The following is a 57,671-nucleotide window of genomic DNA, read 5'->3' on the forward strand; positions in this document are numbered from 1 at the left end:
TTGATCAAAAAAATTAAGATCTTTTTGAATACAGCCTCAGCAAGTAGCTGGAAAGGAATAGGAAATATGGAAGTCTCATAATTATGAAAAGGTATTTAGGACATGGGGATGGAAGAGGACGATATATTAATCAAGTCTATTATCAAAGCGGGAGGGAAGAATAAGAATGATTAGAGATATTGCTAATTGAGGGCTGATATATTAGATAAAGTCCTAATAGAATAAATAAAATTTTAAGTTGATTTAAAAAGAGGTTTATTATGAAAAATAATGTTATTTTATCTCCGGAACAGGAAAAATTCCGTACTATGATAAATGATTATCCTCGTGTTTCAATGTTCTGGGATTGGCAGATACGCGAGATTGATTTCTATTTATGGGAGAGAGATAAGAATACACTTAGTCTTCAAGAGAAAATATTGGCTCAGTTTTTCATATCTATATGGACTAAAAGTAATAAATGGAATTTTGATTTCACAGATGCAGGGCTTTACTTAAACAAAAAAGAGCGGCAGCTAATTGCAAATTTGATTTTAGAACCTTTTTGGCCTTAATCGTACTTGAACTACTAATTACCTCTTTTTTAGTACATAAAAATTACTTTTCGAGGTTGACAATTAGTTAAGCTGAGCAGAAAATAAAATTGTTCTTATTGTTGCTTTATGCAACTTATCAATGCTTTGACAGTCTGAAAGAAGCGCTTTCGGGTGACTGTATTAATCAATGTTCCAATAGTCTGAGAGGAACGCCTTTGGGTGACTATATTATCTGCCAAACCTGAAAAGGTAGACAGTAAATACTCTGGGTAAACCCGTTTATTCTTTGAAAACGGGGATCGCTAAAGCGATTAAGAAACTTTTCACAACGATTGCTTAAAATAGCATCATCAATCATTCTACTCTTTTCACCCAATGGGGAAATTTTCCTCACTGGGAAGATTTCTCCTTCTTTTGTTGGAGAAATTTTATGAATAATACATTAACTAATAATAATATTATTAGTAAACCGTCTTTTTTACATACGCCTTATGAAGCTGGCGTTTCGTTGCGTTCGGATGTGTTTCAGAGTCAGTTCATTGTCTTAGTCGATGGTGATGCTGAGTATCCTGAAGATGATCCTAATTATGGTACATATTACAGCGAAAAAATATTAACTGTTTGCAAAACATCAACGCTTACTGATGCAGTTCAAAAGCTTAAAGTCCTTATTGAGGAAGATAATTGGGCCTTTAGGGATGAAGATGTAGATTATTACGATACCGATTTTGGGCGTGATATGGGACCTATAAGCTTTAATCCTCGAAAGGTAACAATCTATGACCGATATAACAGGAGAGTCTTAGGAAGATATATAACGCCTAAAATTATTTGGGCGCGATCGGTCACTCGAAAAGATGAGCTTGTTGCGTTGGAAAAAGAACGTCAGCGTTTGCGTGATGAAAGCGCCTATGAACGTGGTTGTGATAACTATAATAAGGCTCAGTATTTGTGGAAAAAGGCTGATTCGTTATTATTACATGTTACCGACTCCAAGTTTTTGGTACATGAAGAAATGGATAATATTCTTCTACAAGATGCTTCGGTTTCATGGAATGATTAGTGAGGAAAGGTATGGAAAGGGTATTCTCAAAGGTCTTCATTAATTGGCTGAATCCATGTAAAAACTGTGAGTACCAAGGTGTGTACGTAAAGAATGGTGATAGTGATTTTCTTTGTGAAAACGATGATGTGACATGTATGAAATGTGAACATCATGGCGTAATTCAGATTAAAGTAGATCGTTATCGTAATCATCATTACGTAGTTTCATGGGACGAACTATTTGTAAAAACAGATATTAATTAACAATAGTTAATTGTATAAACCAACCCGCAGGGAAATTTCCCTGTGGGAAAGTCCCTGCTTTTTATTTTTATTATATAAGGATTAAAAAATGGGACTTGATATTCACTTTTTCTCAGGTGAAAAAACAAAAAAATGTGCTGATCGTGATATAGAAATGGGATACTTTCGAAAAGTTAATCCACTTTTGTACTGGATTGATAGAAATGTTCAAAGTGTTGATAACTGTAAAGAGATATTAATACCAAAACATAAACTTGAAGAATTGTTAGCGGATTTAAATAGGTTAACAAAAGAGAATTGTATTCAGGTATATCCTACAGCAGATGGTTTTTTCTATGGCTCAATTCAATATGATCAAGATTATTGGTCGGATGTTGAAAGGGTAAAAAACTGGATTAATAGTTTATTAAAGTCTTTTGATTTTAATAAATACAATTTGTTTTTTTGGGCATGGTGGTAATTTGATCACGGATAGTTCAGAAAAAAAGAACCGAAAGGTTACATGAGTAAGAGTTGATTTAATACTCTTATCTTACTTATTTCACCAGGCGGTGTACTCTCACCGCCTGGGAGAGTACACCTTTTTATTAGGAGTATTCTCTATGAAAAAGAAAATTAACGTGGAAAAGGATATCTATCAACAGGTGACTGATAAAATTATTAGTGCCTTGGAAAAAGGCACTCTTCCGTGGAAAAGGCCCTGGCGTTCTGCGACTAAACAATTTGGGAATATGTTACCTACTAATGCAATGACTGGAAACCATTATAATGGTGTGAATATACTATTGTTGTGGATGTCTGCGGAGGAGATGGGAACTAATATCAACAGTTGGTTAACGTATCGCCAAGCTCAACAGTTAGGGGGACAGGTTCGAAAAGGAGAGCGTTCTACTCTTACTGTAATATATAAATCGTATGAAATTCAGGCTAGAGATGAAGATAACGATAACGGTTTATTGTTTGACAGTGAAGGCCAACCTCTGATGAAGCAGTGTGCCATGCTGAAGAGTAATCAGTTATTCAATGTTATTCAGTGTGACGGGCTGCCAGAACATCTATTACATGAAGGTGGACGAATACCGGAAGATAGACAGAAAATTCTTTCACCTAGAATCAGGAGCGAAGTATCCACAATGTTGAATGCTACTGGTGTAAAGATGACTTCATTACCACAAAATAGGGCTTATTACGGAATAATTGGTGATCGTATCGTAATGCCTCTTGTAGAGCAATTTAATACGGAAGCTGACTATTGGTCTACACTGCTACATGAAATGGTGCATAGTACCGGACATGCAAGCCGATTGAATAGGGAGGGAATAACAAGTATAACTCGAAAATTCGGCGATCCTATATATGCTTTTGAAGAATTAGTTGCTGAAATGGGAAGTGCTTTTCTTTGTACTCAATTGGAAGTGTTCGGTGAAGTTAACCATGAAAGTTATATTGAACATTGGTTATCTATTTTAAAAAAGGATAAAAAATCTCTTTTTAGAGCATGTAAACAAGCTAGGGAAGCAAGTGAATACTTGTTAAATTTGCGTACATCCCATAATGCGAAAGTAGCATAGGGGAATATATGCGATACAACATTATTCGCTTCAAATTGCTGGCGCACATGTTGTTAATGCAACATGTAGGTGTAACATTAAGTGATACAGTATTGTGTGATGATGAGGCAGTAAAAGATTTCATTGAGCAAGGTGTATCACCTGTAGAAGCTTTTAATAAGATAGGAATACCGATAGATATATCGAAAGTACCAGTCTCTTATTAGAAAATAAAAAAGTAAACGCGCCTCTTCGGAGGCGTTTTTTTATCAAAATGGAAAAAGAGTTTTTACTGTACTTAAGTCCCCGCGTTTTTAATTATTACCGTAAATTAAATTGGCTATTTTAAATAGAGGCGCTATTCATGTTTACACTGACGGATGAACAAAAAGCAGTGGTGGAATGGAATGGTTCAAAATTAGTAGTAAATGCGTTTGCAGGTACAGGGAAAACATCTACATTAGTAAATTATGCATTAGCTAATCCTAAAGTTTCAATGCTCTATTTGGCTTTTAATCGTGCCGTAAGAGAAGAAGCAGAACGTAAGTTTCCTTTTAATGTTGAATGTAAAACCTCACATCAATTAGCCTGGTCAAACCAAGGACGTCATTATAAACATAGATTGGTTAATCAACTGCGTATTACAGACATTGCGCGAGCTTTAAATACTCGTCATTGGTCATTAGCACATCGAGTTCAAAGTACATTAAATCGTTTTCTATCCAGTGATGATATAAAAATAAAACTAATTCATTGTCCAGATGAAGAAGTAATACAGGGCATTGACCCTATTAAAGTCATTCAAAGATCAGAACATATTTGGAATTTGATGAAAAATTTGAATGAATCCTTTCCGGTTACACATGATACTTATTTAAAACTTTATCAATTATCCCAACCTGATTTATCTGGCAACTATCAAACGATTTTGTTTGATGAAGCCCAAGATGCTAATCCTGTCACTCATGCAATTGTTTTAAGCCAAAACATAAATGTGGTTTTAGTTGGCGATAAGCATCAACAAATTTACCGTTTCCGGGGGGCAGATAATGCCTTAAATGCACCACAATTAGCTGATGCTGATCGCTTATGGCTAACAAATAGTTTTCGTTTTGGTCCACATGTTGCTGAGATTGCGAATGCGTTACTTGCCTTGGATGGTGAAACTCACCAGGTTATTGGGTTGGGGGAAGAAGATGAAGTTTTGTTACCACAATATTTTGATGTACCTCATAAAGCGGTATTGAGCCGAACGGTAGCTGGTGTAATTGATACAGCACTAGGGTCCGCAAAAGAAAAAAAATCAGTGTATTGGGTTGGAGGGATTGAAGCTTATCGAACTGAGGAACTGGAAGATCTGTATTGGTTCTCGGTAGATATGCCACAGAAAGTACAACAGCCTCGTTTAATGCGAGATTACAAAGATTATGATGAATATTGTCGAATAGCCAGAGCTACACAAGATGTTGAAATGATGCAGTCTATCAACCTGTTAGAACGGTATTTTCCGCTACCACAAAATTTAGAAATAATGCGTAAATTTACGGTAACTAACGAAAGTAAAGCAGATATAACGGTTTCAACGGCACATAGAGCTAAGGGGTTAGAATGGGAATTTGTTGAATTAAATAATGACTTTCCTGATTTATTCGATCCTAAGCAGACAGAACTCGCCAGGAGAGATGAAATAAACCTACTCTATGTCGCCGCAACTCGTGCACGTAAGAAGCTTATAATTAATGACATTATTGTCATTGTACTTGCTAATAGAGAAAAACCATCAGAAGAGAATTTAGTTAATCAGAATGTATCTGATAGCGCTTCCGATGTTTCGGGGGGAAACAAATAAAAATATGAGAATATTTAAAGAATGGCTAAATCACCGCAATAGTGCTTCCGGTGTTTCGGGGGGAAACAAATCAAAGAATGAAACTCTCACTGCACCGGATGGCTATTTTTTGCCTAAAAAGTCATGTGATTTATTAAATACTGAATTACGTCAGAACTGTTTACAGCAACTTTGGGAAAATGTTTCACTGTCAAGATCACAATATCAAGAGTTTTTTTTATCTCCTCTTCAACAGTGTGCTGAGCGAATTCAGAACTTACCAGCTTTTAAACAGGGCGCTTTTTCTCAGGAAGGAGGTCTTCTTGATCTGATATTACTTACCATGGTTTATTCGGTTAGGCTATCAAAAAAGAAGCTATTACCAACAGGAGCGTTACCGGAAGAACAAGCCAGCCAAAGTGGTGCTTGGAACGCTGTAGTACTTTATGCTTCTATGCTTCATTGGTTGCCTTTGATGAGACAATTTGACGGAGAATATATAGATCAGCGTTGTTGGATGCCTGGAATTATTACGCCGAATAAAGCTTACCGTTTTCGATTTAAATCTGATAGCTCAACTATAGAAGAACTGCGATCAATTTCAGGAGCATTAATGAGTTATACCCTATTGCCAGAAAAGGCTATTTATTGGTTGAGTGAAACACCAGAAGCATTACAAGCTCTAATGCACTGTATAGCCGGAAAATGGGGAGGGGGAAGAGATATTAGTGATTTGATTGATGAAGCTGTGAGTAAGCTACCAAATATAGCCGCATCACAAATTATTACTCTAAAATTACAAAATGAATCAAATGATGATCTGGAGAAAATTGTTGATAGTCCTGTTTTAGAAGTCAGCGAAAATTTTAATGATACATCTTCTACTCCATCTGCAACACATATACAAAGTGGAATGAATGAGAATCATGAAGAGATACAGAATGCAGACATAGCATTGTTAAAAAGTGCTTTTAACAACGTTAATTCACAGAGTGAGGAGTTATCAGGAGTAGCAGAAACTACTTTTACTGTAAATATAGAAGAATCTATTAGTGATGATTTGAAAACAGTAATGTCACTTTTAGACATAAAAGAAAATACTGTAACAGAGTGTGATTTTGTTGAAAGTTTACCATTATGTAGCACATCTGATCCCAAATGTGACGATAAAGTAACCAAAAGTGAAAGTATAGTGTGTGATAGTTCACTTATAGAAAATAAATCATTTGAAATTATTGAAAAAAATGTAATTCTTAAGGGAAATGAAAACGTAAGTACTGTAGAGGCGCATACAAGGATGGAAAGGCAGGAGCAGGGAGAAAATGAATCATTAAAGATAAAGTTTTGGCAATGGCTTAAACAAGGATTGCTGACTGAGGGCATTGAATATAATACAGCTAATGCAAAAGTACATTGTGTCGCAGGATTTTTATTCTTACAGACTCCAGCAATTTTTTTTCTTTTTTTGCGTCAACATCCAGAATTAGAAGTCGATCATAAGCAATTGTTATCTGCGTTCGAATCATTAAATGTACACCGAATAGAAAAGAAGGGTAACAAAAGGAAGCGTCATTATACTTGCAAGATCTACCCAATTCCCATTAATGAGAAAACACGTAGAAATAATAAGTTTATACGTGCCAGCGGGTATCTAGTGAAAGTAAGTTTGATTTTTGTAAAAGAAACACCTTCAGATAGCCTCTTCGTTGATTTTACCTCGGAGTAATATAAGTATGATATCGATTAAAAAAGGAGTATAGGAGTATTCTTTATGAAAAAAACAACGTCTTTAGTGCAGGAAAAGAACAATCCTATTTGGTATGCATTATTGGATGAATATTTTTATGCAAAGGTTCTACGTCCAGATACTGAAAAGACGTACAGTAAGATGGTTAGGTTATTTCTTCATTATTTAAAAGAAATAGAAAATATACAAATCCTCCCGGAGGAAGTAACTCATAAATATGTTTTACGTTGGCGTAGGCATGAATTAAATGTTAAAAAAGTTGCCAAGCGAACTTGGAATACAAAGGCTAGACACATGCAAGTGTTATATAGTTTTTGGATAAAGAAAGGTTTGTTAACTAGAATAGATAATCCATTTTTTGATAGTCAGGTTGAACCAGGAATAAAAAGGAAAAAAGTTTTTACAAAAGCACAGCTTCGTACCATGTATTGTGTTTTTGAGAGATTTACACAGCTAGAGAAGGAAATGTCAACACAGCAAGCTACTTATCGCTGTTGCGCATTATATCCGACACGATTTTGGCTTGTTGTAATGGAAACTTTTAGATTAACGGGGATGCGTTTAAATCAATTAGCTCACATTCAAATAAAAGACATTGATTTCGAAGAAAACTCCATTACCCTACGAAGTGAAAGCAGTAAAAATCATTGTGAATACCAAGTAGCTTTATTAAGCCCACTGACTTCATTATTACAGAATTTGCTGAATGAAATGGTGTTAAGGGGAGCTACGCCTGATGATATATTATTCAATGTACATCGTCTATCAGATAGGGAAGTAGATAAAGAGAAAATGATTGATAGCCAACCTGTGAAATCATTTTTCCGACGTTTCTCTAGAGAATGTGGTTTTCCAGTTAGTCCGCATCGTTTCCGTCATACATTAGCGACAACACTAATGCGCAACCCTGAACGTAACATGCAGTTAACAAAAGATGTATTAGGGCATAGAAGCTTATCTTCTACGATGGAGTATATAGGTCTGGATATTCATAATACTCGTCACATGCTGGAAAACGAATTGTCTGATTATTTGACAATGGGATTAGGTGGAGAACATCAGCGCTTAACTGTGATGCGTTAGACGAAAAAATTAAAAAAAATTTACATAGAGTTGACGAATTGTTCAACTCTATGTATAAAAAGCAATGAGAAAAAGAACGCTTGCTGTAACAGGCGCCCTTTTTTGAAACTTACATTCAACCATGCGTGTAACTGCCAACCAGACATGATTGAAACTAAGTTTCCTAAATTTTTACTGATCGTTGATTTTCTCACTTTCAACGTTCAGGCTAGGAAATTTGGTGCCCGGAGGCGGAATCGAACCACCGACACGGGGATTTTCAATCCCCTCCAAAGTTAAGAAAATGTAACCAGTTGATTTTGTACTTAGTTTGTATGCTCAAATTACTGAGTGTACAACATGATAATTCTTCCGATAATTTCCCCCAAAGGTGGCGAAGGTAAATCCACCCATGCGGCAAATATGGCCGGCTTTTTTGCCGATGCCGGTCTACAGACTCTCCTGATTGATGCCGATTATTCACAACCCACGGCCAGCAGTATTTTTAACCTGGACTATGAAGCTCCGGCGGGTTTGTATGAATTGCTGATGCAGACGGTGGATCTGAAGGAATCGAATCAGATTATTTCGCGTTCGACGATCCATAATCTCGATATTATTGTCTCCAATGATCCCGATGAGCTGCTGCCGACAGCCATGCTGCACGCCCCGGATGGTCGCTTGCGTCTGCGTAATATTCTGCAACATCCCCTGTTTCATCAGTATGACGTCATTCTCATCGACTCCAAGGGCGCGACCGGCGTGATGACGGAACTGGTAGTACTGACTGCAACTCAGTTTGTGCTGGGGATCATTAAACCTATCCTGCCGGATGTCCGTGAGTTTCTGCGCGGCACGTTGCGGATGCTGATCCGACTGCAATCCTTTGAGAATTACGGTATTCAGCTGCCGCTGATTCAGATACTGGCCAATGGCATTGAAGGCACCAATCTGGACAGAGATACGCTCAATGAACTGACCGATATTATCGACCAGCAGCGCTACGATACGTCAGCGTTGGGGGAGAGAAAGGTTTATCAGTTGCTGAACACCCGAATAGATCTGCTGGATATCTACAAACTGGGTCATGTTCGTGCCCAGCCCGTTCATCGTCTTGAGTATAAAACTCCCCGCAAAAGTCCCGCCGCTGCCCAGACCATACACAGCCTGGCCTGTGAACTGTTCCCTGAATGGCAAGCGAAATTTGATGCCGTGCTGGTCAACCAACCGACGGGGAACGCGCAATGAATGTTATCTGGCGAGCCGTCTGTTTTTGTTATGACAATGCAGAATTACCCTTTACGGATACACAGGATGAATGGTTTGTGTTTGTCGATGCGCCGGATCGTAAAGCGGCACTGGCGAAATTCCAGACATTATTACCCATTATCTGGGAAGTGTCGCCTGAGAAAGTCGAGCATTTCAGTCCCCGTCATGAAGACGAATTGCGCGAGCTGTCACTGATGCCCGGTACACCAGATGATTTGGCCCTGCTGGAGTGTGGCTGGGAAAATGGCAAGCCGCAGTATTTAACCGCAAAAGAAGTCTTGTTCTGGGTTTCTTCTCCATATCTGCAACAACGGTTAGTGAGGGCACTGAATAATGTCAGCAAGGAGGCAGGAAATGAATCTGGATCATGAGGTTTTACAGGCCATCAGTGAAGCGGAACCCAGCTACGCTTATGCCGAGATGGGGGTGATTGGCGGACTGGTACTGGAAAATGATCGCTGGGACAGCATTGTTCAGCTGCTGGTTGCCGACGATTTTTTCTTCCCGGCGCACCGAATAATCTATCAGGCTATTACTGAACTGAGCGAAAAAAACTGTCCGTTTGACCTGATAACCCTGACCGACAGGCTGACACAGCGGGGACAAATAGACAGCGCCGGCGGTTTTGCCTATGTCGCGGAAGTGTGCAAAAACACGCCCAGTGCGGCCAATATTGAAGAATATGCCCGCATTGTGGCGGAAAAAAGCCGGTTACGTCAGTTACTGGCACTGGGTAAATCCCTCAGTGCGGAAGTCTTCCAGCCTAATATCCAGTCAGAAACCCTGATTGAGCAGGCAGAAAGTCAGCTGTTTAATCTGGCGGAAAAAGGCACAACCCGGCAACATCAGGCCGTCACCCTGCTGCAAGGGGCGGATGCCCTGATTTCCCATCTGGAGCGCATACAGGGCAGCAATGGGATCACTGGCACCCCCACAGGATTTCAGGCGCTGGATGAAATGACCTGTGGCTTACAGGCGGGCGACCTTATTCTGCTGGCCGCCCGTCCTTCCATGGGGAAAACGGCACTGGGGCTGGCCTGTTGTCTCGGTGCGTTGCGACATCAAGACGATGCGGTGGTACAGATTTTCAGCCTGGAAATGCCGGCTTCACAACTGATGATGCGTCTGTCTGCCATGGAAGGTGGCGTGGTATTAACCGCGCTGCGCAGTGGCCTGCTGGACGACGAACAGTGGGGACGCATCAGCCAGAGTCTGGATCAGTTTGCTCAATGGGATCAACGATTGATTATCGATGATTGCAGTCACCAGACCCCCGCGCTGTTGCGCGCCCGGGCCCGCCGTTATACCCGCCAATACGGCAAACCGGCTTTGATTATGGTGGATTACCTCCAGTTGATGTGTGCCCCCGGGCAGGAAAATCGCACTCAGGAAATTGCCGATATCTCCCGCAGTCTGAAAGCGTTGGGCAAAGAATTGGGTTGTCCAATACTGGCGCTGTCCCAGCTGAACCGGCAGGTGGAAGGCCGCGCCGATAAACGTCCGAACAACGGCGACCTGCGGGATTCCGGTTCGCTGGAGCAGGATGCCGATCTCATTCTTCATCTTTACCGCGATGAAGTCTACCACCCGGAAACACCGGACGCTGGGATTGCAGAGATCATTATCGGTAAGCAGCGTCAGGGACCGACAGGCACGGTACGTGTGCGGTTTGACGGCCGGTATACGCGTTTTTCTGACATCGACAGCGGCGGGAGGTAAAGGATGGGACGCAATACGTTGAATTTAGGCCATGCTTTGTTACAGCAGGGACGACAGGCCGGGGCTACTCGCAATGACAGCCCGCCGATGGCGGAAATGCCAATGGTATTGACATTAGATCAGCTACGCCCCAATCCGGATAACCCCCGCACCAGTCGCAACCCGCGCTATGACGATATCAAGGCGTCAATCAAAGTTCGTGGACTGGATACAGTGCCGAAAGTCACCCGCGATCCGGACGGTGACGAGGCCTACATCTTCAGTGATGGCGGGAATACGCGTTACCAGATTCTGTCCGAGCTGTGGCAGGAGACTGGCGATGAACGTTTTTACCGCATTCACTGCCTGTTTAAACCGTGGCCGGGGCGATTACAGTGTGTGATCGGGCATCTGGCGGAAAACGAGCTGCGGGGTGAACTCAGCTTTATTGAAAAAGCGCAGGGTATCCGCAAGGCAAGGGCAATTTATGAAGCGCAGCAACAGAAAAAAATCTCCCTGCGGGAATTGTCAGCGCTGTTGCGTCAGGCGGGTTTCCCTGTCAGCGATGGTCACATCAGCCGGATGGAGCATACTGTGAAATACCTGTACCCGTGGATACCTAATCTGCTGGAATCCGGGCTGGGTTCGTCACAGGTAAGGCCTTTACTGGCCTTGCGGCTGGATGCCGAGGCGGTCTGGCAACAGCATGTGACCAGTATAAACCCGGAACCGACCGTCACCTTTGATGAAGTCTTTGGTAACTGCTGCCGCAAGTTTGATTCCCCTGAATCCTGGTCACCGGAGATGTTCCGGGATGAGCTGATTGGCGATTTATTGCAGGCACTGCCACACCCGCTGCTCAATTATGACCGCTGGGTACTGGAATTAGATCCGAAGGAAAGTAACCGCCGGCAGCTCTTTGGCAAGCAGGCTACGGCGTTTGAGAGTATGTCGGTGCCGGAAAAATCTGAGACGGATAACACGGCGCAGGTTCGAGTGCAAAACAGGGAATCGAATCAACGAATAATTTCTCAACCTGCCACTGATGAGGTGCAGGCACCTGAACCAGAACACGCTCCGGTCGATAAAGCACAAACGCCTGCCACGTCTCCCCGAAAAAATCCGGTTATTCCGCCTTATCAGCCCGATAACCAGCCTGAATCTGTTCTGCCTATCCCTGAGATGGAATGTCTGCATTTTTCTCAAACTGGGCTGGAGCCGGTCAGTTCGGTCTGGGAAATTTCCCCGATGCAGGATGATATTGAACACCTGCAAAACATGGCATTCCGGCTGGCGTTTGAACTGGCGGAAGTAATGGGCTGTGACAGCGATTTGTTGTCGGAATCGGAGGCGAGTTCGGCGGGGTTTAGTCTGGTGAATCCGCAAAATGCCCATCCTTTTTCGCGTTTATTGCACGCCCTGACCGGAGAAACCACGGCTGACAGCAGTGAACTGACACTGACGGCTGTTCTGCTTGGCACCGCCAGGCGGGAAGAATCGCCTCTGCTGGATGATACCCAGTCCGTGAAGTTTCTGCGGCTTATCCGGGTTATCCGTCGTTTGCGTGAGCTTCAGCGTGAAATTGTACCGGGGACGTTGACGATATAGCGATGTCGGTGCGGGGTGCCTGCTTTTCAGTGTGTTGTTCATTCATTGCGTTTTGACTGGCCTGATAGTGGAGGAAGTGTATGAATCATTTATCGCAAGCCACCAACAGCCTGCTGATGCAGCTGGTGATGGATTTGAAGAACGGCTATATCCGCCGTTGTGAGGCATTGGGTCTGGCACCCTCAGAGATGCTGATGTTGCAGCGCCTGACGATTGAAGATTTGCATTACTTAGGCAACAGCCCGGTGTCGGTGCTGAGCGTTCATATTCATCACGCCAATCTGGTGCGCATCTTACATCAGGCGCGTATCGAGCAGCAGCGGATGAAACGGATTGACCGGGCACTGGAATTAGGCGGCTCTATTGAACTGATGCACTATTTTTTTGGCCTGTCCAGTCTGGAAATCGCCGCCCGGCGACGCATTGCTGGCATGGCAGTCCGGCCGGGGCGTGGCTCGCCACTGACGGAAGATGAAAATCGTGACCTGTGGCAGCGCTGGCAGGCGGCAACGATTGCCGATGCGGACAGTGCCGAAGGGCTGGATCTCATGATGGAGATGGCTGAACACCATGCGGTCTCGCTGACGTCCGTCTGGCGTGCGGTGAAGGACTGGCAGCAGAGTGGTAAAGCGATGCCGGTAAAAAAACAGGCATAAAACAGGGAATGAAGGAAACGATGTCAGGAAAATTAACGGAAATGATGCCCGGCCTGCATGTCCCCTTGACGGCACCGCTGTCATTTCGCCGCAAGGCACAACATCAGGTGAGGTGCTACCAGCGGGGCGAACGCAATTACAGCCGGCTGAAAGAAAAAGGCACCGGGTATCTGAAAATCAATGTGGGGCTGTTCTGGCGGCTGTTAAGCCGCGATAACGGGCAGTCGTGGGAACTGATGCACCATGAACGCTACAACAATGAAATTCGTAAATCGTAAATATTGAAGTCGTGTCATTCTGCACCTTGTCTTTGCTACAGGGTGCAGCCCTGACATTATTTTTACAGGTTAACGCCGGAGAAGAGGGATCATGATAAACCTGTCCGCAGACAGCATAATTGCACACACTGTTGCCAAAATGAAAGTGCGTCTGGCACAACGCGCAGACGATGACGTTTCACAACTGCGCAGTGGTCTGCTGTTTATGGGCAACATTCATGATGCCTATCCCCGCCGTCTGTTGCTGGATGATCGTTTGTCGCCGCTGGATAAAACGGGCTGGATGATGATCCGCCTGTACGCGCAGCAAAATGAAGGGGCGGTTTTCCCCAGTTATGACGAATTGCAGGTACTGCTGGCCTCGCCTTATAAAGGTAAAGCCTCCCGTGAAACGGTCAGCCGGGTATTACTGATGCTGCGAATCACCGGCTGGCTGAGTTTGTGCAAGCGTATCCGGGATGAACACGGACGGGTGCGGGGCAATATCTATGCGCAGCACGATGAGCCGCTGACCTGCCGTGATGCCGAAATTCTCGATCCCCACTGGCTGGATACGGTGGCGGAAGCCTGTCGCAGTAAAAACCGCACCATCAGTCAGACTGCCTGGGATGTCCTGACCGATATCAAAGACGATCCGCTGATGCGCCATCGTCACAGCCATATCCGTTTGCTGGAAGAACGGCTGAATGCCGTGCAGACCCCGCAGCAAAGGGTGATGCGCCAGAACTTTCAACAAGGAAAACAGCTAACCGAACTCAGTCATATAAAGCCGGGTTCGGAAACCGAACTGAGTCAGCAAAAGGAACACACTGTGCTGAATTCGGTATCCGAACTCAGTCTTAAATCAACGTGTTATAGTGATCCCGTTAAACCGAACCGTTATGTACGTTCTTTCACACAGGGTGTGAATAAAAAAACATACGTAGACCCGCAGTCCGCTCTTTTTCTGCCAGAGGGACTTTGCCGACAACTGGAGCCGGAAGCGGTGACGATGCTGAACTACCAGCTGCAGGCGTTGCCTGATGAACAGGCGCAGACCGTGCTGAATTGTCTGGATAAGGCGTTACAGGCCGGAAAAATCGGCAATCCGGTCGGCTGGCTGCTGGCGATGATGAAACGGGCACGGGAGGGAAAATTATATGGACAACCTGAAACCGTTGTTACCGCGCCTGCCGCTGCGAAGAAGCCAGTTGAATTCACCCAACATGTTGAGCGTCCTGCTTCACCTTCCTCACAAGCCCATGTCCGCAACATAGTGAAAGACATCCGTCAAAAGCTGACGCTGGCAAAATATCACCGCGATGTTATTGATTAAAAAACGCCCGCTGCTGGCACTGCCAGCACTGACTAAAAAATCGTCTTTTTACCATGAGCAGACTTCCTGTGGAACGACAGCCTGGCCAGGATGGCACTTTGCTTTTTCTTCATTCCCGATGATGTTTCGATCAAATCAGGTCGTATGACGCTTCTGTTTTTATTGTTGCATGAATATCATACAATGCTGGCAGTGCCAGCATTGCCTGAAAAATAATCTATTTTAACCTCAAGTCAATCCCGTCGATTTTTCCTCTTGTTCCATAACTGGTTATCCATTGAGTCACCGCCTCCTTTGCCTTAATAGTTTGACTGACTTATCAAGGCCAAACAGGAGTTTTTGTGCATGTCTGATGCAGAAGAAAAAACCGCATCTCAGCCGCGTTTACGCGCCGGTGTCTTAACATCCTCGTTATCGATTGAATTACATACCCACTATGCGATCCGGCTCTGGGCGGGACGCCGACGGGAAGACATCAGCAAGACACATCAGGTTACGGAGATCCTCGGAATGCCGCAGGTGATTAAACGTGCAGCCAACATCAGTGTGGATTCCGCAGCGGATAATCCGTATGCCGATGTCTGGCTGGTGAAGCTGGAACAGGCGTTGGAAGGCGCATCGGCCAGTCTCAGGCAGAATCTGGCTATTTTGCAGGATACCCTGAATGCCGTCCCACCACAGATCACCTTATCCGCCGTTTCCTCTGTCGAACCGCTGAATATCGGGGTTTACAGTCATTCTCCGTTAGGCTATCGCTGTGTCTGGCTGCTGGTTGGCTATGACCAGCTCGCCATGAAAACGTTTCAGGTTTTCCATTATGGGCTGATTTCACGGGCAGAGCGTGATGCCTTTCTGCACAATGGCAGCCGTGCCATTCGTCAGATTTACGGCATGGTACGTTCCTACCGTTCACTGGCGGTCACCCGGCATGATATTGCGGAAAAAACGCCGGCCGGGCTTGAGGCGATTAAACTGCTGGGTGAACCCCATCCCGATATTTTGTCAGGCAAGTTGCGTTCGGTTTTCTCTTCACCTTTACGTTCGGTTGAACCAAATTAATGGAGGGGATGCGATGCAGCTTTATCTGTGTGAAAAGCCCTCTCAGGCCAAAGACATTGCCAAAGTCCTGGGGGTAAGACAGCGCGGGCAGGGATTTCTCTTCAGTGCCCGTATCATTGTCACCTGGGCCATCGGGCATTTACTGGAGATAGCCGCGCCCGAACAGTATGGCGAGCAGTTTGCTCCGCCGTGGCGCATGGAGGTATTGCCGGTGCTGCCCGCTCAATGGCAATGGTCGGTAAAAAAAGAGACCGCTGACCAATTTGCCGTTATCCGGCAGTTATTGAAACAGGTGGATGAGGTGATTATTGCCACCGATGCCGACCGTGAAGGCGAAGTGATTGCCCGTGAGTTGCTGGAATATTGCCGTTTCACCGGCACGGTCAGGCGGCTGTGGCTGTCGGCCCTGGATGAAACCAGCATCCGGCAGGCGCTGGCTGCGATATTGCCGGGTGAGCAAACGGCAGCACTCTATCAGGCCGGACTGGGGCGGGCACGGGCCGACTGGCTGACGGGCATCAACCTGACCCGACTGTATACCCTGAAAGCACAGGCACTGGGCTTTGGTGAGGTGTTGTCCATCGGGCGGGTGCAGACTCCGACACTGGCACTGGTGGTGAACCGGGATAAGGCCATCAATCAGTTTGTGCCAAAACCGTACTGGCAGGTTCTGGCGAAGCTGGAAAAAGACACTGTCCGCTTTCAGGCTAAATGGTTGCCTTCAGAAAATGATTGTGATGATGAGAACCGCTGTATCCGGGAGGCCGTGGCGCAGGGCGTGCAGCAACGTTGTCAGCAGGCAACACACGCCACCGTGATGGAAACCAGCAAAAAACGGGAGAAAACCCCGCCCCCGCTGTGTTTTGATTTAGGTACGTTGCAGCAGACCGCCTCCCGTCACTGGGGCATGGGGGCGAGCCAGGTGCTGGCGATTGCCCAGTCTCTGTATGAAACCCATAAAGCCACGACTTACCCGCGCACGGATTGCGGCTATCTGCCTGTGTCCATGCAGGCAGATATTCCTGCCGTGCTGACAGCACTGGCGCGAACCGACCCGGCTATGGATACCATTATTGGCCAGTTGGATAAACAACGTGTTTCCCGCATCTGGAATGACAAAAAAATTACGGCACACCATGCCATTATTCCCACGCGTCACATCTTTGATATCACCCGGTTAACGACCGATGAGCTAAAGGTTTATCAGCTTATCCGTCAGTACTATCTGGCGCAGTTTCTTCCTGCTCAGGAAACCGATGTGACTGAGGTAACACTGGAGATCGGCGGGCAATTATTCCGGGTAAAAGGTCGGGTTAATGTGGTTACGGGCTGGAAAGCGCTGTTTGCAGATGGAACGGGAGAGCATGAGAAGGAAGAAGAGCAGGAAGCTGATTTATCGTTACCGCCCCTTAATCAGGGTGATCGCTGTCAGATTATTGAGGTAAAAATTCAGCCACTCCACACCAAACCGCCGACACCGTTTACTGAAGGTACGCTGATTGCCGCGATGAAAAACGCCGCCAGTCTGGTCAGTGATCTGCAATTAAAGCAGGTCTTGCGTGAGAGTGCCGGGTTAGGCACGGAAGCGACCCGTGCCGGCATTCTGGACACCTTGTTTAAACGCCAGCTGATTGAACGGAAAAAGAAAGCGATTCAGTCAACGCCACTGGCACAGGAACTGATTGCCGGGTTGCCGGAGGTACTGACCAGTCCGGGCATGACGGCGTTATGGGAGCAGTCGCTGGAGGATATTGCGCAGGGCAAAGCATCGCTGGCGGTTTTTATGCAAAAACAGGCGCAGTGGATTTTGCATTTAGTCGAGCGCGGCAAGGCACAACCCCTTCATCTGACGTTGCCGAAAACCCCGGCCTGCCCGAACTGTGGCAGCCGGATGCGGCAGCGGCAGGGAAAAACTTCGCTATTCTGGGGCTGTGTGAACTACCCGGCCTGTAAAGGGATGCTGAATGACAAAGCGGTCACACAATCGCGCAAGGTCAGGCGGGCAAATCAGAAAGTTTGAAGATCTGATTGTTGATTGACGTTCAGACCGGATGCTTTAAGAATCAACCTGTTTCTTAAATGATCGGTGAGCCTGCAACGATCGCCTTTGGGTGGCTGTAAAACTCCCGTAGCCTGAAAGGGAGCGCGTGACTGCGGTACATCTGCTCACCTTTGAAAGCAGATATTGCCGATCCAACGGCAATGAAGGTTCATTATTCTTTATCAGAACGTCAGCAACGTATATGTCTGACGCCCGGCGGGAAAAACCATTCCCGTTAGGGAGTAGGGTTTTCTCCGTCATTCCTTATTGTTACCTCCATGGAGAACATCGTATGTCTGAGAACACAACTTCGTTAACCAAAAATGACTATTTCAATCTGAATATTAAGGGACTCGGCTATTTGAATAATATCCGCCATGTCAGCACTGCCAATGGTACGTTCCTGAGCTGCGTGATCAATGCGTTAAATGGCCCGAGTGATAATCCGGTCTATGTGCGTTTTGATATTACTGTGGTCGGCAAGGAGGCGACCAGTCTGATTGCCCGTTGCCAGAAATCGGTGGATGAGGACAAAAAAGTGTTGCTGGGCTTCACCTTAAGCAACCCGTCCACCGATATTTTTACCCTGAAACGCGGGGATCATGCCGGTGAACAGCGCGTCAGCCTGAAAGCCCGCCTGATTAAAGTTGACTGGATTAAAATCGGTCAGGACAAGGTCTATCAGGCCGAACAATCCGATTCGACGCCGCCACAAAACGGTGTTGCGCAAACTGAATATGCAGAAAATTCATTCTGATATTCATTTTACTCCACTGACTTGCCCTGAATGTTTTCAGGGCAGTCTCTTTTCTAACAAATACAATAGGGTACAGGCATGAGTATCACACCCATTGGAATTCTGGCACTGCAATATTGTCATAAGCAATTACCGTTAACGGTGTTGCAAACCCGTGCAGGATTTTATATTGGCACGATGGATGAGGGTGAACCCTGCTCCCGTGAATCCGTAGAATATTTTGCTTACCGTGAACAGGCGGAGTTTGCCCTGAAGCAGGGGCAATGGACACAACGTCAGTCATCGTAACAGAAAGGAAATGGGTATGTCTTCACGTGGAGTAAACAAGGTCATTTTACTGGGGCATCTGGGGCAAGATCCGGAAATCCGTTACCTGCCAACGGGCGGCACGGTGACAACATTGTCTCTGGCGACGTCAGACAGTTGGCGGGATAAACAAACCGGCGAAACTCGGGAAAAAACCGAATGGCACCGGGTGGTGATCTTCGGCAAATTAGCGGAAATCGCGGCGGAGTACCTGCAAAAAGGGACTCAGGTTTACATTGAAGGCCAGTTACAAACCCGCAAGTGGCAGGACCAACAAGGACAGGATCGCTATTCAACCGAAGTGGTGGTCAATGTGAATGGCACGATGCAGATGCTGGGAAGTCGTGGCGATGCAAAACAGGTTTCTGTTCAACAGGCTAAGTCAGCACAAAAAACACAACTTTCTCAACCGATTAAAAAGGAGAGGAAACCAACACAAATGGCACAACTTTCGCCTTTACCGGAAGAGGAGAAAGAAGAACCAGATTGGTCTGATGAGATCCCATTTTGAGCGGTTCGCTAAGCTGCTCAGTGTCTTGCAGGTGAAAGTCCTGCCGCAGTAGTTGGTTGATTTGACTGCGTAGCTATGGCGTACGTGTGGATGGTGACTGAAACACGGGAGCAACGCCGGATAAACGTGATCCCTGACCCAGACTGTGGGTGCGCGCAAGTATGCAGCCCGTAACGCAAGTGAACCTGAACAAGCCTCGTAAATTTCAGCCATACAGTTATGCTGGGAGAGTGTGGTGTAGGGTGATCCTGCCGAGCCTTTAGAATGGGGGCGAAGGCCAGTGAATCATGATGGATTAACAACCATATGAAGTCATGACAGGGATCCGGGGTATTGAGGATGGGATGCATGTATAGCACTGAGTGGAACGAACGAGACCTCTACCTGTCGTAGTCTAACCCACTGCGTAATCAAAGATATAAGGTAACCGCTGAAATTCTGAGAGATGCAGGATAGAGGAGTCGGAGGAGGTCATAGTACTGTTGATGGTAGGGACAACATAACCTTACCGTAGGGAAGGACCTCTACTTCTGTCATGCCTGTTGTTACAGGAGGTACTACGTGATTGCGAAAGCTCTAAACACGGCATTTGAAAAGGTACGAGTACTGCAACGCAAGCTATACCTGGCAGCCAAGGCGGATCCAAAACGTAAATTTGGTGTTCTGTATGACAAGGTATGTAGTGGTCGTGTGCTTGTTATGGCATGGACGCAGGTTAAAGCCAATAAAGGTTCTTCAGGAATTGACAGGTTAACAATCGATAAGATTGAAACTGAAATTGGTGTAGGTAACTTTCTGCAAGACATCCAGAAGAAGCTAGTTCAAAAGAAGTACTCTCCTCAACCGGTGCGTAGGGTTTACATTCCTAAACCGGATGGAAAGGAAAGACCACTGGGCATACCTGTTATTGAAGATCGTGTAGTTCAGGCAGCAGTAAAGATAGTCATAGAACCGCTTTTCGAAGCGAGTTTTAAAGATTTTTCATATGGCTTTCGGCCTCGCAGAAATGCGCAGCAGGCGCTGAGAGAAATCTATAAGTGGCTAAATTTTAAATGTTACTGGGTGGTAGATGCTGATTTGAAGTCTTATTTTGACACTATCCCCCATGATAAATTATTGTTATCGGTGAGAACCAGAGTCATAGATCGCTCAGTTGTGAAACTGATTGAAATGTGGCTGAAAGCTGGAGTAATGGAAGAGGGAAACCTGAAAGCGGGGATAGCAGGAACTCCACAAGGAGGCGTGATATCTCCACTACTGGCTAATCTTTACCTGCACTGGCTGGATCATATCTGGGAAAAAGAGGGATTCAATCAGCGTGAGCATGGCGCTCATCTTGTTCGTTATGCCGATGACTTTGTCATTTTGTGTAAGAAAGCACCGAGGTTTTATCTGGCTCAAGCCTGTAAGGTACTTGATCGGCTTGGATTGACGCTAAATACCGAAAAGACGAAAGTCGTTCATGCAATAAAGTCACCGTTTGACTTTCTGGGGCACAGGTTTGCAGTGCAGCCGTCCAAAAGGGATGGAAAATTGAGAACCTATTACTACCCCTCACCAGAAGCGATGAAAAGAGTAAAGCGAAAGATTCGTGAAGTGACACGAAAAGGTCAGCATCGGGATCTTCCGGAGCTAATCAGAACAGAAATAAACCCAATCCTTAGAGGGTGGGGTAATTATTTCAAGACGTGCAACTCCCGGATGCATTTCAAAAGCATCGCAAATTACACGATATGGACACTCTGTATTATGTTGAGGAAGAAGCACAAGAAGCGAACTAAAGGATGGAGGGACCATCCGCCGAGCTGGTTCTACAAGTATCACGGGTTATTTAAGTTGTATAGTCTGTCGATAAACGGAAACGAAGTCAGTCGGTATGCTCGCCTTGTAACGTCGTAATGCAGCAGGAAGAAGACAGTCGGAAAGCCGTGTGCGGGAAAACCGCACGCACGGTTTGACGAGGGGCCGCTGGGGAGATGACATCAAACTTGAGGCCTACTCTACGATGTGGTTTAACCTATTGCCCTGTGACACAGGGCTTATTGCTAATATTGGGTAAGTCAATCGATGCTAAATTCTACGCACACATTTAAACGGTCATTAATATTTCAAGCCTACATAGCCACTCATTGAATAACGGGCATTTTTCTCTCATCTTAGGAATGCCTGTTTTCTCGGCAATCGCTATCCCTGTTGTCGTTTTGCCAAATGTTCCATTTGCCGACCATTTTTCCAATCGCTTTGAAGGTGCCGTTTGTGGGCTATTATTAATCGATTCCGGTTCTCCGCATTCTCGAAGTACCTGCTCTACCTCTTGTACATGGATATTTAACTCATTGGCGAGTATCTCTTTGTCACTAAAGAGTAAAGCTTCAAATTCATGCATCACGATGTAGGGAATAAAACGTTCATCGGCTCTCTGTGCGGATAGTAACTGGTGAATTTCATTCTGTGTTGACCGATGCAGATGTTCAGCGATTTTCTTTGGTTCCCACTGTCTATTTAACGTTTCTAATCCCGGCCATTCATGGGTGCCATAATAATCAATAAAGGTGGTGACATAGGTATCTGGACGTTGTTTCAGATGCATCTCAATGTCTTTCTTGACTCTTGAAAAACGCACATCCCCGCCTTTTTGTCCGGGTTTAGAAACTTGTGTCGCAGAGATGAAAATCATTTTCTCAGCCAGATAAGGTTGAAGTATCTTTTCAACAAATATCTGTTCTGTCTTACCTTCCACGATGGCCATGACTTCGATGTAATTACTCATAAGTCGGCCCTCCGGCAATGACGTTTTTAGCCCATAATTCACCCAGAGAATAGTTGTCGAGCCATTGAGAAAAATCGTCTTCATTTAAACGCTCAAAACGTGAAGCGCCCTTTTTACGATTCACGATGACAATATCTTCAGCAGAGAATTGATCGATTAAAATAGGGGATTGAGTGGCGATAATGACCTGAGTACGCTGAGCCGCCAGTTGAATCAACTCGGCAAGGATAACAATGGCCGCAGGATGTAAGCCCAGCTCAGGTTCATCAATAATAATCGTCGATGGCGGATTGGGTTGTAATAATGCCGTTGCCAGACAAATAAAGCGTATTGAACCATCGGATAAATGATAAGGCTGCATCGGATAATCTGAGCCTTTTTGCGTCCAGCTGATGTTCACTTCTTCCTTTAAACCACTTTGACGCGGTTCCAGAATGAAGTTATCAAAGAACGGGGTGACTAACCTGATGGCATTTACAATCGATTTGTACTCATTTGGCGCCTCATTTTTGAGTTTTAATAAGAATGCGCCAATGTTAGAAGCATCTGTACGTAACGTTTTGTTATCCTGAATAATTTCATATTTTCGCATTCCCGCTGTCGCACTGGTATCGTGAAAATGGTAAATCTGCCAGGAAGCGATGGCATCATAGACCGGTTTTGAATACGGTGCATCAGAGGAATTATTCTCGATTTCAGCGACCATTCTGGATCTGCCATCATCGCTATCTCCCAATGACCACCATCCGGCAATACCTTTTGCGTAATAACGGGCTTCATCTTCAATTGCACAGCTATCTGCTGGCGTGGGGACTAATTTAAAGCGAAATCCTCTTTCCCCGAAGCGTGTTTCAAACTCCATTTTCTGCGTGACCTTATTGCCATTAAAGAGTAAATCACCAGCGCCACCATTATCGCGGACATAGCGATTTAATGTACCGTCTATTAATGCCCGCAGCATTTTAAAAAAGGAGATCAAATTACTTTTACCGGCGCCGTTAGCACCAACAATCACGTTTAAGTTTTTAAGTTCAAATTCACTCAGCTCATGGATTGATTTAAACCCTTTAATCGTGAGCTTGTCTAAAGATGTTGTCATATCGCCTCCTTTGAAATGCTTTAATTCAGTATCAGACAAGGGGGTAACGCTTGATTCAATCATGCATCAACACAGTTGTCTTCAATGTTAACATAACCCGCTGATAGCTGACGCACTATTCTCTGAAGCGTACCTTTTGGTGGTTAGACTTATTGTGGGAGATGATGATGAACTAACGGGTAACTAATCACTTAATTTTACTGATTATACTTACACATTCGATTATTGAATTAGATAACTCAATCAGTTAAAGTAAAAATGCTATCGGCAAAATCCGGTAGTGAGGAATCTCAGGCCTCATAAGTTCTCCACTGGTAGGATGTTTCTACCAGTGTGTCTGCTATCGCCCCTTCAATGGCGGTTCAGGCGGGGGAGACTAACGTCTCGCCGGTTGAGAACTTCCGGTACCTGAGAATCCCTGTTTTGAATCGCCACCATCAATAATTAACAGAAGGGGAAGCAGGTATGACTCACACTCACCAAGACTGGCACCCAGCCGAAATTATTTGTGCATTACGCAAACGTGGTACGACACTCGCAGCTTTATCCCGCGAATCGGGACTCAGTTCTTCCACTCTGGCAAATACTCTATCCCGCTCATGGCCCAAAGGAGAACTTATCATCGCCACCCGTCTGGGAATGGAACCCGCTGAAATCTGGCCCAGCCGTTATTTCGATGATTACGGCAATTTTATTGAACGAAAAATACGTCAGCCGGTTGATGAAAGCCAGCCAGAGGCTGAATAACGCGCTGATATAATCATGTAAAATGTGATAATACCTATTCAGAGGCTATCCATTCTTTTTTGTTTCAGCATTTTTATTTTCAGCAAACACAGTTGAGTTGTTCATTGAATACATCACAGGGTTCCTTGCATAGTCAGGATTATTTTACGACTGAGCAGGAACCTATTTGGCATGAAAATAAATGTGTTAATCAGCTTAATTGCAGTCATACTGATGGGATGTACTGTTCCAGTAAAACAACCGCTACCTCAGCCTTCCCCAAATGGCTCTTCTTCTGTCACGCTGACACGAAACATTCAATCTGTTTCACCGGATATTTATCAGCCAATGCCTGAAGTTATCCGCTACGGGCGTTATTTACTGGTGGGTACCGACCCGACAGAAACACAGCGTGATCCACTTTCCCAGCTGATGGATATTCAGCTCCCCGTGTCCCAGAATCCCACGGTTGCCGATGCGATGCGTTATGCATTGCGTCAATCGGGCTACTCGTTATGTACGCCGGAAAAAACCAATGCCATCTTATATCGTCAGCCGCTGCCGTCAGTGCACGCTCAGTTAGGCCCTGTCAGGTTACGCACTGCGTTGCAGGTGATGGCAGGTCCGGCCTGGCAACTGGAAGTGGATGAGGTGCTGCGTGTGGTGTGTCACCATTTGCGACAGGGTTATCAGCACCCGGCTCCGGCTAAACAAGCCCAGCAGGAAGGAGAGCGTTGATGACATCGCACCGATCCGGTCTATTGATGTGGTTACTGCTGAGCAATTCGGTCTGGGCAGCTACACCGACACCGTTAGCTTCACAGCAGACACAATCGGCAGAAAGCCAGCAGCACGCCCTGAAAAGTCAGGCTGAACAGTGGCAGTTAAGTGCCGGTGAATATCAGCGTTATCAGCACCTGATGAACGGGCCTCGGGGGATCCAATCACCGGGACTTGACCCGTTAACAACATTAGGTATTGAAGCCGAAAGCGATGTCGAGCGCCGCCGTTATGCTGAACAGTGGGTTAAGTCAGAGTTTGCCCGCACCGAAAAAGAGCTGCGTTTCCAGCGGGAAGTGGATGCGGCCTGGCAGCGGCTGTTTCCGGATGTTTTGCCGGTCAATATGGAAAAATCGCATGAAGCAAACGGTCGGCTGGCGCTGTTTGTCAGAGCCAAAGATTGCCCGCAATGTGACACCCGCTTGACTGAAGTCCTGGCGGCAAAGCAGCCGGTGGATATCTATCTGGTCGACAGTCAACGTAATGATGACATCTTACGGCAGTGGGCTAAAACGCATCACATTCCCCTTGAACAGGTCCGTAACCGACACATCACGCTGAATCATGATGCAGGATACTGGTTCCGGTTTGGTAAGGGACTGATGCCGGTATTATTGCGGCAGGGGGAACAGGGATGGCAGGTCACGTCATTACAATGAAACGGGTGAGCGTATTCCCCATTATCGGCCTGTTATGGATGACTCCCTGCCATGCCGAACTGAACGTGATTGCTGATTTGGGTGGTAAAGATGCCTCGCTCTTTTATGAAAGCATTAATGCCCAGCCGGATCATCGTTCTGCACAATCATACCATTTCTTGTCAGAAGTGACGGGGGAAGCGGCCATGCTGCCGGTTAACACACCGGAACTGACACCGGGAAAAGTGGTCAACCGCTCACTGCAATTGCCGGGCATGGGTGCGTTATTTCTGATTGGTGATGACGCTGATTCACGTCGGTGGTTAAGCCAGAATACAACACGACTGAAGACACTGCACGCTGTTGGACTGGTCGTCAATGTCAGTGAAATGGCAGGCTTACAGTCACTGCGGGCATTAGCGCCGGATGTCTTGTTATCGCCGGCTTCCGGTTCGGAATTGGCTCGCCGTTTGCAACTGCGACATTATCCGGTGTTAATCACCGAAACTGCGCTCTCTCAGTAGTTATCACCATGGGCCGCCGTTATGTTGTTGAAGCCCTGTTACGTCCTGCCGTCGAGCTGAATACTGCGGTGGTCTCAGCCGTTGCTGCGTTTGTCTGCATCCGGGCACCCTGGGCTATCGCACTGGCCCCCTCAGTCAGTTATGTCATGGCAGGCGGTTTTGCGGTATTAGCGATAATACGCATGTGGCAGGGTATTCAGGTCCTCCGCTATCGCCGAAACCTGCGTCGCTTGCCGCGTTATCAGATGAGCACAAAACACATTCCCGTCAGTCATCAACGTTTGTTTCTGGGTCGGGGCTTTCGCTGGCAGCAGAAGCATACCCAGCGTTTGCAGGATACGCGGCGGCCGGAAGTTGAGCAATTTGTGCAGCCGTCTCAGATATATCAGCTTGCCCGTTTACTGGAGCACCGAACGGAATACCGTTGGCCGGAATTGTCGGCCTTGTTACGCAACGATTCCCCGTTCAATCCGGTGCGACCACTGCCACCGGTTGGCGGCAATCCCATGATCCACGGTATTGAGCCACAGGAAGCGGAGGTGTTTATGGATTTGCGCGAGCGGGTGGGGCATACGCTGGTAATGGGAACGACTCGTGTGGGAAAAACCCGGCTGGCTGAATTGTTGATAACGCAGGATATCCGGCGGGGTGAGGTGGTGATTGTCTTCGATCCCAAAGGGGATGCCGACCTGTTAAGGCGCATCTGGGCAGAAGCGCACCGGGCCGGACGTGGCAGTGAACTGTCCCTCTTTCATCTGGGCTGGCCGGAAATCTCAGCGCGTTACAATGCGGTCGGGCGGTTTGGCCGGGTCTCTGAAGTCGCTTCCCGTCTGGCGGGGCAATTGAGTGGGGAAGGGAATAGTGCCGCGTTCCGGGAGTTTGCCTGGCGGTTCGTCAATATTGTCGCCCGTGCGTTGGTGGCACTGGGGCATCGGCCGGATTACACGCTTATCACGCGTTACGTCAATAATATCAGCGAACTGTATCAGCTCTATGCGACCAAAGTGATGGCAGACAGGCAGCCTGTGCTGCTGGAACAAATCAATCACATCCTCGGCAAGCTGAAAGAAAAAGATATTCCGCGCAATATGCAGGGGCAGCCGGATGCGCTCCGGCTCTGGGCAATGGAAATGACGCTCAGTTCTGAGGCTGGTAAACAGCTCTATGACCCTATTCTGGATGGGTTACGCTCTGCCGTGCGTTATGACCGTACTTATTTTGATAAAATTGTCGCCTCACTACTGCCCCTGCTGGAAAAACTGACCACAGGAAAAATCTCAGAGCTGTTATCCCCGGATTATCTCAATATGGCCGATTTACGCCCCATTTTCGACTGGGAACAGGTGATCCGCAAGAACGGGATTGTTTATATCGGGCTGGATGCACTGTCTGACAGTGATGTGGCTTCGGCGGTGGGCAACAGCATGTTTGCGGATTTGGTCAGTGTGGCCGGGCAGATTTATAAATACGGTATGAATGCAGGGTTGCCGGTTCGCCATGACGGGAAATTGGCGATTAACCTGCATTGTGACGAATTCAATGAACTGATGGGGGATGAATTTATCCCGCTGATTAATAAAGGCGGGGGCGCCGGTATGCAGGTCACCGCCTATACCCAGACCTCCTCGGATATTGAAGCCCGTATCGGCAGCCCGGCCAAAACGGCGCAGGTGATAGGCAACTTTAATACCCTGATTATGCTGCGGGTACGGGATAATCGCACGGCAGAACTGCTCACCAGCCAGTTGCCGGAAGTGGAAATCTACAGCAAAACGCTGGTCTCAGGGCACTCGGATATTGCCGATATCGAGCAGGGGCAGGATTTCACCTCGTCTACACAGGACAGGGTCGGCACGGTTAAAACGCCGCTGGTGACGCCGGCTGAGATGATTAACCTGCCGAAAGGGCAGGCGTTTGCATTATTGGAAGGCGGGCAGTTGTGGAAAATTCGTATGCCTCTGCCCACCGGCGATGACGATGATACCCTGATGCCGGCGAGTTTGCAGAACATCGCTGAGCAGATGCGACGGCATTACCGTACCCGTGAAAACTGGTGGGAAGAGAAAGGGTAATTTCACGTCATGACTCAGTCAGAAAATCAATCCCGCCCGGCTTCCCAACCGCCTCGCAAGCATAGCCTGTTGTATCGTGTATTATGGGAATGGCCGTGGCAACTCATTGGATTTGTTGTCATGTCGTGGCTATTCAGTCTGTTACTGGAATATGTCGGGATGACCTTTTTCTGGCCGGAACAGGGTGCCGCTCACAGCCAGACGATGATGAAAACGGAGCTGCAATTTTTATCCACGGAGTTTACCCGGAGTCTGTTGTTGTCAAATCCCGCACAAACGATCTCAGACGGGCTGGTACAGGCGTATCAATGGATTTTTGTGGACAGCGGTTTTATGCCCTGGATACAGGGGCAACACCAATATCAGCTCAATAGCCGCAATGATTTTCTGCGTGAATTCAATGCGGTATTGCAGAGGGTATCAGGTTATTTGCGGGAATATTGTCTGGCTGCGGTGTTTATCACGATGGTGACGCTGATCCGGCTGGCGGTCCTGATGTTATCCGTTCCGTTGTTTCTGATGGTGGTTTTGGTTGCGCTGGTTGATGGATTAGGGCGGCGGGACTTACGGCGTTACGGGGCGGGGTATGAATCCAGTTTTGTTTATCATCATGCCAAACGGGGGATTAAACCGGCCTGCACTGTTCCCTGTGTGTTGTATTTATCCTGGCCGGATGGGGTGTATCCCACGATGATATTGTTGCCAGCGGCATTATTACTGGGTATGGCGGTGATGATCACGACTGCGATGTTTAAAAAATACATTTAAATGGCTGGACGATGGAATGCAAAACGGGTTTTTGTTTTGTCTTCCATCGTCAGCAGACAAGCCGCACAGCGGCGCGTCAGTCTTCCCGGTTAATGCTGATATTTTGATGGCGCATTCACTACCTGCGTCATCCATTCAAACCAATCTCCGGCAGTATAGGCGCCCTTGCTTGCGCTCAGCACCGTATTTTCCATATCAATATGAAAACGCTGGTGCGAGATATCCTGACAATAGCCCATAAAAGGCTCGTCGATACGATGAAGCTGAATGGCGGCGGCTTCCTTTCTGGAGGAAGGAAAAAACGCCCCGCCGACCTCTGCAAACATGTCCGCATCATCCTGTTGTGCACCACAATGTTCGCAGTGGTTTATCCAGTGCGTTCGGCGTATTCGCCGCCCCACTGTTTTGCGCAAAGTGTGGTGAAAGCCAGATAATACATTGCGCACGGTGGTGGGAATGTCGGCGACATAAAAGGGAAACGCCGGGCTGTCCTGCTCTGAGTAGTCAACTTCAGCGTTGTTTTCGTCGTCATCTTCTTCATCGTCATCATCCGTTTCCAGCATTTTATGCCCGGAAGGCAACATAAATGCGGTGACGGTGGTGTGTTCATGGCACTGTGGGCACAGCGTCCGGGTTTGGGCGAGATACCAAAAGGCCGCATGCACATTGTAGAATGGTAACCAGTTCATAAACGGGGTCGGGTCAAAACTGTCGTCGATATACCAGATTTGGGCGGCTGCATCCCAGTGTGCGCCCAATTTGCGTGCCTTCTCGTGTTCTTCATCGGGGACATTTAAATCAATCCGCAGCATATTACTTCCTTTATTCTTCATGGTTAAGTCTTGGCTAAATACGTTAGTCAGACTATTTAGCTAATTTTTACCAAAGCATAAAGAGTTTATTGCTGATCGCAGGTAAAAAACGCTGCATCCTTGGTATTTTGGAACCCATCATAAGGTGAGTGTTTATGCGCGGTGGCTTTTCAATATCCTGTTCTGCCTGCCTGCTGGGACTGGCTGTGTGGTGTATGCCGCTGGCTCAGGCGGACGAAAAAGACGAACTGGCCAGTGCAAAGCGTCTGATTGAGCAGGTGCAAATGGCACTGGAACGCGCCAGCATCGCAGAAAATCAGTCTGATACCTCAAAACACCCGCGTTATGACTTTGATTATCAGCGCATCCAGGCTGATCTCAACACCATCAAAGCCGGTATCGATCACTATCTCACGCCTTCCCGCGACCAGCCCCATGAATCCGGCCCGTTATCCGGACATTACCGTCAGGAAAACCCGCAATGACTGACGCACAACGCAATGCCTTTGAAGTGGCCTCCGGGCACTTTGATATCACTTTTCTGTATCTGGTGTGCGTCGGTTTTTTCCTGGCCACCTTGTTTTTCTGGGCGGCCTGGGCCGCGGTGGATGTCTGGCATGGCTGGGCGAATGAAAAAGTGCGTAATCAGACCCTCAGCCAGTTTGCCCTTCGAACCGCGGTATTACTGGTCGTGGCTGTCTGGATGTTTGCCAGTTAATGCAGCGAACATAATGAAAAGGAACAGAGTCAATATGAAGCACATTTTTACCGTCTGCCGGCGTATCAGCACAAGCCTGATAACACGGGTCAGTACGTTCATACTGTTATTCGGCCTTTCCTGTGAATCCGCCTGGGCTGATTTACCGGCTATCGAACCGCCAAAAAGTGGTGGCGGGGGCGGATTGCTGGGACAGGCGAAAGGGTACGCGCAGGATGGTATTGTCATCGGCGGACTCATTCTTTCCGCTGTGGCTTTTTTTAAAGTGGCCTCGGCCGCCGTCGAAACCTTTTCCGAAGTGCGGGATGGCAAATCGACCTGGACCCAGTTTGGCGCCATCGTCGTGGTCGGCGTGGTGTTGCTGGTTGCCGTGATTTGGCTGCTGTCGAAATCGGCCAGTATTATCTTTTAAGGCCGTCACCATGCAGACGATCGCTTTCTTACCTGACCGTTTAAACGCCGAACCGGTGGTGTTTCGCGGGTTCACCACCCCTGAGATGGGACTGGCCGCACTGGCCGGGATCGCGCTCGGGCTGGCCGTCAGTCTTCCCCTGCTCCCGTTAGCCGATTGGGTCATACTTCCGACCGGGATGCTGATTATGCCCTTGTTACTGATTAGCTTTGGCGGGCGTTGGCTTGCTCACCTCAAGCGTGGCAAGCCGGAAAATTATATCTGGCTGAAGCTGGAAGAGAAAAAACGCCGGCTGGGTCTCGGTGATCCGGCATGGATTATTGCCGCCCGGGGCTGGTCGTTGCGCCGAAGCAGGAGAGCGCGATGAGCCAGTTTCGTCATGCAGTCAAAAACCGGGATCAGCATATTCTGACCCTGCGGATCGCCTGTGGGATTTTGGTGGGGGTGCTGCTGCTGAGCCTGCTGGGCTGGATGGCTTCACCGCGCAATCTCACCATCCATCATCCTCCGGACTTACGCACTGGCAGCACACGCCCGTGGTGGGAAGTGCCTGCGCCCAGCGTCTACAGCTTTGCCTTTTATATTTTCCAGCAACTGAATGCCTGGCCGAAAAACGGGGCACAGGACTATCCGGCCAAAATTTATGCGCTTTCCCCTTATCTGACGCCGGCCTGTCAGGATTTTTTACGGGAAGATGCCAGAACCCGTGCCGACAGTGGCGAGCTGCTTGACCGGGTGCGGGTGGTGTATGAAATTCCCGGCCGGGGCTATGGGACGCGCAGTGTGACGGTACGTGACCGGGATAACTGGGTAGTCCGGCTGGATTTGGTGGCCGATGAATATTACCACGCTGAACCGGTCAAACGGGCACTGGTGCGTTATCCGCTGAAAGTGGTGCGCTGGGCAGGCGATGCCGAACGTAATCCCTTCGGGCTGGCATTGGATTGTTACGACGGCATGCCCCAGCGGCTGGAAGCCATGCCACAACCACAGGAAGAGAAAAAAGGCGTATTTCAATGAGCAGAGTGTCATTTGGCCGCTGGCTGGGATGGGGCAGTTTGTTATTGTTCAGCGTCGGCACACAGGCTGATGAACTGATGAAATGGGAACGTATTCCATTATCCCTCTCACTCAAAGTGGGGCAGGAACGCATTATTTTTGCTGACCGGAATGTCCGTATTGGTTTGCCGCCGTCACTCAGTGATAAATTGCGGGTACAAAGTGCCGGCGGGGCGGTGTACCTGAAAGCCAGCAGCGCCTTCCCACAGACCCGCCTGCAATTGCAGGACAGCGAAAACGGCGAAATCATTTTACTGGATATCACCGCGAGTAAAACGGGCGCAACGGAACCCGTGCGTATTGTTTACCCGGATGAAAAACAACCCCTTCCGACTGATAAATCGCAACAGTTGAACAACACCAAATTATTGGTGCCCGTTCCGGTCGCCTTAACCCGTTATGCCGCGCAGCAACTGTATGCCCCGTTGCGTACCGTCGAGCCGGTGACAGGCATCCAACCGGTGAATCTGCATTTGTCCTCGTCCATCACGACGCTTTACCCGTCAGAGCCGATTGCGATTACGCCGCTGGCAGGCTGGAGACTGCACAATCACACTGTCGTGGCACTGAAGCTGCGCAATCCCACCCAACGAAAAATCACCCTCGACCCACGAGCCTTACAGGGGCAGTTTGTGGCCGCCACGTTCCAGCATCGTTGGCTGGGTGAAACGGGAACACCGGAGGATACGACGGTGTTGTACCTTGTCACAAAAGGGCAGCCGGATAATGCCTTTATCCCTGAGCCGGTATCGGTGAAACCGGGAGGCCGCGATGCAGATTAAATCCAACAGTCTGGTGAAAATACTGGTGCCGACGGTATTACTTATCGGCGGGTTTATTGGCATCAAAAGTTGCAGCTCAACGGAAAGTGCCGCGCCCGGCACGACAGCGAATAATGTGCTGGCCACGCTGTCACCGGAAGAGTTGCAGGCGCTGGGTGTCGGGGGCGATACGCCGGAAGATACCCTGCGCACCCTGACAGGTGCCCTCAATAAAGTACGGGCAGAGCAGAAACACTTAAGCCAGCAGAATACCGATATCCTGAAAGAAAATGACCAGTTAAGAAACCAGAGCCATGATGTTGCCAGCCAGATAGATGCAGCGGTTGCCGCCATCCGTCAGGAAAATGAACAGCGCCGGCGCGAGTTACAGGATGAGCAGCAGGGATTGCTGGTACAGATTGATTTGCTGACGGAACGATTAAATTCAGCACCGTTGCCTGCTCAGAACAACCAGATGCCACTTGGGCTGGGACTGGCAGAGAGCCAGTATGCGGCCAATCCAGTCAGGGGGCAGGATGAACTCATCTGGGTGGCGCCTGCCGATGAAAAACCGGTTGAGACCCAAAACGTGGCTTACGGCCAACCCGCCGCGAAATTCCCGACTTCTTTTTTAAGTGAACCACCGGCAACGGAGCAAAATACCTCACCGAATGCCTCGCTTAAGGAAGAAAACGAAAAACCGGTCTATACCCTGCCGGAAAATGCCACGCTGGTCGGCAGTCAGGCGATGACCGCGTTATTAGGCCGGGTGCCGGTCAATGGCACAGTCACTGACCCTTACCCGTTCAAGATTCTGATTGGCAAAGACAACCTGACCGCCAACGGCATCGAACTGCCGGAAGTGGAAGGGGCAGTAGTGTCCGGCTCGGCCAGTGGCGACTGGACCCTCTCCTGTGTGCGCGGACAGGTCAATTCCATCACCTTTGTGTTTCAGGATGGCACCGTGCGTACCCTGCCGGGCACAGGGCAACATCAGCAGGGTATCGGCTGGCTGTCCGATGAAAACGGCATTCCCTGTATCAGCGGTGAGCGTAAATCCAATGCCAGCACCTATCTGCCGACGCTGTTTGCCCTTTCAGCCATGAATTCGGCCGGGGACGCCCTGAACGAAAGTCAGCGTACTGCCCAGACCAATGGCGCGGGCGGCATCACTTCCGCTTTAACGGGCAATGCCGGACAGGCGGCATTAGGAAAAGCCCTGGCCGGTGGCATGAATGACATCACCGAATGGCTCAAACAACGTTACAGCCAGACGTTTGATGCGGTCTACGTCCCGCCCGGTGCCGGTGTTGTGGTACATATCACCCAAAGTCTGGCGATGGATTACGAAACGAAAGGCCGTAAAGTGCATTACGGTTTTAGTGAATCAACCCAATATCATCATCAGGACGCATTAGATTAATGGAAAAACCTGTCTTTCAATGGCTGTTCAGTGCCAGCCCACCCTATTGCCTGCAAATTAACCGCCCCCAACACACTGAGCCTGTACCGGTTCAGCTCTACTGGCGGCCTGCCCATAAAAAAACATCCCGGCTCTGCCTCGCCATCGGCAATGCGTGTCAACCGCTGGGTGACGGTGATTTTACGGTCTTTCGCCTGTCAGACACACAGTGGCAATCCGTGGTGGCCGGCAACAGCGAGGCTGAGCCTGAACAGTGGGAACGTCTGCCGTTTACGGTATCGGAACTGGCCGTCCATCCTGAGTTTGCCACCTTTACCGCCATTGGCATTACGGAGATTCAGCTATGCGAAAAATAAACGCTGTTGTCGTGTTGTGTCTGTCAGGGCTGATGGCCGGTTGTTCAACCTCGAAAGATACGTTGCTGCCTGCCGGAAAGCAGACGGTGCTGGCGATGTGGCAGGGCAATAAAGCGGGTCACACTGTCGTACAGGCGAAAAACGCATTGCGCAGAACGTTGACCGGGACCGAACGGCGCCGGGTACTGGAAGAGCCCTGTCATTACAGCCGTTCGGCTGCGCAGGAAATCAGCCGGCAGTTTCCCCGTCTCCCCAATCCCGATATGGTGATGTATGTTTTTCCGCATCTGGCGGCCGGCAATACGCCGATACCGGGCTACAGCACGGTGTTCCCGTTTTATCAGCAGGTGCAGTACGCCCTGCCGGGTGAACGCACGGAGGCCCTGTGATGGAAATTCCCAAACCGCTGCACCGCCCCGGCAAGCTGCGTGAAGCTGATGAAGCCGCGATTTACCGGGCCAGTCCCTCCATCATTGACTACCTGCCCTGGGTAGAATATCTGGAAAACGGGCAATGCCTGTTGCTGGATGACGGGATTTCCGTGGGTGCGGTCTATCGCATCGAACCTGTTGCTACCGAAGGGCGTCCAATGGAGAGACTGATTGAAATCCGGGATCAGCTGGAAGATGCGATCCAGGACAGTCTGGAGGAAGACGATATTTCGCCGTGGGTAGTACAATTTTTTTGTCAGGATGAGGATGATCCAGCCAGTTATCTCAACACGTTACGGAACTATGTCAAACCCTGGGCGCAAGGTACCGCGTTTACGGAGGCCTTTCTGGCCGAGTCCGAACGCCATCTGAACAGCATTGCCCGGCCTGAGGGGATATTTCACGACAGCTTAATTACCGGGCAACCGTGGCGGGGGCAGCAGCGCCAGACGCGCATGGCCGTCTATCGCTGGCTGCCTGCTCACAAATCGCAGGCAAACAACCCGACGTTATCTTCCGTTGCTGCACTCAATCAGGTCTGTGCACGACTGGTTTCCTCACTGGCATCAGCCGGTATTGTGGCAACCCGGCAAGATGGCGAGCAGATCCACAGCTGGTTGCTGCGTCATTTTAATCCGGCCCCGGACTGGGGTATGGCAAAAGCCGATTTCTACCGCACGGTAAGTTATGAAACACCTGCACCGCCCAATCTTCCGGTTAACAATGATTTTGCCGAAAGCCTGTGGTTTACGCCCCCGGTGTCTGATCCCGACAACGGACTCTGGTGGTTTGATGGCCTGCCACATAAAGCCATTCCGGTCGAACGCCTGCGCCGCCCGCCGGAGCCGGGCACGCTGACGGGCGAAGTGAAGCGAGGCGACAATATCAATGCGCTGATGGATATGATGCCGGAAGGCACCGTAGTTTCCCTGACTATCGTGGCGCAGGCACAGGATACGCTGGAAGAGAGTTTTACCCGGCTGGCAAAAAATGCGGTGGGGGAAAATACCGAATCGGCGCGTGTCCGGCAGGATGTGCAGACAGTGAAGGAACTGCTGGGACGGCGGCATAAACTGTACCGCAGTGCGCTGACCTTTCTGGTACGGGGCAACGATGTCACTGACCTGAACCAGCGGGTGCATCAGTTATCGTCAACCCTGCTGACGACCGGATTACAACCTGTCCGACCGGAATTCAGTGTTTCCCCGCTGAATGCCTATTTACGCGCCCTGCCCATGTGTTTTAACCCACAGAAGGACAGGAAACATTGGTACAGCCGTCTGACCTGGGTACAGCATCTGGCTGGGTTATTGCCGGTTACCGGCCGTTCAACCGGCACCGGGCATCCGGGATTCAGCTTTTTTAATCGCGGTGGTGCGCCGCTGACCTTCGATCCGATGAACAAACAGGATCGCACCCAGAATGCGCACTTATTGCTGTTTGGTCCGACCGGGGCAGGTAAATCGGCCACGCTGTGCGCCTCCCTGGTGCAACTGATGGCGATACACCGGCCACGCCTGTTTATTGTCGAAGCGGGGAACAGCTTTGGTTTACTGGCCGATTACTACGCCAGTCTGGGGCTGACGGTCAATAAAATCGGTATCAAGCCGGGCTGTGGCGTCAGTCTGGCGCTGTTTGCTGATGCCCATCAACTGCTGCAACTCAGCCCCCAACAATTACGGATTAATGAAACCGATATTCCGGATACCGGTGAATCGCAGGATGACGGGGATGAACAGCGCGATATTCTGGGTGAGATGGAAATTGCTGCCCGGCTGATGATCACCGGCGGTGAGAAAAGAGAGGAAGAGCGCCTGACCCGTTCGGATCGGGGATTAATTCGTGAAGCCATTATGATGGCGGCTCACACCAGCCATGCTGAGGGACGCCAGATGGTGGCCTCAGACTTACAGAATGCCCTCTATGCCATCGCCCGCAGCCATCAACAGGATGAACACGGCCAGCCGTTAATCACGGCACATCGTCGGGCACGCGCGGATGAAATGGCCGGTGCCATGTCGATGTTTACCCAGGGGTTTGAAGGCGAATTGTTTAACCGTCCCGGCACGCCCTGGCCGGAAGTGGATGTCACGTTGATTGATTTGGGTACGCTGGCACGGGAAAACTATTCGGCACAAATGGCACTGGCGATGGTGTCACTGATTAATACCGTCAATAATCTGGCGGAACGGGATCAATATCAGGACAGGGAACTGCAACTGGTGATCGACGAAGGCCATATCACCACCACCAACCCGCTGCTGTCGCCCTATATGACCAAGGTGGTGAAAATGTGGCGCAAACTGGGCGCCTGGCTGTGGCTGGCCACACAAAACCTCGCCGACTACCCGGATACCGCTGAAAAAATGCTGAATATGGCGGAATGGTGGCTGTGCCTGACTATGCCTCCCGATGAAGTGGAACAAATCGCCCGCTTCAAAAAACTGACCGAAGAACAAAAAGCCGTGTTGCTCTCTGCCAGTAAACTTCCCCGTTGTTATACCGAAGGCGTGGTGCTGGCGAAGAAAATCGAAGCCTTGTTCCGGGTCGTACCACCGAGTCTCTATCTGGCACTGGGCATGACTGAAAAAGAAGAAAAGGCCGAACGGCGGGCGTTAATGCGCGAGCATCAGTGCAGTGAACTGGAAGCGGCGGTGTTGGTGGCCAGAAAAATGGATATTGCTCGGGGATTAAGGACTGATGTTGTGGAACACAATATAGCAAAAGAAACTGGCTGAGATAATCTGACTTACTGAGAGCAAATAATAGTCAAGATCCCAATACCAGGATTGGGATCACTTTCAGGTGATTAGTCTTTGTATTTGAATTCTATACTCGTCTCCATTTTTTCAAAGTCAATTGTAATTAAACAACCCTGCCATACAGTTGTCTCTTGATTACGTTATCAGAGTTCATTACCCACTAAATACTCAATGTCTTTTTTCAAATTATCCAGATCTATTTTTGTTAATGGTATAATGATTCTTTGTTTTGGTTGATTATTGAATAATGTGCCTAATTCATTTTTACTACTACCTTTAATACGCAAACTCATTAAGGTGAGGAAGTTCCACAGGGCTGATTACAAAAGTTAACCCATTGCTACGTTGTTTCCAGACAAATCCGTAGCTAAATGTAAGATCATTCGGAACACAAAAAACGCATGGCCCTTTGATAAAAACTTCTTCCCAGTAGTCAGCTATTGCTCTGGCTTCTTCCCAGTCGGCTAAAAATTTACTGAGAGAGCGAAATGTTTTATTTTCATATTCCTGTTCATCATCTTCCGATGATACCAATTTGGTAAGAATTTCCTCTACCGTTGGCAGAAATTCCCAGCGATGATCTATTGCGCTTATCGTATATTTGTACCATTTATCAGACATACTTGCCTCCTTGTTGACTTGTTTACACATGTAAATACCATCCTTACCTTTTGGTAGATACCCAATGAAAATACGCCACACTTTAAATAAGACGTGAAAATGTAGCTTATTGTAACATATTGATTAAAAAATAATTATTTCATTTTATGCACTTAATTTATTAATAATAAGACATTGATTTTACCCATTAAAATAAGAGGTTTAGATTTTTTATGTTTTAATTTTTATAAAAAATAGGCTGGGATTATCTATCTTATCTACTAATTCACTCTATCTCTTGTGATACAAGGCATTTTGACCATTTTCCTGACGTATTACTCATGTTTTTCACCATTAGCGTATCCCCTATTTGTTTTAATTTTCACTATCGGAAAAAGAATTGAGTACTGTATATGAGCTGTTTTTCAATCATGTTACCCCTTTCATCATTAATGAAAAGGGTAACAGTCAGTGTTGCAAAAATTCCCATCCTCTCTGTTCAATAACGCGAGACGCCTGATCATCGGCCTGTTGAGTTTGGCTCTGAGTTTTCAAGGCCAGGCCACGTCAGAACATCAAAACGAAGATAATCTTTCTGACCTCAAACTGGCAGAAATCACTTCACAATTAGGACAACAACTTAACCAATCGCAATCTCCCACCGAAGCCATACAGTCAATCACCGCTCAACAGCTATCATCGGTAGTCACTTCCACATTAATCCCCTGGCTTAACCAATTCGGTAATGCCCGGGTATCACTCCCCTTTGAGCACGCTTTTTCGTTAAAAGAAGCCACACTGGATTGGTTGCTACCGTGGCATACCACCTCAGCCTACATAGCATTCAGCCAGTTAGGTGTTAAAACCGGACACGGTCAGACGACTACCCATCTTGGCATGGGATACCGCTATTTGAATGATAACTGGCTCTGGGGTGCCAATATCTTCTGGGATGCGTTGTGGCCGGAGCAGCATCACCGTTACAGTCTTGGGTTAGAAGCCTGGCATGATAACGTCAAACTGTCTGCGAATATTGACCGACGCTTATCTCACTGGAAAGCCGCGAGGCTCACGGATTTCGATGCAAGACCGGCAAACGGCTGGGATATTCAGGCCGAAGCGTATTTGCCGGCTTTTCCTCACTGGGGCGGACAGTTGAAGTATGAACACTATGACGGGCAGCAGGTTGCCTTATTCGGTGGATCCGAACGCCAGAAAAACCCGTACAGCGTCACCGCTGGGCTGACTTACACGCCAGTCCCTTTAGTCACATTGGGTGCCGATTTTCGGCAGGGTAAACAAGGGACCAGTGAGAATCGTTTTACCCTGAACCTCAATTATCGGTTGGGTGTTCCGTTCAGCCAACAGCTTGACCCGAACGCGGTCGCACCATTGCGTAGCCTGAGATCCAGCCAATTTGATTTTGTGAACCGGCGCAGTGATATGGTACTGGATTATCAGAAGCAAACGCTGCTGACGCTGGCCTTTCCGACTTTGGTTAAAGGCTATGAAGGCAAGGAAGTGACCTTTTTTCCCGTTATCCACACCAAATATCCGTTGGTACGTTTAGCGCTGGATACGGCTGAATTACAGCAGGCAGGCGGGAAAGTACTTGATCAACGGCCGGAGAAAGTGACATTACGGTTGCCGAAAACCACGGGAAAATCCGTCCGGCTTTCGGGAATAGCTATCGACAGCCGGGGTAACCGCTCTAACCGGGCAGAAATCCTGGTGGTAAGCCTGCCGACCGAAAAGCGATGGCAGGTGACAGCGAATAAAACGCAGGCCAAAGCCGATGGCCATGACCGTGTGATCTATACCGTAATTGTCACCGATCAGGAAGGCGCTCCTGTCCCTTATCAGGCTGTTATCTGGTCAAGTGATAAAGGTACATTATCCCAAACCCGGCAGAACACCGATGCGCAGGGGCAGGCATCGGTCGTGCTGCACAGTCGTCAGCAGGGGCTGCATACAGTACGTGTTTCCGTGGATGAAGAGGTTGCTGTTGCACCTTCAGTCCAGTTTGATGCAGTGCTGATACCCGAAATCGCCGTTGATAAGTACAGCGTTCAGGCGGATGGGCAATCGAGGGCGACCTTGACGGTCACAGTTAAAAACGCCGATGGTCAACCGGTACCCAATCAGGCTGTTGGCTGGCAGACCCCGCTCGGCCAGTTCTCCTCATTTTCATTGATGACTGATGCGAAAGGGCAGGCTACCGCCTATTTAACCAGCAAAATATCAGGAAATGCAGAAGTAGCCGTGGCGGTTGGCAGCGAAACAGTGGTGGCTTCTCCGATCCGCTTTATTGCCTCGCTAACGCACACGCTTCAGGCGGACAAACAAACCGCGATGGCCGATGGTCAGGACAGCATCCTTTATACGGTGAACGTGCGCGATGCAGCGGATCACCCCGTTGCCCACAGCAAAGTGCAATGGTCAGCGGATAACGGGCAACTGCTGGACAGGCAGGAACAGACAAACAGTCAGGGAGAAGCGACAGCCCGGTTAATCAGCCACATCGCAGGGCGGGCAACGGTGAAAGCCGAGGTGGCGGGAAAAACCCTTGATGCTGCTCCGGTGACGTTTGAACGCCGGCTGAAACCCGCGATCACCGTGGATAAGGCTTGGGCGAAAAACGATGGCCAGGATACGGTGGTGTTGACCGTCACGGTGAAAGACTCGATGGGATCACCTGTGGCAAATCAGTCGGTGAGTTGGCAAACGGATCGCGGTGTGTTGTCTTCAGGACAGACAGAAATAGACAGTCAGGGACAAACACAGGTTAAGCTGAAGAGTACGGTAACAGGCGCGCATCAGGTGCAGATCCGGGTTGGCGATCATCAAGTGGACGCCCCTGTTGTCACCTTTGAGGCAGTTTTGTTGTCAACCGTTCGGGTGGATAAAACCCGCGCAGCCGCCGATGGCACTGAGCAGGTCACCTTCACCGTCACGGTGATGGACAGCCGTGGCCGGGGGCTGTCGGATCAGGTGGTTGAGTGGTCGGGGGACTTCAGTGAGATGATGTCCGCGGAAACCCGCACAGACGACGGGGGCAATGTAACGGCGACTGTTGTCAGCCACCGTCCCGGAAAAGGCGTGGTTACTGCGCGGATCGGTGATCAGCAACAAGCATCGCCGGTGATCGAATTTGTCTCACCGCTGCGTATTGAGGATATTGTTGCCGTTGACCGCCAGGGTGGCAATGCCAACCAGAAATCGTTTGGTCTCCGGGGGCCTTCCGTACTCTGGCGTGGCGCAAAATTTCGCCTTATCACGGCCGGCAATACAGGCCAGGTAAGCTGGCAGAGTGATTCACCCTCGGTGACGGTATCGGGGAATGGGGTGACGGTGCAACAAAATCCTGACGGAGTCAGGCTCACCGGCACTGATGAGACCGGGCAACAGGTCGCACTGACCTTGACGGTTCACACCTGGTTTGAGCGCTCCGGCCTGACAAAAGATTTTTATTCTCATGCGAAACAGCTTTGCCAATCACTCGGCAGCCGGATTGCCACCAAATATGCCCTGGAACGGCTCTATGAGGAATGGGGGAACTTTTACCTTTATGATGGCTGGGCGCGGGAATTTTACGTGACATCAACGGATTATCTGGCGGCCAGCTCAGGTTCAGCAGAGCATCAGGCGAAATGGGCGTTTTGGGCAGAAACAGACCGGTGGATGCGAAATGGCTGGCCGATGACAGGATTTGCGTGTGGCAGGTAGCAATGTTGCCCAATTTACCGGCTAAATAAAGTCAGTGGCTGTTAAAACAGCCACTTAAGAGAATTTCAATCGGTCAGGATAGTGTGTGATTTCTTGTTTTATTAACCCGTAGCAACAAGTGTACATCCAGATGGGCAACTACAATTCACTTTGTGCCCCTCCAGTGCAACCGCTTTACCCTGTATCACCGTCAGTGGAGAACCTTCAGCAATAGCTCCCGTGCTTTTACAAGCCGGGCAAAACACGCTGTCACCAACACAAGCAACGGGCTCCCCCTGTTTGGTTAGGCCTGAACCTGTTAATACGGTGCCACTTGTGTTTGTAGTATCGCCTTTCAGGATAATTTTTTTTCCATCAATGGTTGCCCGCATTTTGCTGTGCCTCAAGTTCTTTCAGATCTTTAATGTCGTCATGCTCAATCTGACGCACCAAACGCCATACAGTGGTGCCGGGGGCATTACCCTCTACATCCGGGGCGATATCACCTTGCAGAATGATGTTTTCCAGTCCTTCACGTCCTTTGGTTGTCCAGTAACCATCGACTCTGGCGGGTTCGCCAGCTATTAACAGGTCAACCTGTAGGGGGCCTCGGTCATAACGGGCATACCAGAGGGCGCTGGTTGTACCCGTGAAATGGCCTGAGCCGTAAGAATGTAAAGAATCACCTTCCTCTAAAGCATAACGAATAGGTCTGATTAGTTCATTAAGAGCAAAATAGCTTTCTGGGACATTAGCAGGTAATGGAGTTAAATCAGGATATTCTCCCGCTTGAATTATCAACCCATCATCATAATTGGTAATAACGATATCTGGGTGGATAGACAATTTTTTTCTAACCCATTGCTCATTACCCAATCGTTTAATGAAGCGTTTTGATAACAAAGTAATCCAGTTAATACTACGTATACTATTAAAATAGTGTCTTGCACACATGTGTACGGTAGAGTTAACCTGCATAGTAGGATAACGAATAGCAAGCTGGTATTCTTGCGGCATATACAGATGATAATCCCGCGGTAGTACTACTGTATAACCACAATCACCATGATCTGGATTCAATTGGTTACATAAAAATGTCAACCATTCTATAAATTCAGCTTGTCCTTGTTCTGTAGTTAGAGTATCCCACGGTAATACTAGACACAGGTAAGAGCTACCTTTGTTACCTGCTATTTCATATGAATCAATATAGTGCATCCAATATTGAGGGGCTTCACTCACATTTTTTGCATCACTGATATCCCAACCGCATGTCAGATTACCATCGGCATTCAGAATTAATTGCTCAACTTTTGTAATATTTTGATCTGAATATTTTTTCAATCCATCAAATTCATGCGTATGAAATTTTAACCTCCCCCCGTACATTTCCCGAAAACGGCGATAACAGGCTAAAATACGTTCTTTCTTTTCACGGGTATAACCTTGTTTAAAAAACAACGTAATAGCCAACCCTAAACGGGTGATGGTAATATCTCGTTCACTTTGCAGGGTAAATCCCGTTAATTGTGCCTTGATATGCTCAAAATAGGTTTCTTTATTCATAATAATCATTTTCCTTATGATGCGGTTGCCGCTGTTAAGGCGGTAATCCCCGTCACTGCCGCTGCTAGGGTTGCCCATACCGCGGATGCGGCACCACCAACAATGCCACCCACCCAGATAATTAAACCCGCCAACAAAACTATCGCTGCGACAACGATAATTTTTTCAATAATGATAATGATTTCTTCTCCTATTTTTACCATTAACTGAATTGTTCCATTACCCAGGTCAGCGGCTATCTGATACCAATCGACCTGTTTCAATGCGTCTATCGTCAAATCGGTATATTTATATACCGTTTCCACGGCTTCCTTGATTTTAGCTTCGGTGAGACGAACGATTTCTCCTGTTTTTTCACTGACCCAATGAATGGCATAACTCAGCTTTTTTGTCACCGGATCGATAATTTCATCCGCTATCCACTGACCTGATTCACGAAACCAGGCACCACAGGCAGCTAATGCTGCACGGGTTTTATCACTCAGGTAATTAAAACCACTGGCCGTTAAATCCCATGTCCATTCCCAACTTCGGACAATGGCATTTTTGGCATAAGTCACACTTTCTGATACAAATCTGGCACTCTGATCGTAATATTGCTCTACGCGCTCTAAAAATGATGGTTCCTTCTCGGAAGAAAGCGCTATCATCGCTGGAATGGCCGTATGACGCACGGCTAACCACAGGCTAAATATAGGTTCGTATTGCCATTGCCTCTCGCTGACTAGGGGGATATTTTTTAGTAACAACTGCTCAATACCTGTATAGCCTGGTATTGGCACTGGTAAAGAAGAGGCCAATCCTTCTATTGCAGGGGGGATAATAGAACGGCTGAATTGAGACAGATGTTGCTTAATGTTTTCCCGCTCGGCGGCTTTAGCTTCTGCCGAAAGTGTTTCCCACTCCTTTGAATCACGGTTATCCTCAACAACAAAAACCCCAAAACGAGCTTGAGTGGCGATTATTTCATAATCTATTTCCTGCCCTTTCTTCAAAGTATCACCAGGAAACTTCACTTCAATGAGCATCTTAAGATTATCAGGGTGAACAGAACCATCAAAATATTGCCCTTCACGACCAGGCCAGCGAAGCTGTTTGTTTTTGACCAGAATAATATCCGGTCGTCGGATACCCGTAACACCAAATTTGCTCTTGTCAGCATTCGTCAAATGTGAGAATGGGCTTTCTGAATGGGGGAGATTACCTGCGTATTTAGTTCTTCTTGCCTCACTATTGGCCAGCATTGGTAATGGCACATTATATCCTCTCATAAAGAAAACGACTTCAGCCTTGTATTGCCATAACCAATCGTGAATTCTTTCCTCAACTCTGATGAGACCACTCATCACTGCCTGTTTTAGCGAAAATGCGGCTCCATTTTTATTTATTCCTGCCTTTGGTGCCCAAATAGCGAAAGCCGCTTTCTTGGCTAAATAACATTGATCCTCATCTTTGGGAAATGCGACTCGCTCCATTTTACATCTCACTGATGTAATGGCTGGACACATACCACCGGGTTGTAATTGTTGGGTCATTTTGATTCCTCCTTAAATTCCATCACATAATCCACGGGCTGATTATTACCAACGTGGTACAGCGTTTCGGTTTTTTTCTTTTTCTGCTCTTCCGGGATACTGAATTCCAATGTATCCGCTTGCTGGGTTTGCACGATGGCGGTACGCCCTGCGGCATCAGTACGGCCGGACACAATGCCTGATGGGGTTTTTATCTGGTACAGGGTATGGGTCAGTGGTTTATTTTCGTTCTTGCTGTTGGTCAGAATATAACGCCCGGAATAATCAAACAGGGCCTGAGCACCGGCTTTTCCTGCTGCGTGTTCGGTCATGGAAATGGAGGTACCGGATATAGTGATCGCCCCCGTAGGATCGATAATAATCTGACCACCTGAATTGCCAATGGTGATCTGGCCGCTTTGGGATTGCAGCACAATGTGTTTACCGACACGCACTTCCTGATTATCAGTCACTTCCAGCAACTGGCTTTTGCCTATTGTGATGCTTTGCTGTCCGGTGATGGTGCTAGACTGGTTTTTCTCTACCCGCAGCGTCTGGTGACCGGAAACGGATTCGTCATCATCCTGTTTGATAACTGTTTGGCGATTGCGCTGAATCTCTTCAAACTGGTCACGTACTATTGTTATCTTCTGGTCGTTGCCAATACGCTCTTCATGGTCAACATCCACATGAGTGGTACGATTGTTCAGTACCTTGGTATTCATATCCTTCTGGGCATGGATATACACTTCTTCACTGCCTTTGGCATCCTCAAAACGCAGCTCGTTAAAGCCTTCACCTTTATGCGTTTTAGTTTTAAAGGTCGTGCGGGTTTTTTGACCCGGTAAATCCAGCGGCGGACTGTTACGTCCATTGTAATTGCAGCTAGTCACAATCGGTCGGTCAATATCGCCGTTCAGGTAAGAGATAATGACTTCCTGCCCGATACGGGGAACTGCCATAAAACCGAAGTTGTTGCCGTTCCAACCCTGAGCCACCCGAACCCAACAGGACGAACCGTCACCGGGTTTATCGTAACGGTTCCAGTGAAAATGAACCTTAATGGCCCCTAATTCATTGGTGAATATCTCTTCGCCTTCCGGTCCGACAACCGTGGCCAGCTCGTCACCGTCTGCCAACGGTTTATAGTGATACGGTGGCCGCCAGTCATCAAAGCCGGGGATAAAGGTCATATCGCTGGTTAATGTGGTGCCTTCACCGCCTATTCCTGCTGCTTGCGGCTGAGCGCCATGATGGGTGATGCTCACCACCTGCCAGCGGTCATTCATCGTTTCAGACGGATGCGCACTGAGGGTAAAGATTTTACCCGGCCGTAATTTGATACAGTTAGACTGTGCCGAACCTAGTTTGCTTTCGCTGTTCAACTGGTTAAGGCGGATTTTACCAAAGGGCTGTCCCTCTTTACTCCACTGGAAACGCCCATAACTTTCAAAAACGGAATGCCCGCTGCTGGGTTCTACGTTGGCTTTGGTTTGCATCGGCTGGGAAGGACGCAGGTAGTTGTAATCTTTATGGATAAGCTCATCGGGACATAAATATTCGCCATACTGCCAATGCCAGACGGTTGAGTCAGTATCATCCGTGTTGGGTTGACCATTGTAGACCAAGGGTAAGGCGGCCGTCATACCGAGGTGAGAGTTGCTGTAAAACATCTGGTTTTCCTCAAACCAGAAAATAATGCCTTCTTCCGCCGCTAGCCGGCACCAGAAATCGTAGGCTGATTCCCGTTTCTGGGTAATGTAGTCGCGGGGCGCATGATAACCGGCGCTATCATAGAACTTGCTGTCAGCTTTTACCCGGTGCTCTCCCAGCAATTTTTTCAAAATATCCGGTACGGAAAGATGCTGATAAATACGGCTGTCCTGATTGAGCGTCATCCGCCACATGTCAGGACGCAGGGTAAAGGTGTAAACCGTCTGCTTTCCGTCAGTATTCCCCTGTACTGCGCCGGCAACGATACCATTGACCGTCCGTTCCACCACGCCATTACGCTTGACGGTCAGTGAGGCTTCCTGGTTAAGCTGCTCACCCAAAGGGATATTATTGACGGCGCTGACCACCGTCAGAGTCAGGTGAAAAAGCTGAGATAAATGTTCTTGCAAAGTGAAATTCACCACCTGGAAAGTGGTCGGCGGGAGTCGGCCAATTTGACAGGTAAAGACTAAACCATCCATCGCGGTATTTCCTTATGGTTACATTAATGGTCGGTATCCCTGCACAGGAGAGCGGGATAACTTATAGAATCCGCCAGCAGTGGTGCGGCAGGTCACTAACATGTGCATATCCTGCGTCAGGCAAAATGGCAGAAACTGGGACACGCCATGGGCAAACATGAAAGCCTCTCCTTCATGGGTGTAGGCGCTGTCATCCAGCATCAGTTCAATAAACAGGCAGCGGTGGGGGACGCCCTTAATTAGCCAGTCACTCGTTTTCGAATGCACGGAAACAATGTCATCAATCCTGCGGCGCAGTGCCCGGCTCCGGTTTCGGTCTGTTTCTGTATAAAAGTCATAGCCTAGCAATAGCTCTTTGAGCATGTCAGCAGAATGCAGCAAAAATGGGCTGGCCGAATAATGTGACAATAACGTCCAGTAGCGGTGACTGTCGGTGAGCGGCGGATAGGGCGGCGAAGGGGGAGTCAGGTTTTTGATTTGTACATTATCAGGGAGGGTTTCGTCCGCATAACACCTCTCACCCGCCATTAATGGCTCCGGCTGAAGCCCAAATGTTGCCACCTGACAGATAAATTTTCGCGCCGGAGGCTGTGTCATGAGTTGTCCCCGACTGTCCCGGAAGACCAGATCGTATTGCAAGCGTCCTAACGCATCTTCTCCCATTTCCAGTGAATAGAACCAGGCCTGCTCGTCATCCAAATAGCGATCCATGCCGGTCAGCAAGCGATCGGGATAGAAACGGAAAGACTCGCCCCGATCGTGCTCTTCATCCGGTTCTTGTTCCAGCGCGATGCCTGGCACATCCAGTACACCCTGTGAAGGTGATAAGGGTAAGCGATAACGTGCAGTTTCTGACTTAAACGGCACGGTTAATTGTGTTATTTTCCGATTGACCACAGGCACACAATGCAGATGAAATGCTGCCGCTATCTGTGCTTCAGACACGGCCAATTCACACCTGAGTTTGATTACAATGGTAAATTCACGGGATTCGTCCATCAATACATGGCTTCGCAGGGTTGTGGGTAAGACCAGCGTAAGAAAATGGTGAACATGCGGCAGATAAAGGGATTCCATTAGCATTTGCGGTGCCCAGTTTCCTGCCCGCTGAGGTGATGACAAAATAAGCCTTTCGGTGCCCTGTAAGGGGTTCAAGCGAATGATATCCATTGGATACCGGGTGTTTTCTTGGTAAAACTGAATGCCATCAACGTCTTGTGTCAGTGCCAGCATCAGAGTATCTGCGACGGTTTCATCAGCACTGAGAAACAGGCTGATGGGTTTGATTGCCCAGCGGTCATTTTTGCCCGTATAGCGGAATGTCAGGGTAATCTGTGTTTCCTGTGCCTGATGATGGAGTTCCCGCCGAATCAATGTCAGTGGCTCGATATCACAGGGGCGACAGCTCATGAATGGTGTGTCGTTTTCTGTGGTAATTTTACTGCCTGCCGGCACGGAGTAAGCATTATCTGTCCCCTGAACGCTATCCAGTTGCATCACACTGGTTGCCGGTAAACCTTTTATTGTCTGCGAGTGTAAGCGTTGCAGTAACGGTTGGGTGTATTCAGGAAATCCGTCGTCAACTTTTTGGCGCAGACGGGCAGTCAAAAAAGCCGAACCTTCACTGGCTCTTTCCACATCAGGATCGTGTCCACTGAGGATATCCGCCAGATGCGGTTTTTCCTCCCGCACCAGTTTTTGTAATGCGCGGAGGTACGCGATCTCGTGTTGAAAGTATTGTTCAAATGTTTTCACACCGTTTTCCTTTTCGATATTCAATAAACTCGGCCGGTGCACAAGGCACAACTTGTTTAAATCCTTCTTACCAGGCACAGATACTCACTATGTTTTTTATCTTTTCCTCGTATGTCTATTTTGATGAATTATTCATCGGTATTCTATTGGGAAAATTTATACATATTTGGGCATTGATACAGGTTAATGGCGTATTTTACGGAACTATCAGTTAAATTTACTTTATGGAAGTTTGTTTTTGTGATTGAGGACGCGTCTTGATAAATGGCTATCAGAATTCCAAGCCCAAAACCCCAAATAAGAAAAATCTTAGTCTGAAGTGCATTCACTTTTTTTACTTTTGCAAAAACTAATTAATTACTGACATCAATAATACGTTTCTTCAGGCTATCCCGATGCTTGATAAAACGAGAAATGCGCTATGTGGAAGTCGGCTTTATTGCTTTGGGTGGGATTGCTGACCTCATTGTCGGCCAATGCGAAAATAGTTATCTATACCGACATCCAGCATCCACCCGTCAACCTTTCCCCGGACACACAAATTGTCTGGCTGGATGCGGCTGAACAACATCAGAGACAAATCTTCGCTCACTTGTCTGCCGACCCTCAGCAAGCTTTGATACAGGCACAAGCTATGCTGCAATCCCCCCAATGGAATCAGCAGGAGCAACAACTGATTCAGTCTTATCGTGCCGTTGTTGAAGCCTGGCAATTGGGTGTGCGTAAGTACCCGGCCGTGGTATTTGATGATCGGGACGTCGTGTATGGTACGGCAGATGTGGCAAAGGCGAGTGCCCTCAGGGAGCAAAGTCAACCATGAAGACACAACGCCTTGCTTTTCCTGTGGTCATCACGCTGATGGCGGCGTTTGCTCCCTTTGCGCAGGCTTCCCTCAATACAGCGCAAATCGTGGCCAGCAGCCTCTCGCCATCCTGTATTCAGTGGCGGGTCAGCGGTATTTGCTACTGGCTGTTGTGTTCCTGGCATGGCTGCACGGTAAAAAACTCGGTCAAAGTCACCCATTATCTCCCCGAAGCGGTGGTGTCCACCTATCATGCGCCCGGCGGCAATCCGTGGTCAGAAATGGCACAGGTCAGCCGATTATCCGGCGGACTGGAAAATGTCGTCACCGGTGCGTTGTCCCACCTGACTGCCGGCGGCGGTCACCACAATAGCCAGATTTCAGGCCAGCGCCGTACCAGTTTGCGTTTCAAATACGCGGATGCCATCGGGCATCCCGCCACCAGTTTGATTGGCGGGCAAATCCCCGGTTATTCCTGCCGTAGTGCTGCTACCCCGTTGGTGCCTTATTTTCTCAGCACATTGGATACCGTCGCGTGGCGCACCGGTTTACCGGAATCGTTCTACCCGGAAGCCCTGATCCCTGGTCAGCGGGAGCTGGGTAGCCAAATGTCCGCCAATCTATGGGGCAATATTTACCCGCGCTCAGGCTTTGTCAATCAGGCCGATGATGACAAGGCATCAGCCGTGGTGGCGCAGCGCGTGGCGGATATTATTACCCGTGCCGGGCAGTCCCATGTTTATCAGGCATTAAAAGGTCAACGCTCTGACGGTTATTGGCCACCCGAACCGGTGACAGAAAACACCGGCACCAAAAATCACCAGTGGCAGCGGCTATCACCGCAGCTAAGCCAGTTCTGCGCAGTGTTTCCTGACGGAGAACATGCAGCTGCGGTCAATGGCAATCAGGCGTATGCCCTGTGGCAACCCTATAGTTGTTGTCAGCGCCGGGGACAGCGCTTTTTGGGCAGTACCGATATTTAAAAAAGGAGAGTCTATGCTGAAAAGAAAAGCCTTATGGCTGATGGTCAGCTTACTGGCAGGTGGGGTATCGCAAACGGGATGGGCTGAAAACAGGTTGACGGTTTCTCTGCCCCAGGTCAATCGCGGTGCTCTGGGTTATGGTGCAGATGTCAGTGGCGCGATCTCAGACTCCCTATTTTATACCCTTGGCGGCGGCTCGGTGATTTCACAGCCTGCCACCCGCAGTTCCCTGACCAAACTGGGCGGACTGGAACTTGGCTGGAGTTCGGATTTGATGTGCGGCAATTTTGATTTAAAAACCACGGTCGGCAACCAGCTAAACGGCATTACCGCCGGGTTTAAGAACCTGATGAGTGAGGTGATCCAGGGGGCAACCGGCGCGGTGGCGAGTTTACCTGCCATGGTCATTCAGCGCGCCAATCCGGGTCTCTATGACATGCTGACCAATGGGGTCTTGCAGGCCAATGTGGCGTTCGATAATGCCCAGTTTAATTGCCAGAATATGGCCAAACGGATGATGGATTTTGCGCAAAACAGTAAATGGACCCAATCGGCCGCGATGCAGGAATACAAAACGCAGGTGAACAGCGGGGATGCGGATGCGGTGAGGGTGAATAATGCCGGTAGCAAATCCACAGGCACAGGCGGGCATCAATGGATTGGCGGGAAGAAGCAGGGGGGCAAGGGACAGAGCGCTATCCGGCCCACCCGTGATTTAGCCAGCGCGGGGTTTAATATGATGAATCATCTGCCGGTACTGAGCCAGTCGTCAGTCAGTACCAAACAGTGTGATGGCGGTGCCTGTCGCCAATTCCAGAATGCCACCGAAGCAGCGGAGGCCGTGGTGAAAGTGCTGGGTGATCGGGCTATCCGTACTTGTGCCAATGCCGCGGAATGCACCAGCGGCGGGGGATCTCAGCAACCGGGGGCGACGGTGGCCGGCACCGGCTTTGCGCCTATGCTGGAAGAAGACACCAAAGCCAATATTGAACAGCTGGTGAAGCTGGTCAATGGCACGGAAAAACCCACCGCCGCCAATCTGGCCAAACTGAAAACCGGCAGTCTGGCCGTGACTAAAGGGGTCATGCAGGCATTGCAGCGAGATCCGGACAGTGCTACGTTGACCGCGCGTCTGGCGGGTGAACTGGCGATGGCTGAGACCACCGAGACCGCATTGTTGATGCGGCGAATGCTGATCACTGGCATGTCAGAGCCTAATGCGGCTGCCCAGCCGGAAGCCCTGGCAGAAGGGGAACGGCGGATTGATGCGCTGGATCGGGAAATCAATGCGCTGAAAAATGAAATGTTGCTGAAACGGGAACTGTCGCGTAACGCCATCCTGACCATTATTGAACGGGAAAACCGTCGCATTGAAGCCCATCCCCAAAAGCAAGTGCCGGACAGTACCGATGCGCGTTTTTATCAGCTGGAAATGCCTAACAGTGAACGGCGGTAAGATGATATGGCAGCGATGATCACCACATTGAGAAAAGGTGTTGTGCTATTACTGATTATTGCTTTGATGATGGTTATCAGTTTGGCGATAGGCTGGGCCGGGCTGCATCAGGCGGAAAATATCACCGAGATGCACCATTGGGTGATTGAAACCAGGGGATTTTGGTTAGTCTGGCGATTATGCCTGTATGCAGTGCTGGGCTGGAATAGCTGGAAAATCGGGCAAAGGACAATATACCAGCCGGAATACCGCACAACATTGATACGGATGATGGTGGTCAGCCTGCTGTTTATTGTGCTGGGTGAATATGCCCTGTCAGGTACTATTGAGGGAATGTCATGACCACCAACAGCTATCTGGAATACTTTCTGACCCTGCTCGGCTGGGTGGTCAATAACGGGTTATGGCAAATTCTGATTGCTACAGGGCTGTTTACCCTGCCTTTGGTGATAAAGGTCATCGCTGTCTGGCTGAAAGTAAGAGAGTGTGGCGAAGAGGAGGGCAGTGGTGGGTTGCAGTCACTTGCCCGGATTGAGAATACCTTGTACAGCGCCTTTTTCGTTATGGTGGTGTGCTGTGTGCCGCTAGTCAATGTCAGCCTCAGTACCCTTCAGTATGATCAGTCCCGCGCCAAAAGTTGCGGTATCTGGACACCGCAAGCGCCGGATAAAAGTGGTTATGAGCCGGTGATCTCCAGCCTGAATAATCAGACGGCGGCGGTGCCCCTCTGGTGGGCCGTGGTACACCGGCTGTCAAAAGGGTTAACGCAAGCAGCGGTAGCCGCCATTCCCTGCCGGCCGGATTTAAGGCAGTTGCGTTTTGAAGTGCAGCATACCCGTATCCGTCATCCGGCACTGGCGGCGGAGTTACAGGATTTCACTAATGATTGTTATGCCTTGGCGTTGTACCAGTGGAAGCAACGGGATCAGGGACAAACCACCGATCTGGCCACACTGCATGATATTGAATGGCTGGGCAGTCGCACCTTCTTATCCGGCGATTACCACACCCTGCAATCCCGAACACCCAGGGCGCCATTTCCGTGGAATGAAAACCGGGACAGTGGCCGGCCCAATACCGGGCAGGGAGGTTACCCCACCTGCCAGGCCTGGTGGTCAACTCCCAAAACCGGACTGGAGGCCCGGGTATTGGTCCAGGCCGATCCGGGATTATGGCTGCGTCTGTCGGCCGCCCTCAAAATGCTGGGCAAAGAAACCCGTGAATATAAAGAAGCGGTGATCCGCCGTCTGGTCAGCCCGGTGAATCTGACCGTATCTCAGGAAGGCTATGTGTATGCGGGCTATGGGGGCAACGCGGATTTTACGGTCTGGGACGGTTCCAATCGGGTCGGTGCGGCGGCGGGGACGATATTAGGGGGATTGATCAGTACCCCGATGTTTGATGCGGTACGTCAGGCACTGCCGATGATGCAGGCGGTGATCCTGATGGCGTTGTATATATTGATCCCGTTGATCCTGCTGTTTGCCGCCTATGAATTTAAGACGGTACTCACACTGACGTTCGCCCTATTTTCTTTGAATTTCCTGACTTTCTGGTGGGAAACCGCCCGCTGGCTGGACAGTTATTTACTGGACGCCTTGTATGGCTCAGACACCCATAGCCTGTTGAATCTGGCGGGATTTCAGAATACCTCGGATGATTTGATTATGGGGCTGGTGATGGGCACGTTGTTTATTGTGCTGCCGATGGTCTGGCTGGGGGCACTGGCCTGGGCCGGTGTGCGGATGGGGGACATGGCGGGCATGATGAGTCAGGGCGTGGGGCAAGTCAGGCAGTCTGCGGGCATGTTCGGGCAAATGGTGATGCAGAAGATGTTGTCGAAGGGAAAGTAGTGAGACCCGTTTTTTGTCATAAAGGGGGGAGCGTTATCCCGTCAGAATACTCTGAAAAACGTGCTACTCATTACTTTTACTCATCATATTTGTCGTGCTTTTGTTTTTTAAGCAGGCAAAATGCAGATGAATATAGAGTTGCAACCTACCGTCGATGTCAGCGTGATTTTTGTCTTGCAAACGGGATGTGTTCATATAGTCGTATCATGCATCAATTCGAGGGCTTCTTTTTGGACATCTGTCAGATTAATGTTCATGGGCGCGATTCTGATCTGATACGAATGAAAAATCAAGCATCTTTAATTACAATGGGGATATTGGTATAGGCTCTAAGTTATATCCGGCATTCCGCACCGCATTCGTAATTTATTGTTTTAATTAAGAATTAAAGCATGCGTAAATTTCATACAAACGATTTAAAATCAGTATATTACAGATATAATTGCGGAATGACGGTTATATTTTTTTAATTAAGCATATCTCACGAATTTCGCAACCAAGAATATTAACATTTTTATATTTCCTAGAGGGAAGGAAGCCAATTTTTTCATAGAATTTTAAAGCTCTAAAATTATCTTCTATAACCCATAGAGTAACAAATTTGAAACCTGATAATTTCAATTCTCCAAGAGCGGAATATATTAATTTTTGGGAATAACCCATTCCCCAATAATTCTGATAAAAATAAATAGCAAAAATTGATCCAGTATTAGGGTCATCTCTTGAAACACCAAATGAACAAAATCCAAATATTTCATCACCATATTCGGCAATAAGAGTTTTAGGAAAACCAGTGTCAGAACGATTTAGTCTTTTATACCAAGATTTTGCTTTCTCATGGACAGACAGCTTCCCAAGTTTCTTTTCTGGAATAATATGTTTATAAGCAGCTTGCCATGATTTAACATGTAATAATGCAATTTTCATTACATCATATACACATGCTTTTCTGATTTTACATATCATAATAATAAAACACTCTGGTATTATCTGTGAGAATAAAATTGTTAGAAAAATTAAAACATAGTATTAAAGTTTAAATGAGTTGGGTACGGAGATAGGATACTGTTAAAATAAGACTGATGTTTAGTATAACCGAACTTATCTTCCATAAAATGGAAATAACGCATGCGAAGGCGTTTTGCAAGTTTTAATAAAATTTCTTGTCCACCATCTGTTTGTGCAGCATTATTTTCTGAGTTATAAATTTCATCAAGAATTTTGAATAAAACACTGCTAATTTTATGCGTATCAACGTTGATAGAAATGTTATCAATCTCAGCGACGTTACTCTGGATAAGACAACTGAACCAAAAAAGACCATTCTCAGCATCAGAACTAGCTAAAATTCCGCCAGATGATGAATTTTTCCAATATCCACTTCGAAAAGAACGAAGTAGGCGTTCAGCTAAAATTAATTCTTGAGTGATAGGTACTAATTCACCAAATAAATCCTTACATGATTCCAGTAAGAGCCAGACAGACATATCAACACGAAATTCCTCAATACCTGCATAGACCAAACCCAAGGGTATTTTTTTTACTGCTGCACCAAATAAGGGGATCGGTCCAGAACCATGTAATAATTCATGAAGAGTCAACCACAAAACAAAGGCTTGGTCTAATTTTTCTTCGGAAATATTGACTAAAATACTCGAGGCACCATTAACCATGAAATGCTCGTTAAGTAATGGAGCAGTTAGATGATTAAATCGAATTTTGATAATGTTATGAAAAAGAATTGAGCGACGATAGTTAATTTGTCGTGTAGAATCGCTCCAACCAGAAAAATAAAACGGGCTAAATAGAGCTATATATTGCCCAAGGCCACGCCTGAACGCTCCTTCGATTAATCCAATATCATAAAACTCAATATGACGCCCATGAAAATCGAGCGGGGTTCCAAAAATACGGCTACCCAGTATATCAAGATTATTTTCAATAATATCAATTAAGTATCTAATTTTAGATGTACGACATGCTGCTAGCAAGCCCTGTTCAGCAGGTTTACCTTCCATTGCTCTTATTAATCCCAGAAATACAAAACATTGAGCATCTCGAAGTTGCCCGAATTCGGCAACGGCGTCATCCCAAAAGCCACTGTTCAGTCCATTGAGGATACATCGATTAAGTTCAGTTTGAGCCTGTAATATTGGGGAAGGCAGAACAGCCTGAAACAAATTTGCTACGTTAACATAGTCGCCTTCACGGACTGCAAGACAAAGTTCATGCCAAGGAAGAGAAAAATTTAAATCTAATCCTACAGGTAATTCGATAATTGCATTAGTTAAATTTTTCATTTTGTGTCTCCAACGATAAACACCAAGTAATAGCCGTCTCGTCAATAAGAAGGTGAGGATCTTGAGCATCGATTAAGTAATCAATAGATAAGTTTAATCCCAATGTTTTTGCAACAAAGCGAGCTTGCTCATTAAGATGACCTAAGTCTAAAAAAAGGTCTTTCCAGGCCCAGGAGTGACGATAACGCCATTGATATTGTTCAAAATTCCATTTGACCCGAATGAAGGCAAAGAAATTTTGACCATCACATTTTTCCGAAGAAACTAAAATTAATGAATGATATCGCATATTATATTCATAAATCTCAACGTAATTATTATTGTTAATAGTTACGTTTATCCTGAAAGGATGACGGCATCCCTTTGACGGTACAGCTTTAAGAACTACATCTAAAACATCGAGAAAACGTGCTAATCGAAGTTTCCCAAATGTCCAAAAAAGCAAAAAACCAAGCTTCTCAAATTTTGTTATCGGTTTATAACCTGATGGATAAAATGCAGGATGAGGAAGGCGTCCTGTTTTAATATGAGAGTTCATTAAATAAGTGGATGGTGGAGGCGATATATTTAAATATCTTTCCATTTGATATCGGTCTTGATTATATACATCTGGTTCTGAGTAGTTTGCATGGTAAAGAATAGATTTACCACAAATATAACCAGCAACATCAGTTTCAGATAATGGAAAGGAAAACGTATCTGTCCAAACTGATTCTCTATCAGAAAGGTCAAATAACCCAAGTTGTTCTAATTGGTCAATAATAGGCCACCATAACTCTTCATTCCAATTGAGATCAACCCTAATTGATTCTAAGTTTATTAAATTATCAGTCTGGCATAGTTTATTTATAAGCCGAAAGATTTCATCATTTGGCTCCGATATCTTAGCTTTCCTTAATTGGGCTGGATTACAAGTATACCATTCACCAGATGCAATAATCATAGTGAAAAACTTACTAATTTTAATATGGTTATTTATGAGAAAGGGTGAAGGCATTTTATTCTCCCATTCCAACAAAAAGGAAGATTGGCAGGCAGGAAGCATTGTACTGACTGAAACCCGAATAACTCAGACAATGGCGTTGAGCGATCTATAATCAAACAATCACTTATATTTTGCTTAATTGCATTAGGAGAAATAAATGAACCAACATCATTCTTGTCCGCATCATGAAATTTTAGCTGCTTAAGTGTTTCTTGAGCAACTTCCTTCATCATATTAGCTTCAAAGCCTGAAGATATCTTGTATTTATCTTCGTAGACTAATTTTGGCCATATTTCAAAGGAATGTACAAGTTGTCC

Annotated in this window: 56 protein-coding genes (1 of these 56 running past the window's edge); 43 read left to right on the forward strand and 13 right to left on the reverse strand. The window is 47.7% G+C overall.

Going from position 1 to position 57,671, the window contains the following annotated elements:
• The first annotated feature begins 260 nt into the window (after nt 1-260).
• The 21 genes from Xind_RS14855 (at nt 261) to ltrA (ending at nt 21,428) form a co-directional block, all read left to right on the forward strand.
• Nucleotides 261-554: a hypothetical protein gene (locus tag Xind_RS14855; protein WP_187650360.1), complete on the forward strand. Its 294-nt coding sequence runs from the start codon at nt 261-263 to the stop codon at nt 552-554.
• A gap of 412 nt (nt 555-966) precedes the next feature.
• Complete coding sequence (locus Xind_RS14860) at nt 967-1,599, forward strand: hypothetical protein (protein ID WP_187650361.1); 633 nt, start codon at nt 967-969, stop codon at nt 1,597-1,599.
• A 333-nt stretch (nt 1,600-1,932) separates the two neighbouring features.
• On the forward strand, nt 1,933-2,304 hold the full coding sequence (locus Xind_RS14865) for a hypothetical protein (protein WP_187650362.1): 372 nt from the start codon (nt 1,933-1,935) through the stop codon (nt 2,302-2,304).
• A 142-nt stretch (nt 2,305-2,446) separates the two neighbouring features.
• Nucleotides 2,447-3,415, forward strand: a complete 969-nt coding sequence (locus tag Xind_RS14870; protein ID WP_187650363.1) for an ArdC family protein — start codon at nt 2,447-2,449, stop codon at nt 3,413-3,415.
• An 8-nt stretch (nt 3,416-3,423) separates the two neighbouring features.
• A complete protein-coding gene (locus tag Xind_RS14875; RefSeq protein WP_187650364.1) occupies nt 3,424-3,621 on the forward strand; it encodes a TA system toxin CbtA family protein in 198 nt (65 codons plus the stop codon).
• Nucleotides 3,622-3,758: 137 nt separating this feature from the next.
• Nucleotides 3,759-5,243, forward strand: coding sequence for a UvrD-helicase domain-containing protein (locus Xind_RS14880; RefSeq protein ID WP_187650365.1), 1,485 nt, complete (start codon nt 3,759-3,761; stop codon nt 5,241-5,243).
• A gap of 4 nt (nt 5,244-5,247) precedes the next feature.
• Nucleotides 5,248-6,948, forward strand: a complete 1,701-nt coding sequence (locus Xind_RS14885; RefSeq protein WP_187650366.1) for a TraI domain-containing protein — start codon at nt 5,248-5,250, stop codon at nt 6,946-6,948.
• Nucleotides 6,949-6,993: 45 nt separating this feature from the next.
• Nucleotides 6,994-8,052 (forward strand): tyrosine-type recombinase/integrase, encoded by a 1,059-nt coding sequence (locus Xind_RS14890; protein ID WP_187650367.1) that lies wholly within the window; start codon nt 6,994-6,996, stop codon nt 8,050-8,052.
• A 339-nt stretch (nt 8,053-8,391) separates the two neighbouring features.
• Nucleotides 8,392-9,279 carry a ParA family protein gene (locus Xind_RS14895; protein WP_187650368.1) on the forward strand — a complete coding sequence of 296 codons (888 nt, stop codon included), beginning with the start codon at nt 8,392-8,394 and terminating at the stop codon, nt 9,277-9,279.
• Nucleotides 9,276-9,671, forward strand: coding sequence for a hypothetical protein (locus tag Xind_RS14900; RefSeq protein WP_047683981.1), 396 nt, complete (start codon nt 9,276-9,278; stop codon nt 9,669-9,671). Before Xind_RS14895 ends, Xind_RS14900 begins: the two co-directional genes overlap by 4 nt.
• Complete coding sequence (dnaB-PI, locus tag Xind_RS14905) at nt 9,655-11,019, forward strand: SPI-7-type island replicative DNA helicase (protein WP_187650369.1); 1,365 nt, start codon at nt 9,655-9,657, stop codon at nt 11,017-11,019. The genes Xind_RS14900 and dnaB-PI overlap by 17 nt, the downstream gene beginning before the upstream one ends.
• Before the next feature lie 3 nt (nt 11,020-11,022).
• Complete coding sequence (locus Xind_RS14910) at nt 11,023-12,606, forward strand: ParB family protein (protein ID WP_047683984.1); 1,584 nt, start codon at nt 11,023-11,025, stop codon at nt 12,604-12,606.
• Between the two features lie 80 nt (nt 12,607-12,686).
• Nucleotides 12,687-13,262, forward strand: coding sequence for a DUF2857 domain-containing protein (locus Xind_RS14915; RefSeq protein ID WP_047683987.1), 576 nt, complete (start codon nt 12,687-12,689; stop codon nt 13,260-13,262).
• Between the two features lie 20 nt (nt 13,263-13,282).
• A complete protein-coding gene (locus tag Xind_RS14920) occupies nt 13,283-13,540 on the forward strand; it encodes a ParE family toxin-like protein (protein ID WP_047683990.1) in 258 nt (85 codons plus the stop codon).
• A 91-nt stretch (nt 13,541-13,631) separates the two neighbouring features.
• Complete coding sequence (locus tag Xind_RS14925) at nt 13,632-14,855, forward strand: STY4528 family pathogenicity island replication protein (RefSeq protein WP_187650370.1); 1,224 nt, start codon at nt 13,632-13,634, stop codon at nt 14,853-14,855.
• A gap of 345 nt (nt 14,856-15,200) precedes the next feature.
• The gene (locus tag Xind_RS14930; protein WP_187650371.1) at nt 15,201-15,914 is read left to right on the forward strand and encodes a PFL_4669 family integrating conjugative element protein; all 714 of its coding nucleotides are present in this window, start codon (nt 15,201-15,203) and stop codon (nt 15,912-15,914) included.
• Between the two features lie 13 nt (nt 15,915-15,927).
• Entirely contained in the window at nt 15,928-17,934 is a 2,007-nt protein-coding gene (locus Xind_RS14935) for a DNA topoisomerase III (protein WP_187650372.1), read from the forward strand.
• A 313-nt stretch (nt 17,935-18,247) separates the two neighbouring features.
• The gene (locus Xind_RS14940) at nt 18,248-18,712 is read left to right on the forward strand and encodes an STY4534 family ICE replication protein (protein ID WP_187650411.1); all 465 of its coding nucleotides are present in this window, start codon (nt 18,248-18,250) and stop codon (nt 18,710-18,712) included.
• Between the two features lie 78 nt (nt 18,713-18,790).
• Nucleotides 18,791-19,000, forward strand: a complete 210-nt coding sequence (locus tag Xind_RS14945) for a hypothetical protein (protein ID WP_187650373.1) — start codon at nt 18,791-18,793, stop codon at nt 18,998-19,000.
• A 16-nt stretch (nt 19,001-19,016) separates the two neighbouring features.
• Nucleotides 19,017-19,529 carry a single-stranded DNA-binding protein gene (gene ssb / locus Xind_RS14950; RefSeq protein WP_187650374.1) on the forward strand — a complete coding sequence of 171 codons (513 nt, stop codon included), beginning with the start codon at nt 19,017-19,019 and terminating at the stop codon, nt 19,527-19,529.
• 561 nt (nt 19,530-20,090) lie between these two features.
• On the forward strand, nt 20,091-21,428 hold the full coding sequence (ltrA, locus tag Xind_RS14955; protein ID WP_187650375.1) for a group II intron reverse transcriptase/maturase: 1,338 nt from the start codon (nt 20,091-20,093) through the stop codon (nt 21,426-21,428).
• A gap of 190 nt (nt 21,429-21,618) precedes the next feature.
• Here ltrA and Xind_RS14960 read toward each other — a convergent pair whose 3' ends face one another.
• The gene (locus Xind_RS14960) at nt 21,619-22,299 is read right to left on the reverse strand and encodes a DUF4276 family protein (RefSeq protein ID WP_047678811.1); all 681 of its coding nucleotides are present in this window, start codon (nt 22,297-22,299) and stop codon (nt 21,619-21,621) included.
• The gene (locus Xind_RS14965) at nt 22,292-23,398 is read right to left on the reverse strand and encodes an AAA family ATPase (protein ID WP_187650376.1); all 1,107 of its coding nucleotides are present in this window, start codon (nt 23,396-23,398) and stop codon (nt 22,292-22,294) included. The genes Xind_RS14960 and Xind_RS14965 overlap by 8 nt, the downstream gene beginning before the upstream one ends.
• A 465-nt stretch (nt 23,399-23,863) precedes the next feature.
• Between Xind_RS14965 and Xind_RS14970 the strand changes: the two genes are divergently transcribed.
• The 6 genes from Xind_RS14970 (at nt 23,864) to Xind_RS14995 (ending at nt 28,906) form a co-directional block, all read left to right on the forward strand.
• Entirely contained in the window at nt 23,864-24,145 is a 282-nt protein-coding gene (locus Xind_RS14970; protein ID WP_187650377.1) for a helix-turn-helix domain-containing protein, read from the forward strand.
• 171 nt (nt 24,146-24,316) lie between these two features.
• Complete coding sequence (pilL2, locus tag Xind_RS14975) at nt 24,317-24,862, forward strand: PFGI-1 class ICE element type IV pilus protein PilL2 (protein WP_187650378.1); 546 nt, start codon at nt 24,317-24,319, stop codon at nt 24,860-24,862.
• Complete coding sequence (locus tag Xind_RS14980; protein ID WP_187650379.1) at nt 24,862-25,563, forward strand: TIGR03759 family integrating conjugative element protein; 702 nt, start codon at nt 24,862-24,864, stop codon at nt 25,561-25,563. The genes pilL2 and Xind_RS14980 overlap by 1 nt, the downstream gene beginning before the upstream one ends.
• Complete coding sequence (locus Xind_RS14985) at nt 25,539-26,066, forward strand: integrating conjugative element protein (protein WP_187650380.1); 528 nt, start codon at nt 25,539-25,541, stop codon at nt 26,064-26,066. The genes Xind_RS14980 and Xind_RS14985 overlap by 25 nt, the downstream gene beginning before the upstream one ends.
• Before the next feature lie 8 nt (nt 26,067-26,074).
• Complete coding sequence (gene traD / locus Xind_RS14990) at nt 26,075-28,138, forward strand: type IV conjugative transfer system coupling protein TraD (protein WP_187650381.1); 2,064 nt, start codon at nt 26,075-26,077, stop codon at nt 28,136-28,138.
• Nucleotides 28,139-28,147: 9 nt separating this feature from the next.
• On the forward strand, nt 28,148-28,906 hold the full coding sequence (locus Xind_RS14995; RefSeq protein WP_187650382.1) for a TIGR03747 family integrating conjugative element membrane protein: 759 nt from the start codon (nt 28,148-28,150) through the stop codon (nt 28,904-28,906).
• 89 nt (nt 28,907-28,995) lie between these two features.
• Here the strand turns inward: Xind_RS14995 and Xind_RS15000 are convergent, their stop codons facing one another.
• Nucleotides 28,996-29,718: a DUF5710 domain-containing protein gene (locus tag Xind_RS15000; RefSeq protein WP_187650383.1), complete on the reverse strand. Its 723-nt coding sequence runs from the start codon at nt 29,716-29,718 to the stop codon at nt 28,996-28,998.
• A gap of 155 nt (nt 29,719-29,873) precedes the next feature.
• Between Xind_RS15000 and Xind_RS15005 the strand changes: the two genes are divergently transcribed.
• The 10 genes from Xind_RS15005 to Xind_RS15050 are packed head-to-tail and all read left to right on the forward strand — an operon-like array spanning nt 29,874 to nt 37,616.
• Nucleotides 29,874-30,203, forward strand: a complete 330-nt coding sequence (locus Xind_RS15005; protein WP_187650384.1) for an integrative conjugative element protein, RAQPRD family — start codon at nt 29,874-29,876, stop codon at nt 30,201-30,203.
• On the forward strand, nt 30,200-30,436 hold the full coding sequence (locus tag Xind_RS15010) for a TIGR03758 family integrating conjugative element protein (protein ID WP_047684760.1): 237 nt from the start codon (nt 30,200-30,202) through the stop codon (nt 30,434-30,436). The genes Xind_RS15005 and Xind_RS15010 overlap by 4 nt, the downstream gene beginning before the upstream one ends.
• A gap of 34 nt (nt 30,437-30,470) precedes the next feature.
• On the forward strand, nt 30,471-30,848 hold the full coding sequence (locus tag Xind_RS15015) for a TIGR03745 family integrating conjugative element membrane protein (protein WP_187650385.1): 378 nt from the start codon (nt 30,471-30,473) through the stop codon (nt 30,846-30,848).
• A gap of 10 nt (nt 30,849-30,858) precedes the next feature.
• Complete coding sequence (locus Xind_RS15020; RefSeq protein WP_047684765.1) at nt 30,859-31,215, forward strand: TIGR03750 family conjugal transfer protein; 357 nt, start codon at nt 30,859-30,861, stop codon at nt 31,213-31,215.
• The gene (locus Xind_RS15025; RefSeq protein ID WP_187650386.1) at nt 31,212-31,868 is read left to right on the forward strand and encodes a PFL_4703 family integrating conjugative element protein; all 657 of its coding nucleotides are present in this window, start codon (nt 31,212-31,214) and stop codon (nt 31,866-31,868) included. Before Xind_RS15020 ends, Xind_RS15025 begins: the two co-directional genes overlap by 4 nt.
• On the forward strand, nt 31,865-32,689 hold the full coding sequence (locus tag Xind_RS15030; RefSeq protein ID WP_187650387.1) for a TIGR03749 family integrating conjugative element protein: 825 nt from the start codon (nt 31,865-31,867) through the stop codon (nt 32,687-32,689). Before Xind_RS15025 ends, Xind_RS15030 begins: the two co-directional genes overlap by 4 nt.
• Nucleotides 32,679-34,091, forward strand: coding sequence for a TIGR03752 family integrating conjugative element protein (locus tag Xind_RS15035; RefSeq protein ID WP_187650388.1), 1,413 nt, complete (start codon nt 32,679-32,681; stop codon nt 34,089-34,091). Before Xind_RS15030 ends, Xind_RS15035 begins: the two co-directional genes overlap by 11 nt.
• A complete protein-coding gene (locus tag Xind_RS15040; RefSeq protein ID WP_187650389.1) occupies nt 34,091-34,447 on the forward strand; it encodes a hypothetical protein in 357 nt (118 codons plus the stop codon). Before Xind_RS15035 ends, Xind_RS15040 begins: the two co-directional genes overlap by 1 nt.
• On the forward strand, nt 34,435-34,836 hold the full coding sequence (locus Xind_RS15045) for a TIGR03751 family conjugal transfer lipoprotein (protein WP_187650390.1): 402 nt from the start codon (nt 34,435-34,437) through the stop codon (nt 34,834-34,836). Before Xind_RS15040 ends, Xind_RS15045 begins: the two co-directional genes overlap by 13 nt.
• Nucleotides 34,836-37,616, forward strand: a complete 2,781-nt coding sequence (locus Xind_RS15050; RefSeq protein WP_187650391.1) for a conjugative transfer ATPase — start codon at nt 34,836-34,838, stop codon at nt 37,614-37,616. The genes Xind_RS15045 and Xind_RS15050 overlap by 1 nt, the downstream gene beginning before the upstream one ends.
• Nucleotides 37,617-37,916: 300 nt before the next feature.
• On the opposite strand, the gene Xind_RS15055 is transcribed toward Xind_RS15050, so the two are convergent.
• Nucleotides 37,917-38,261, reverse strand: coding sequence for a hypothetical protein (locus tag Xind_RS15055; RefSeq protein WP_187650392.1), 345 nt, complete (start codon nt 38,259-38,261; stop codon nt 37,917-37,919).
• A gap of 450 nt (nt 38,262-38,711) precedes the next feature.
• On the opposite strand from Xind_RS15055, the gene Xind_RS15060 reads away from it, so the two are divergent.
• Complete coding sequence (locus tag Xind_RS15060) at nt 38,712-41,966, forward strand: Ig-like domain-containing protein (RefSeq protein ID WP_187650393.1); 3,255 nt, start codon at nt 38,712-38,714, stop codon at nt 41,964-41,966.
• 101 nt (nt 41,967-42,067) lie between these two features.
• Here the strand turns inward: Xind_RS15060 and Xind_RS15065 are convergent, their stop codons facing one another.
• From Xind_RS15065 to Xind_RS15085, 5 genes are read right to left on the reverse strand one after another with little or no spacing between them, the layout of a single operon-like run.
• Entirely contained in the window at nt 42,068-42,337 is a 270-nt protein-coding gene (locus Xind_RS15065; RefSeq protein ID WP_187650394.1) for a PAAR domain-containing protein, read from the reverse strand.
• Complete coding sequence (locus Xind_RS15070) at nt 42,321-43,511, reverse strand: type VI immunity family protein (protein ID WP_187650395.1); 1,191 nt, start codon at nt 43,509-43,511, stop codon at nt 42,321-42,323. The genes Xind_RS15065 and Xind_RS15070 overlap by 17 nt, the downstream gene beginning before the upstream one ends.
• Nucleotides 43,512-43,525: 14 nt before the next feature.
• Nucleotides 43,526-45,046 (reverse strand): VRR-NUC domain-containing protein, encoded by a 1,521-nt coding sequence (locus Xind_RS15075; protein WP_187650396.1) that lies wholly within the window; start codon nt 45,044-45,046, stop codon nt 43,526-43,528.
• Nucleotides 45,043-47,220: a type VI secretion system Vgr family protein gene (locus Xind_RS15080; protein ID WP_187650397.1), complete on the reverse strand. Its 2,178-nt coding sequence runs from the start codon at nt 47,218-47,220 to the stop codon at nt 45,043-45,045. Before Xind_RS15080 ends, Xind_RS15075 begins: the two co-directional genes overlap by 4 nt.
• A gap of 18 nt (nt 47,221-47,238) precedes the next feature.
• Nucleotides 47,239-48,975 carry a type VI secretion system baseplate subunit TssF gene (locus Xind_RS15085; RefSeq protein WP_187650398.1) on the reverse strand — a complete coding sequence of 579 codons (1,737 nt, stop codon included), beginning with the start codon at nt 48,973-48,975 and terminating at the stop codon, nt 47,239-47,241.
• Between the two features lie 421 nt (nt 48,976-49,396).
• Here Xind_RS15085 and Xind_RS15090 point away from each other — a divergent pair, with 421 nt between their 5' ends.
• The 5 genes from Xind_RS15090 to Xind_RS15110 are packed head-to-tail and all read left to right on the forward strand — an operon-like array spanning nt 49,397 to nt 54,069.
• Nucleotides 49,397-49,795, forward strand: coding sequence for a TIGR03757 family integrating conjugative element protein (locus Xind_RS15090; RefSeq protein WP_187650399.1), 399 nt, complete (start codon nt 49,397-49,399; stop codon nt 49,793-49,795).
• Nucleotides 49,792-50,760 carry a TIGR03756 family integrating conjugative element protein gene (locus tag Xind_RS15095; protein WP_187650400.1) on the forward strand — a complete coding sequence of 323 codons (969 nt, stop codon included), beginning with the start codon at nt 49,792-49,794 and terminating at the stop codon, nt 50,758-50,760. Before Xind_RS15090 ends, Xind_RS15095 begins: the two co-directional genes overlap by 4 nt.
• Nucleotides 50,761-50,800: 40 nt before the next feature.
• Entirely contained in the window at nt 50,801-52,216 is a 1,416-nt protein-coding gene (locus Xind_RS15100) for an integrating conjugative element protein (RefSeq protein ID WP_246432568.1), read from the forward strand.
• 6 nt (nt 52,217-52,222) lie between these two features.
• Nucleotides 52,223-52,558 (forward strand): hypothetical protein, encoded by a 336-nt coding sequence (locus Xind_RS15105; RefSeq protein ID WP_187650402.1) that lies wholly within the window; start codon nt 52,223-52,225, stop codon nt 52,556-52,558.
• Nucleotides 52,555-54,069, forward strand: coding sequence for a conjugal transfer protein TraG N-terminal domain-containing protein (locus Xind_RS15110; RefSeq protein WP_187650403.1), 1,515 nt, complete (start codon nt 52,555-52,557; stop codon nt 54,067-54,069). The genes Xind_RS15105 and Xind_RS15110 overlap by 4 nt, the downstream gene beginning before the upstream one ends.
• Before the next feature lie 456 nt (nt 54,070-54,525).
• Here Xind_RS15110 and Xind_RS15115 read toward each other — a convergent pair whose 3' ends face one another.
• The 4 genes from Xind_RS15115 to Xind_RS15130 all read right to left on the reverse strand — a co-directional run.
• The gene (locus tag Xind_RS15115) at nt 54,526-54,996 is read right to left on the reverse strand and encodes a GNAT family N-acetyltransferase (protein ID WP_052189710.1); all 471 of its coding nucleotides are present in this window, start codon (nt 54,994-54,996) and stop codon (nt 54,526-54,528) included.
• Nucleotides 54,997-55,085: 89 nt separating this feature from the next.
• Complete coding sequence (locus tag Xind_RS15120) at nt 55,086-56,369, reverse strand: hypothetical protein (RefSeq protein WP_187650404.1); 1,284 nt, start codon at nt 56,367-56,369, stop codon at nt 55,086-55,088.
• Nucleotides 56,353-57,366, reverse strand: coding sequence for a nitroreductase family protein (locus Xind_RS15125; RefSeq protein ID WP_047684783.1), 1,014 nt, complete (start codon nt 57,364-57,366; stop codon nt 56,353-56,355). The genes Xind_RS15120 and Xind_RS15125 overlap by 17 nt, the downstream gene beginning before the upstream one ends.
• Nucleotides 57,345-57,671, reverse strand: partial view of a YcaO-like family protein gene (locus tag Xind_RS15130; RefSeq protein ID WP_047684785.1) — the final stretch only. It continues 864 nt past the right edge of the window; 327 of the gene's 1,191 nt are visible here — the last part of the coding sequence; the start codon falls outside the window, past its right edge — the gene reads right to left on this strand; its stop codon occupies nt 57,345-57,347. The genes Xind_RS15125 and Xind_RS15130 overlap by 22 nt, the downstream gene beginning before the upstream one ends.

The sequence above is a fragment of the Xenorhabdus indica genome, assembly GCF_014467235.1.
GTDB classification, from domain to species: domain Bacteria; phylum Pseudomonadota; class Gammaproteobacteria; order Enterobacterales; family Enterobacteriaceae; genus Xenorhabdus; species Xenorhabdus indica.

Coding starts and splice junctions, on each gene's coding strand:
- Xind_RS14855 (WP_187650360.1), top strand. CDS start 261: ATGAAAAATAATGTTATTTTATCTCCGGAACAGGAAAAATTCCGTACT.
- Xind_RS14860 (WP_187650361.1), top strand. CDS start 967: ATGAATAATACATTAACTAATAATAATATTATTAGTAAACCGTCTTTT.
- Xind_RS14865 (WP_187650362.1), top strand. CDS start 1,933: ATGGGACTTGATATTCACTTTTTCTCAGGTGAAAAAACAAAAAAATGT.
- Xind_RS14870 (WP_187650363.1), top strand. CDS start 2,447: ATGAAAAAGAAAATTAACGTGGAAAAGGATATCTATCAACAGGTGACT.
- Xind_RS14875 (WP_187650364.1), top strand. CDS start 3,424: ATGCGATACAACATTATTCGCTTCAAATTGCTGGCGCACATGTTGTTA.
- Xind_RS14880 (WP_187650365.1), top strand. CDS start 3,759: ATGTTTACACTGACGGATGAACAAAAAGCAGTGGTGGAATGGAATGGT.
- Xind_RS14885 (WP_187650366.1), top strand. CDS start 5,248: ATGAGAATATTTAAAGAATGGCTAAATCACCGCAATAGTGCTTCCGGT.
- Xind_RS14890 (WP_187650367.1), top strand. CDS start 6,994: ATGAAAAAAACAACGTCTTTAGTGCAGGAAAAGAACAATCCTATTTGG.
- Xind_RS14895 (WP_187650368.1), top strand. CDS start 8,392: ATGATAATTCTTCCGATAATTTCCCCCAAAGGTGGCGAAGGTAAATCC.
- Xind_RS14900 (WP_047683981.1), top strand. CDS start 9,276: ATGAATGTTATCTGGCGAGCCGTCTGTTTTTGTTATGACAATGCAGAA.
- dnaB-PI (WP_187650369.1), top strand. CDS start 9,655: ATGAATCTGGATCATGAGGTTTTACAGGCCATCAGTGAAGCGGAACCC.
- Xind_RS14910 (WP_047683984.1), top strand. CDS start 11,023: ATGGGACGCAATACGTTGAATTTAGGCCATGCTTTGTTACAGCAGGGA.
- Xind_RS14915 (WP_047683987.1), top strand. CDS start 12,687: ATGAATCATTTATCGCAAGCCACCAACAGCCTGCTGATGCAGCTGGTG.
- Xind_RS14920 (WP_047683990.1), top strand. CDS start 13,283: ATGTCAGGAAAATTAACGGAAATGATGCCCGGCCTGCATGTCCCCTTG.
- Xind_RS14925 (WP_187650370.1), top strand. CDS start 13,632: ATGATAAACCTGTCCGCAGACAGCATAATTGCACACACTGTTGCCAAA.
- Xind_RS14930 (WP_187650371.1), top strand. CDS start 15,201: ATGTCTGATGCAGAAGAAAAAACCGCATCTCAGCCGCGTTTACGCGCC.
- Xind_RS14935 (WP_187650372.1), top strand. CDS start 15,928: ATGCAGCTTTATCTGTGTGAAAAGCCCTCTCAGGCCAAAGACATTGCC.
- Xind_RS14940 (WP_187650411.1), top strand. CDS start 18,248: ATGTCTGAGAACACAACTTCGTTAACCAAAAATGACTATTTCAATCTG.
- Xind_RS14945 (WP_187650373.1), top strand. CDS start 18,791: ATGAGTATCACACCCATTGGAATTCTGGCACTGCAATATTGTCATAAG.
- ssb (WP_187650374.1), top strand. CDS start 19,017: ATGTCTTCACGTGGAGTAAACAAGGTCATTTTACTGGGGCATCTGGGG.
- Xind_RS14960 (WP_047678811.1), bottom strand. CDS start 22,299: ATGAGTAATTACATCGAAGTCATGGCCATCGTGGAAGGTAAGACAGAA.
- Xind_RS14965 (WP_187650376.1), bottom strand. CDS start 23,398: ATGACAACATCTTTAGACAAGCTCACGATTAAAGGGTTTAAATCAATC.
- Xind_RS14970 (WP_187650377.1), top strand. CDS start 23,864: ATGACTCACACTCACCAAGACTGGCACCCAGCCGAAATTATTTGTGCA.
- pilL2 (WP_187650378.1), top strand. CDS start 24,317: ATGAAAATAAATGTGTTAATCAGCTTAATTGCAGTCATACTGATGGGA.
- Xind_RS14980 (WP_187650379.1), top strand. CDS start 24,862: ATGACATCGCACCGATCCGGTCTATTGATGTGGTTACTGCTGAGCAAT.
- Xind_RS14985 (WP_187650380.1), top strand. CDS start 25,539: ATGGCAGGTCACGTCATTACAATGAAACGGGTGAGCGTATTCCCCATT.
- traD (WP_187650381.1), top strand. CDS start 26,075: ATGGGCCGCCGTTATGTTGTTGAAGCCCTGTTACGTCCTGCCGTCGAG.
- Xind_RS14995 (WP_187650382.1), top strand. CDS start 28,148: ATGACTCAGTCAGAAAATCAATCCCGCCCGGCTTCCCAACCGCCTCGC.
- Xind_RS15000 (WP_187650383.1), bottom strand. CDS start 29,718: ATGCTGCGGATTGATTTAAATGTCCCCGATGAAGAACACGAGAAGGCA.
- Xind_RS15005 (WP_187650384.1), top strand. CDS start 29,874: ATGCGCGGTGGCTTTTCAATATCCTGTTCTGCCTGCCTGCTGGGACTG.
- Xind_RS15010 (WP_047684760.1), top strand. CDS start 30,200: ATGACTGACGCACAACGCAATGCCTTTGAAGTGGCCTCCGGGCACTTT.
- Xind_RS15015 (WP_187650385.1), top strand. CDS start 30,471: ATGAAGCACATTTTTACCGTCTGCCGGCGTATCAGCACAAGCCTGATA.
- Xind_RS15020 (WP_047684765.1), top strand. CDS start 30,859: ATGCAGACGATCGCTTTCTTACCTGACCGTTTAAACGCCGAACCGGTG.
- Xind_RS15025 (WP_187650386.1), top strand. CDS start 31,212: ATGAGCCAGTTTCGTCATGCAGTCAAAAACCGGGATCAGCATATTCTG.
- Xind_RS15030 (WP_187650387.1), top strand. CDS start 31,865: ATGAGCAGAGTGTCATTTGGCCGCTGGCTGGGATGGGGCAGTTTGTTA.
- Xind_RS15035 (WP_187650388.1), top strand. CDS start 32,679: ATGCAGATTAAATCCAACAGTCTGGTGAAAATACTGGTGCCGACGGTA.
- Xind_RS15040 (WP_187650389.1), top strand. CDS start 34,091: ATGGAAAAACCTGTCTTTCAATGGCTGTTCAGTGCCAGCCCACCCTAT.
- Xind_RS15045 (WP_187650390.1), top strand. CDS start 34,435: ATGCGAAAAATAAACGCTGTTGTCGTGTTGTGTCTGTCAGGGCTGATG.
- Xind_RS15050 (WP_187650391.1), top strand. CDS start 34,836: ATGGAAATTCCCAAACCGCTGCACCGCCCCGGCAAGCTGCGTGAAGCT.
- Xind_RS15055 (WP_187650392.1), bottom strand. CDS start 38,261: ATGTCTGATAAATGGTACAAATATACGATAAGCGCAATAGATCATCGC.
- Xind_RS15065 (WP_187650394.1), bottom strand. CDS start 42,337: ATGCGGGCAACCATTGATGGAAAAAAAATTATCCTGAAAGGCGATACT.
- Xind_RS15070 (WP_187650395.1), bottom strand. CDS start 43,511: ATGAATAAAGAAACCTATTTTGAGCATATCAAGGCACAATTAACGGGA.
- Xind_RS15075 (WP_187650396.1), bottom strand. CDS start 45,046: ATGACCCAACAATTACAACCCGGTGGTATGTGTCCAGCCATTACATCA.
- Xind_RS15080 (WP_187650397.1), bottom strand. CDS start 47,220: ATGGATGGTTTAGTCTTTACCTGTCAAATTGGCCGACTCCCGCCGACC.
- Xind_RS15090 (WP_187650399.1), top strand. CDS start 49,397: ATGTGGAAGTCGGCTTTATTGCTTTGGGTGGGATTGCTGACCTCATTG.
- Xind_RS15095 (WP_187650400.1), top strand. CDS start 49,792: ATGAAGACACAACGCCTTGCTTTTCCTGTGGTCATCACGCTGATGGCG.
- Xind_RS15100 (WP_246432568.1), top strand. CDS start 50,801: ATGGTCAGCTTACTGGCAGGTGGGGTATCGCAAACGGGATGGGCTGAA.
- Xind_RS15105 (WP_187650402.1), top strand. CDS start 52,223: ATGGCAGCGATGATCACCACATTGAGAAAAGGTGTTGTGCTATTACTG.
- Xind_RS15110 (WP_187650403.1), top strand. CDS start 52,555: ATGACCACCAACAGCTATCTGGAATACTTTCTGACCCTGCTCGGCTGG.
- Xind_RS15115 (WP_052189710.1), bottom strand. CDS start 54,996: ATGAAAATTGCATTATTACATGTTAAATCATGGCAAGCTGCTTATAAA.
- Xind_RS15120 (WP_187650404.1), bottom strand. CDS start 56,369: ATGAAAAATTTAACTAATGCAATTATCGAATTACCTGTAGGATTAGAT.
- Xind_RS15125 (WP_047684783.1), bottom strand. CDS start 57,366: ATGCCTTCACCCTTTCTCATAAATAACCATATTAAAATTAGTAAGTTT.